57 protein-coding genes and 1 pseudogene (1 of these 58 running past the window's edge) are annotated in these 57,671 nt (G+C 38.3%); 3 read left to right on the top strand and 55 right to left on the bottom strand.

From position 1 onward, the window contains the following. The 27 genes from ileS to SPI61_RS01265 form a co-directional block, all read right to left on the bottom strand. A protein-coding gene (gene ileS, locus SPI61_RS01395; RefSeq protein ID WP_321136358.1) for an isoleucine--tRNA ligase crosses the window boundary here: on the bottom strand, positions 1-2,432 show its 5' portion. It extends 688 nt beyond the left edge of the window; only the first 2,432 of its 3,120 coding nucleotides appear in the window; it begins with the start codon at positions 2,430-2,432; the stop codon falls past the left edge of the window. A 239-nt stretch (positions 2,433-2,671) separates the two neighbouring features. Then, positions 2,672-3,964: an NAD(P)H-dependent oxidoreductase gene (locus SPI61_RS01390; RefSeq protein WP_321136357.1), complete on the bottom strand. Its 1,293-nt coding sequence runs from the start codon at positions 3,962-3,964 to the stop codon at positions 2,672-2,674. Then, positions 3,945-5,156, bottom strand: coding sequence for an aminoacetone oxidase family FAD-binding enzyme (locus tag SPI61_RS01385; RefSeq protein WP_321136356.1), 1,212 nt, complete (start codon positions 5,154-5,156; stop codon positions 3,945-3,947). The genes SPI61_RS01390 and SPI61_RS01385 overlap by 20 nt, the downstream gene beginning before the upstream one ends. Next, positions 5,156-6,235, bottom strand: coding sequence for a peptide chain release factor 1 (gene prfA / locus SPI61_RS01380; RefSeq protein ID WP_321136355.1), 1,080 nt, complete (start codon positions 6,233-6,235; stop codon positions 5,156-5,158). The genes SPI61_RS01385 and prfA overlap by 1 nt, the downstream gene beginning before the upstream one ends. Next, the gene (gene prmC / locus SPI61_RS01375) at positions 6,225-7,073 is read right to left on the bottom strand and encodes a peptide chain release factor N(5)-glutamine methyltransferase (protein WP_321136354.1); all 849 of its coding nucleotides are present in this window, start codon (positions 7,071-7,073) and stop codon (positions 6,225-6,227) included. The genes prfA and prmC overlap by 11 nt, the downstream gene beginning before the upstream one ends. Next, complete coding sequence (gene rpmE, locus SPI61_RS01370) at positions 7,070-7,324, bottom strand: 50S ribosomal protein L31 (protein WP_321136353.1); 255 nt, start codon at positions 7,322-7,324, stop codon at positions 7,070-7,072. Before rpmE ends, prmC begins: the two co-directional genes overlap by 4 nt. Before the next feature lie 65 nt (positions 7,325-7,389). After that, entirely contained in the window at positions 7,390-8,358 is a 969-nt protein-coding gene (gene glpX, locus SPI61_RS01365; RefSeq protein WP_321136352.1) for a class II fructose-bisphosphatase, read from the bottom strand. After that, positions 8,358-9,014 carry a fructose-6-phosphate aldolase gene (gene fsa, locus SPI61_RS01360; RefSeq protein ID WP_321136351.1) on the bottom strand — a complete coding sequence of 219 codons (657 nt, stop codon included), beginning with the start codon at positions 9,012-9,014 and terminating at the stop codon, positions 8,358-8,360. Before fsa ends, glpX begins: the two co-directional genes overlap by 1 nt. A gap of 8 nt (positions 9,015-9,022) precedes the next feature. After that, positions 9,023-9,808: a nitroreductase family protein gene (locus SPI61_RS01355; RefSeq protein ID WP_321136350.1), complete on the bottom strand. Its 786-nt coding sequence runs from the start codon at positions 9,806-9,808 to the stop codon at positions 9,023-9,025. A 44-nt stretch (positions 9,809-9,852) separates the two neighbouring features. Beyond that, positions 9,853-10,299 (bottom strand): D-aminoacyl-tRNA deacylase, encoded by a 447-nt coding sequence (dtd, locus tag SPI61_RS01350; protein ID WP_321136349.1) that lies wholly within the window; start codon positions 10,297-10,299, stop codon positions 9,853-9,855. After that, positions 10,299-12,443 (bottom strand): bifunctional (p)ppGpp synthetase/guanosine-3',5'-bis(diphosphate) 3'-pyrophosphohydrolase, encoded by a 2,145-nt coding sequence (locus SPI61_RS01345; protein WP_321136348.1) that lies wholly within the window; start codon positions 12,441-12,443, stop codon positions 10,299-10,301. Before SPI61_RS01345 ends, dtd begins: the two co-directional genes overlap by 1 nt. 4 nt (positions 12,444-12,447) lie before the next feature. Beyond that, positions 12,448-14,193: a single-stranded-DNA-specific exonuclease RecJ gene (gene recJ, locus SPI61_RS01340; RefSeq protein ID WP_321136347.1), complete on the bottom strand. Its 1,746-nt coding sequence runs from the start codon at positions 14,191-14,193 to the stop codon at positions 12,448-12,450. Positions 14,194-14,275: 82 nt separating this feature from the next. After that, positions 14,276-15,154 carry a protein translocase subunit SecF gene (gene secF / locus SPI61_RS01335; RefSeq protein ID WP_321136346.1) on the bottom strand — a complete coding sequence of 293 codons (879 nt, stop codon included), beginning with the start codon at positions 15,152-15,154 and terminating at the stop codon, positions 14,276-14,278. A 12-nt stretch (positions 15,155-15,166) separates the two neighbouring features. Further along, positions 15,167-16,441 (bottom strand): protein translocase subunit SecD, encoded by a 1,275-nt coding sequence (secD, locus tag SPI61_RS01330; protein WP_321136345.1) that lies wholly within the window; start codon positions 16,439-16,441, stop codon positions 15,167-15,169. Between the two features lie 11 nt (positions 16,442-16,452). Then, positions 16,453-17,799 carry a thioether cross-link-forming SCIFF peptide maturase gene (gene scfB, locus SPI61_RS01325; protein WP_321136344.1) on the bottom strand — a complete coding sequence of 449 codons (1,347 nt, stop codon included), beginning with the start codon at positions 17,797-17,799 and terminating at the stop codon, positions 16,453-16,455. Positions 17,800-17,839: 40 nt separating this feature from the next. Then, positions 17,840-17,989, bottom strand: coding sequence for a six-cysteine ranthipeptide SCIFF (scfA, locus tag SPI61_RS01320; protein ID WP_034547050.1), 150 nt, complete (start codon positions 17,987-17,989; stop codon positions 17,840-17,842). Between the two features lie 15 nt (positions 17,990-18,004). Further along, positions 18,005-18,331: a preprotein translocase subunit YajC gene (gene yajC, locus SPI61_RS01315; RefSeq protein WP_321136343.1), complete on the bottom strand. Its 327-nt coding sequence runs from the start codon at positions 18,329-18,331 to the stop codon at positions 18,005-18,007. A 53-nt stretch (positions 18,332-18,384) separates the two neighbouring features. Further along, positions 18,385-19,500 carry a tRNA guanosine(34) transglycosylase Tgt gene (gene tgt, locus SPI61_RS01310; RefSeq protein WP_321136342.1) on the bottom strand — a complete coding sequence of 372 codons (1,116 nt, stop codon included), beginning with the start codon at positions 19,498-19,500 and terminating at the stop codon, positions 18,385-18,387. Positions 19,501-19,510: 10 nt separating this feature from the next. Continuing rightward, on the bottom strand, positions 19,511-20,533 hold the full coding sequence (queA, locus tag SPI61_RS01305) for a tRNA preQ1(34) S-adenosylmethionine ribosyltransferase-isomerase QueA (protein WP_321136437.1): 1,023 nt from the start codon (positions 20,531-20,533) through the stop codon (positions 19,511-19,513). Next, positions 20,529-21,857, bottom strand: coding sequence for a SpoIID/LytB domain-containing protein (locus SPI61_RS01300; protein ID WP_321136341.1), 1,329 nt, complete (start codon positions 21,855-21,857; stop codon positions 20,529-20,531). The genes queA and SPI61_RS01300 overlap by 5 nt, the downstream gene beginning before the upstream one ends. After that, positions 21,858-22,862 carry a Holliday junction branch migration DNA helicase RuvB gene (ruvB, locus tag SPI61_RS01295; RefSeq protein WP_321136340.1) on the bottom strand — a complete coding sequence of 335 codons (1,005 nt, stop codon included), beginning with the start codon at positions 22,860-22,862 and terminating at the stop codon, positions 21,858-21,860. It abuts the gene before it with no gap. An 11-nt stretch (positions 22,863-22,873) separates the two neighbouring features. After that, complete coding sequence (gene ruvA / locus SPI61_RS01290; protein WP_321136339.1) at positions 22,874-23,455, bottom strand: Holliday junction branch migration protein RuvA; 582 nt, start codon at positions 23,453-23,455, stop codon at positions 22,874-22,876. A 2-nt stretch (positions 23,456-23,457) separates the two neighbouring features. Further along, positions 23,458-23,952 carry a crossover junction endodeoxyribonuclease RuvC gene (gene ruvC / locus SPI61_RS01285; RefSeq protein ID WP_321136338.1) on the bottom strand — a complete coding sequence of 165 codons (495 nt, stop codon included), beginning with the start codon at positions 23,950-23,952 and terminating at the stop codon, positions 23,458-23,460. A gap of 99 nt (positions 23,953-24,051) precedes the next feature. After that, positions 24,052-24,684 carry a CBS domain-containing protein gene (locus SPI61_RS01280; RefSeq protein ID WP_321136337.1) on the bottom strand — a complete coding sequence of 211 codons (633 nt, stop codon included), beginning with the start codon at positions 24,682-24,684 and terminating at the stop codon, positions 24,052-24,054. A 42-nt stretch (positions 24,685-24,726) separates the two neighbouring features. Beyond that, positions 24,727-26,088, bottom strand: a complete 1,362-nt coding sequence (locus SPI61_RS01275) for a penicillin-binding transpeptidase domain-containing protein (RefSeq protein WP_321136336.1) — start codon at positions 26,086-26,088, stop codon at positions 24,727-24,729. A gap of 19 nt (positions 26,089-26,107) precedes the next feature. Then, the gene (locus SPI61_RS01270; RefSeq protein WP_321136335.1) at positions 26,108-27,307 is read right to left on the bottom strand and encodes an FtsW/RodA/SpoVE family cell cycle protein; all 1,200 of its coding nucleotides are present in this window, start codon (positions 27,305-27,307) and stop codon (positions 26,108-26,110) included. After that, entirely contained in the window at positions 27,297-27,716 is a 420-nt protein-coding gene (locus tag SPI61_RS01265) for an FHA domain-containing protein (protein WP_321136334.1), read from the bottom strand. Before SPI61_RS01265 ends, SPI61_RS01270 begins: the two co-directional genes overlap by 11 nt. Before the next feature lie 25 nt (positions 27,717-27,741). Here SPI61_RS01265 and SPI61_RS01260 point away from each other — a divergent pair, with 25 nt between their 5' ends. Further along, positions 27,742-28,194: a regulatory protein RecX gene (locus SPI61_RS01260; RefSeq protein ID WP_321136333.1), complete on the top strand. Its 453-nt coding sequence runs from the start codon at positions 27,742-27,744 to the stop codon at positions 28,192-28,194. Continuing rightward, entirely contained in the window at positions 28,181-28,468 is a 288-nt protein-coding gene (locus SPI61_RS01255) for a GIY-YIG nuclease family protein (protein ID WP_321136332.1), read from the top strand. The genes SPI61_RS01260 and SPI61_RS01255 overlap by 14 nt, the downstream gene beginning before the upstream one ends. Positions 28,469-28,520: 52 nt before the next feature. Here SPI61_RS01255 and SPI61_RS01250 read toward each other — a convergent pair whose 3' ends face one another. From SPI61_RS01250 to SPI61_RS01225, 6 genes are all read right to left on the bottom strand, one after another. Beyond that, positions 28,521-28,964, bottom strand: a complete 444-nt coding sequence (locus SPI61_RS01250) for a hypothetical protein (RefSeq protein ID WP_321136331.1) — start codon at positions 28,962-28,964, stop codon at positions 28,521-28,523. Between the two features lie 54 nt (positions 28,965-29,018). Beyond that, positions 29,019-30,446, bottom strand: coding sequence for a hypothetical protein (locus tag SPI61_RS01245; RefSeq protein WP_321136330.1), 1,428 nt, complete (start codon positions 30,444-30,446; stop codon positions 29,019-29,021). Then, positions 30,436-31,851 carry a HAMP domain-containing sensor histidine kinase gene (locus SPI61_RS01240; RefSeq protein ID WP_321136329.1) on the bottom strand — a complete coding sequence of 472 codons (1,416 nt, stop codon included), beginning with the start codon at positions 31,849-31,851 and terminating at the stop codon, positions 30,436-30,438. Before SPI61_RS01240 ends, SPI61_RS01245 begins: the two co-directional genes overlap by 11 nt. Before the next feature lie 14 nt (positions 31,852-31,865). Then, positions 31,866-32,540, bottom strand: coding sequence for a response regulator transcription factor (locus SPI61_RS01235; RefSeq protein ID WP_321136328.1), 675 nt, complete (start codon positions 32,538-32,540; stop codon positions 31,866-31,868). Positions 32,541-32,628: 88 nt separating this feature from the next. Beyond that, positions 32,629-33,813, bottom strand: a complete 1,185-nt coding sequence (gene nagZ, locus SPI61_RS01230) for a beta-N-acetylhexosaminidase (protein ID WP_321136327.1) — start codon at positions 33,811-33,813, stop codon at positions 32,629-32,631. Continuing rightward, complete coding sequence (locus tag SPI61_RS01225) at positions 33,806-34,765, bottom strand: RluA family pseudouridine synthase (protein ID WP_321136326.1); 960 nt, start codon at positions 34,763-34,765, stop codon at positions 33,806-33,808. The genes nagZ and SPI61_RS01225 overlap by 8 nt, the downstream gene beginning before the upstream one ends. Positions 34,766-34,845: 80 nt before the next feature. Here SPI61_RS01225 and SPI61_RS01220 point away from each other — a divergent pair, with 80 nt between their 5' ends. Then, complete coding sequence (locus SPI61_RS01220; protein WP_321136325.1) at positions 34,846-35,487, top strand: hypothetical protein; 642 nt, start codon at positions 34,846-34,848, stop codon at positions 35,485-35,487. Between the two features lie 213 nt (positions 35,488-35,700). On the opposite strand, the gene rpsO is transcribed toward SPI61_RS01220, so the two are convergent. The 22 genes and pseudogenes from rpsO to SPI61_RS01110 all read right to left on the bottom strand — a co-directional run bounded on the left by rpsO (position 35,701) and on the right by SPI61_RS01110 (position 57,481). Continuing rightward, entirely contained in the window at positions 35,701-35,967 is a 267-nt protein-coding gene (gene rpsO, locus SPI61_RS01215; RefSeq protein WP_321136324.1) for a 30S ribosomal protein S15, read from the bottom strand. A gap of 100 nt (positions 35,968-36,067) precedes the next feature. Next, entirely contained in the window at positions 36,068-36,931 is an 864-nt protein-coding gene (gene ribF / locus SPI61_RS01210) for a riboflavin biosynthesis protein RibF (protein ID WP_321136323.1), read from the bottom strand. A 9-nt stretch (positions 36,932-36,940) separates the two neighbouring features. Then, the gene (truB, locus tag SPI61_RS01205) at positions 36,941-37,810 is read right to left on the bottom strand and encodes a tRNA pseudouridine(55) synthase TruB (RefSeq protein ID WP_321136322.1); all 870 of its coding nucleotides are present in this window, start codon (positions 37,808-37,810) and stop codon (positions 36,941-36,943) included. Beyond that, entirely contained in the window at positions 37,800-38,810 is a 1,011-nt protein-coding gene (locus tag SPI61_RS01200) for a bifunctional oligoribonuclease/PAP phosphatase NrnA (protein WP_321136321.1), read from the bottom strand. The genes truB and SPI61_RS01200 overlap by 11 nt, the downstream gene beginning before the upstream one ends. Further along, positions 38,767-39,195 carry a 30S ribosome-binding factor RbfA gene (gene rbfA, locus SPI61_RS01195; protein WP_321136320.1) on the bottom strand — a complete coding sequence of 143 codons (429 nt, stop codon included), beginning with the start codon at positions 39,193-39,195 and terminating at the stop codon, positions 38,767-38,769. Before rbfA ends, SPI61_RS01200 begins: the two co-directional genes overlap by 44 nt. Then, entirely contained in the window at positions 39,188-41,608 is a 2,421-nt protein-coding gene (gene infB / locus SPI61_RS01190) for a translation initiation factor IF-2 (protein ID WP_321136319.1), read from the bottom strand. Before infB ends, rbfA begins: the two co-directional genes overlap by 8 nt. A 1-nt stretch (position 41,609) precedes the next feature. Then, the gene (rnpM, locus tag SPI61_RS01185; RefSeq protein ID WP_321136318.1) at positions 41,610-41,903 is read right to left on the bottom strand and encodes an RNase P modulator RnpM; all 294 of its coding nucleotides are present in this window, start codon (positions 41,901-41,903) and stop codon (positions 41,610-41,612) included. Positions 41,904-41,911: 8 nt separating this feature from the next. Continuing rightward, a complete protein-coding gene (nusA, locus tag SPI61_RS01180) occupies positions 41,912-43,264 on the bottom strand; it encodes a transcription termination factor NusA (RefSeq protein WP_321136317.1) in 1,353 nt (450 codons plus the stop codon). Between the two features lie 103 nt (positions 43,265-43,367). Continuing rightward, positions 43,368-47,429, bottom strand: a complete 4,062-nt coding sequence (locus SPI61_RS01175; RefSeq protein WP_321136316.1) for a PolC-type DNA polymerase III — start codon at positions 47,427-47,429, stop codon at positions 43,368-43,370. Next, positions 47,416-48,474: a flavodoxin-dependent (E)-4-hydroxy-3-methylbut-2-enyl-diphosphate synthase gene (ispG, locus tag SPI61_RS01170; protein ID WP_321136315.1), complete on the bottom strand. Its 1,059-nt coding sequence runs from the start codon at positions 48,472-48,474 to the stop codon at positions 47,416-47,418. The genes SPI61_RS01175 and ispG overlap by 14 nt, the downstream gene beginning before the upstream one ends. Before the next feature lie 4 nt (positions 48,475-48,478). Further along, positions 48,479-49,498 (bottom strand): M50 family metallopeptidase, encoded by a 1,020-nt coding sequence (locus SPI61_RS01165; RefSeq protein ID WP_321136314.1) that lies wholly within the window; start codon positions 49,496-49,498, stop codon positions 48,479-48,481. Continuing rightward, positions 49,495-50,316 (bottom strand): phosphatidate cytidylyltransferase, encoded by an 822-nt coding sequence (locus SPI61_RS01160; RefSeq protein ID WP_321136313.1) that lies wholly within the window; start codon positions 50,314-50,316, stop codon positions 49,495-49,497. The genes SPI61_RS01165 and SPI61_RS01160 overlap by 4 nt, the downstream gene beginning before the upstream one ends. A gap of 1 nt (position 50,317) precedes the next feature. Continuing rightward, complete coding sequence (locus SPI61_RS01155) at positions 50,318-50,998, bottom strand: isoprenyl transferase (protein ID WP_321136312.1); 681 nt, start codon at positions 50,996-50,998, stop codon at positions 50,318-50,320. A 368-nt stretch (positions 50,999-51,366) separates the two neighbouring features. Next, positions 51,367-51,885, bottom strand: coding sequence for a ClbS/DfsB family four-helix bundle protein (locus tag SPI61_RS01150; RefSeq protein WP_321136311.1), 519 nt, complete (start codon positions 51,883-51,885; stop codon positions 51,367-51,369). A 447-nt stretch (positions 51,886-52,332) separates the two neighbouring features. After that, positions 52,333-52,701, bottom strand: a complete 369-nt coding sequence (locus SPI61_RS01145; RefSeq protein ID WP_321136310.1) for a hypothetical protein — start codon at positions 52,699-52,701, stop codon at positions 52,333-52,335. 147 nt (positions 52,702-52,848) lie between these two features. Next, positions 52,849-54,003, bottom strand: coding sequence for a C39 family peptidase (locus SPI61_RS01140; RefSeq protein ID WP_321136309.1), 1,155 nt, complete (start codon positions 54,001-54,003; stop codon positions 52,849-52,851). Beyond that, entirely contained in the window at positions 53,993-54,340 is a 348-nt protein-coding gene (locus SPI61_RS01135) for a hypothetical protein (protein ID WP_321136308.1), read from the bottom strand. Before SPI61_RS01135 ends, SPI61_RS01140 begins: the two co-directional genes overlap by 11 nt. 891 nt (positions 54,341-55,231) lie before the next feature. Then, complete coding sequence (locus SPI61_RS01130) at positions 55,232-55,645, bottom strand: hypothetical protein (protein WP_321136307.1); 414 nt, start codon at positions 55,643-55,645, stop codon at positions 55,232-55,234. Between the two features lie 132 nt (positions 55,646-55,777). After that, entirely contained in the window at positions 55,778-55,978 is a 201-nt protein-coding gene (locus SPI61_RS01125; RefSeq protein WP_034547689.1) for a hypothetical protein, read from the bottom strand. Further along, positions 55,975-56,127 (bottom strand): annotated as a pseudogene (locus SPI61_RS01120) (hypothetical protein); the annotation flags it as partial. The pseudogene SPI61_RS01120 and the gene SPI61_RS01125, both read right to left, overlap by 4 nt. Beyond that, positions 56,088-57,026 (bottom strand): hypothetical protein, encoded by a 939-nt coding sequence (locus SPI61_RS01115; protein WP_321136306.1) that lies wholly within the window; start codon positions 57,024-57,026, stop codon positions 56,088-56,090. The gene SPI61_RS01115 and the pseudogene SPI61_RS01120, both read right to left, overlap by 40 nt. A 167-nt stretch (positions 57,027-57,193) precedes the next feature. Further along, positions 57,194-57,481 carry a hypothetical protein gene (locus SPI61_RS01110; RefSeq protein WP_321136305.1) on the bottom strand — a complete coding sequence of 96 codons (288 nt, stop codon included), beginning with the start codon at positions 57,479-57,481 and terminating at the stop codon, positions 57,194-57,196. Between the last annotated feature and the right edge of the window lie 190 nt (positions 57,482-57,671).

Below are 57,671 nucleotides of genomic sequence, written 5' to 3'. Positions count from 1 at the left end.
CCGAGAGATACGATATTTCTTACCAAGTCGATTTTTTCTTCGAGTTCAGTGTCGATAAGCTTTTCGTCATATTCCGGATAATCCTCCAAGTGAACGCTCTTCTTGTCGGTCAATTTTTGGAAGAGTTCTTCCGCAATAAACGGAGTTATCGGAGCAACGAGTTTCGAGAGACCGAGTAAAATTTCATAAGTGGTTCTGAATGCTGCGTCTTTTGAATCCCCTTCTTCTCCCCAGAATCTTCTTCTGCTTCGTCTGATATACCAGTTCGAAAGGTCTTCGACGATGAAGTCGATTATAGCCTTTGAAATCTTTGTGAGTTCAAATTCCTTTATATTTTTTTCTACAAGTTTAATTAAACTGTTGTATCTCGAGATGATCCACTTGTCTAGCTCGTCACGTCTTTCGACCGGAATTTCGATTTCTTCCGGATTTTTATTTTCACTTTCAACATAGAGTGAGAAGAATGTGTAAATATTCCTTAGAGTTCTTATATATTTCGATTCAACTTCTTTAAGTCCGTCTTCGTCAAACTTTGTCGGAAGCCAAGGAACACTTACGTAGATTACATAGAATCTTGCAACGTCGGCGCCATATTTTTCAAAGATTTCAAACGGGTCAACCGTATTTCCCTTTGACTTACTCATCTTTTTGCCGTTTTTATCGAGCACCAAATCGTTTACAAGTACATTTTTGTAAGGCGCCTTTCCAGTCATATATGTTGAAATTGCAAGGAGACTGTAGAACCATCCTCTGGTTTGGTCAATCCCTTCGCAAATAAAATCTGCAGGGAAATATTCATCCAAATCGTCCTTGTGCTCAAACGGATAGTGAAGTTGTGCAAAAGGCATTGCACCCGAGTCGAACCAAACGTCGATAACGTCGGTATAACGGGTCATCTTGCCGCCGCATTTTTCACATTTTATGTGACAGTCGTCAACATACGGTCTGTGAAGCTCGATGCTTTCATCGATTTCTTCAATGGACCTTTCAACAAGTTCTTTTCTGCTGCCGACACTCGTGATTTCGCCGCATTCTTCGCATTTCCAAATCGGAAGCGGAGTGCCCCAATATCTGTTTCTCGATAGTGCCCAATCGTTTAAATTTTCAAGCCAGTTTCCAAAGCGCTTTTGTCCCACAAAATCAGGGAACCATTTCACGCCGTTGTTGTTTTCAATAAGCTTGTCTTTAAACGCAGTTACATTTATATACCATGACGGCTTTGCATAGTAAATTAAAGGTGTGTGACATCTCCAACAGTGTGGATAATTGTGTTCAACCTTTTGTTTTTTAACGATTTTATGCTCTTCTTTTAAATAGTCAAGAATTTTAGGGTCCGCATCAAAAACAAACATGCCGTCCCAGAATCCTGTGCTATATTTTCCTTCGTCATTTACAGGATTTAAAACCGGCAAATCATATTTTTTCCCGACTTGATAGTCGTCTTCACCGAATGCCGGTGCGATGTGAACAATACCTGTACCGTCGGTAGTTGTAACATAGTCGGCAAGAACCAAATAAAAAGCTTTTTTGTCCGGTTTAAGCATCGGAATCAATTGTTCGTACTCGATTTTTTCTAGACTTGTACCGTCAACCGTTTCGACGATTTCATAATCCTCCGTAACATCTTTCATAACTGAAGATACAAGAGATTCTGCCATCCACCAATCTTCGCCTGTTTCGTTCAAATGAAGTTTGACATACGAAACTTCCGGATGCACAGCGAGTGCAACGTTTGACGGAAGTGTCCAAGGAGTTGTGGTCCATGCAATGAAATATTCATTGTTTTTGTCCGCTCTTTTGAATTTAACATAGCAAGTTACGGTTTTGATATTTTCATAACCTTGTGCAACTTCGTGCGATGCAAGTCCCGTTCCGCATCTCGGACAGTACGGAAGAATTTTGTGACCTTCATACAAAAGTCCGTCTTTAAACATTTTGTTTAAAATATTCCATACTGATTCTACATAATCATTGTGGAAAGTTACATACGGATTGTCGAGGTCAATTTCATAACCCATTCTTTCCGTCATTTTTCTCCAAAGAGATTCATATTGGAAAACGGAATCTCTGCATTCTTCGTTAAACTTCTTAACACCGTATGCTTCAATGTCCTTCTTGTTGTGAAGTCCCAATTTCTTTTCAACTTCAATTTCAACAGGAAGTCCATGTGTGTCCCAACCTGCTTTTCTTTGAACGTGTTTTCCCTTCATAATGTTGTATCTGCAGGTTAAATCCTTTAATGTTCTACTTACAACATGGTGAATGCCCGGTTTGCCGTTTGCAGTCGGCGGGCCTTCAAAAAACACAAACTTTTCATTGCCTTCTCTTATTTTTTCAGACTCATGCAATAAATCGATTTTATTCCAATAATCTATTATTTTGAGTTCACGCTCATTGACCGATGAATTATCTAATGGTCCAAATTTGGTCATTTTTACCTCCTAACAAAAAATCCCTCAATTATTATAAAAATAATCGAGGGACGAATTTACATATCCGCGGTACCACCTTCGCTTGCGAATGCCACTTTAAGTAATTAACGCTTAACTGACGCCCATTTCGGGAAAAACGAAGCTGATACCGACAAATTGAATTTTGCAACCTCTCACCGTACGTTGCTCGCTAAAAAAATTCCTTATCTGTCGCGGTCTTCTTCCTTTATTTTATACTATTATAAACTTTTTGTCAACAACTCAAGCTCTTTTCTGAGCTCGAATAATTTTGAATCTTCTATTTCAACATCGTCATATTTTATTGGTTCGCCTTTTTTTATTGCACGCAAAACTTTAACATTTTCCGACGCCAATCCGTACGGCATATAATTCATCTCTCTCGATGTAGAATAGGTCATAATTTTTCCGTAAACGGTCTTTCCTCCCGGACCGTCCAATAAATCGCCCGGTTTCAAATCCCTTTTTGCGATTGCAACTGTGTCCGCGACCGGTTTTAAAGGAATCGGGCAAATTGTCGGAAGATTAAAGAAATAAGCTTGAAGAATTGTGACCGGCACTTCGATACTCGTCAAATGAAACGGTCTATATAAAACATAATTCGGACCGTCCCCCACTTTTAAAAATCGCATCTCGTGGTCTATAAAATCGTTCGGCGCCTTAACAAGTACAAAAACGCCCGGCGCAATTCCCATAACATATTCACAAAAATTATATGAATCGAGAACGCCGCCTTCGGACTTCAGTTTTAAATTTTTGTCGAGATTTTTTATATCGGAAACAATTCCGTGGCAACCCGGCACATCCGGTTTAAACCCTGTGGCGTTGCACATGAGAGTGAGTTCTTCCATCGTCTTTGAGCCGTCGACAAATGAAGCAAGCATATAAGGTCTTATGCCCTTTTCATTTGCTTCCATCTCAACTGTTTCGTAATTTGCTTCGTAATCGAGCGGATTATTTTTGCCCTTGCCGATTGCAAGCACTTCAAAACCCAAAAGTTTTGCAAAGTCATAAAGCTCTTTTACAGTTCCGGGTTCGTCACCTGCAATTCCGGTGTAGGTGACGTTTTTCTCTCTCGCTTTTTCGGCGAGTAATGAGCCGACCACAACGTCGCACTCCACATTTAGACTAACTATATGTTTCCCGTGTTTAATTGCTTCAAAAGCGATTTTAGCGCCTTCGTACGGGTCGCCGGTCGCATCGACAAAAACATCTATATCTTTGAGCCCGAAAAAATTGTAAAGATCGTTCATTATATAGAAATTATCGGAGCCATTGTCGTATTCCGTAGGCGAATCAATATATTTTATCTTGGGTTCCGAAACGCCCATTTTAATATACACATCTTTGGTTTTATCGTTGTTCCTAGAATAGCAGATATTGCACTTAAATCCGTCTATTAAATTTAGCTGACTTATAAGCGAAGAGCCCATAAAACCGGCACCTACTACCGCCACATTTATAAACTTTCCGTCCTTATATAGTTCGTTTAATTTATGATATAGTATCTGCATATTTTCTCCTTAAAAATTCACACACTCTGATTGCAGAAATAAGTGCGAATGTGATATTATAGCCACCGCAATCGCCATAAATGTCCAAATATTCACCGACCATAAATAAATTTTTTATAAATTTTGATTGAAAATTTATATCCAAATCCGAAGAATCGATACCACCGACGGTCACTTGACTTTGTTTCCACGAACCGCCCGACAAAACATTTACATTGAAATTCTTTATGAGTCTCGAAATGTTTTTAAAATCGGATTCGGTGAGTTCATTTAAATCTTTATTCATATCTAGATTTAAAATCTTTAAAATAACATTTCCAAGCTTCTTGTGAACAATTCCATTTAAAAGCCATGAGACTTTTCTGTTTGGAAAATTGGTCTTACGTTCATTTAACATATCCATCAAATCGGCTTCGGAAATGTTTGGAATAAAATCTAGAACTACAGATTTTATTTTTTTATCTAAAATTATTGACGACGATTCAAATACAGTGTTTCCGCTGATTCCATTCTCTGTAAAAAGGATATCGCCGGCGTATGAATATTTATTTTTGTTAAAATCAAACGACAATTCGCCGTCAACTTTAACACCTTTTAACTCTTTTAAAAAAGGAATGTCCGAAATCAAACTCGTGATGCCCGGAACAATCCTTGTTTTTCTGTGTTTCAAATTGGTTGCAAGCTTATAGCTCGTGCCGTCAGTTCCAAATTGTGGATAACTCATCGAGCCAGGCGCCAAGATACAAATATCAAATGGATAAGAGTAGTCATAATTAATAATAAATTTATTATTTTTTACTGCGATATCCTTGACATCTGTGTCCAATTTAATCGAAATATTTTTTTCCGAAACCGCAGAAAGATAAGCATCCACAACGCTGTTTGCTTGAAGACTCATTGGATACTTTCTTCCCCTCTCATCTGTTGTGGAAACAATTCCGATAGATTTTAAAAATTTTTCTCCTGCTCTTAAATCGGCGGACTTTATAAACTCATCTAAAAATTTATCATTTCCATGAAAATTTTCGCGCGTCATAACCTCATTTGAAAAATTGCACCTGCCGTTTCCGGTAACCAAAAGTTTTTTTAATATGCGGTTGTTTTTTTCAAAAACTGTTACATCAAAAAAATCGGCAAGCAAAATAGAAAGAGTAATACCGCTTACTCCTCCTCCAACAATTGCAACTTTCATTATTCTTCTTCAGTTGCTGTCATTTGCTCAACTTGTGCAGCGGTATTTAATGCGTCAATCATTTCGTCCAATTCGCCGTCGAGAAATTCTTGCAACTTATAAATCGTTTTGTTGATTCTGTGGTCGGTAACCCTTCCTTGTGGGAAATTGTATGTTCTAATTCTTTCAGAACGGTCTCCACTTCCAACTTGACTTCTTTTTTCAGCAGCAAGTTTTTCTTGTTGTTCTCTTAACATCATTTCATAGAGCCTTGTCTTCAAAACTTTTATAGCCTTGTCCTTGTTTTTTAATTGGCTCTTTTCGTCTTGACAAGCGACGACAAGTCCTGTCGGAATATGTGTAACTCTAACAGCGGAGTCGGTTGTGTTGACGGATTGTCCACCGTGTCCGCTCGAGCGATAAACGTCAATCTTTAAATCTTTTTCTTCGATATTTACTTCGACGTCTTTTGCTTCAGGCATGACTGAAACAGTTGCGGCTGAAGTGTGAATTCTTCCGCCAGATTCTGTTTCCGGGACACGTTGAACTCTGTGAACGCCCGATTCATATTTGAGCCTTGAATATGCGCCTCTACCATTTATCATAAAAATAGCTTCTTTAAATCCGCCGATTCCAATTTCATTTGTACTCATAATGTCAATTGACCATCTTTGTCTTTCGGCATATCTTGTGTACATTCTATATAAATCTCCGGCAAAAAGTGCAGCTTCGTCGCCACCGGTACCGGCTCTTAATTCAACGATAACATTTCTTTCGTCGTTAGGGTCCTTAGGAATTAAAAGAGTTTTAATTTCGAGCTCGGTCTTTTCGAGTTCTTCCTCTAAGGTTTTGTGTTCCTCTTTCGCCATTTCTTTAAGTTCATCGTCAAGATCGTCCTGCAACAACTCCTTGTTTGCTTCGAAATCAGAGAGTAAAGACTCATATTGCACAACCTTGTTATAAATCTCGCTTAAACTTGAATGCTCAATCATCGTTTCCTGATACTTTTCCATATCATTTAAAAGATTAGGGTCCATAATGAGATCATTTAATTCTTTGTATTTCTTTTTTATACTTTCAAGTTGTTTATTATTGATCATTTTTTTCACTCCCTTCAATAACAAGAAATCTATCCATACTTTGAAAATCTTTCAAAAATTTATAATTTAAATTTCTATCTCTATTCTTTAAGTAATTAATAATTTCATCTTTGTGAGTTTCGTCTATCTCCATTATAACCAAAAATTGAGATTCTACAAAATTTATAAACTCATCTAAAAATCTTTTTATAATATATAATCCATCATCATCTGCAAAAATTGCTGTGTCCGGCTCAAAAATTTTAACCTCGTTCGATAAAGCGCTTTTTCTTTCTCGGGGCACATACGGCGGATTAATTGTGATTAAATCAAATTGACCCTTAATATTTTCAAATAAATCGCTTTGAATTAAATGGACATTCGAATTTAGATTTTTTGCGTTCATCTCTGCAACTTGAAGCGCATCTTTTGAAATATCGGAAGCATAAGTATCACTTCCCAAAATTTTTTCAAGTGTAATTGCAATGACACCGCTACCCGTGCATAAATCCAAAATCCTTTTTGGTCTTTGATTTTCGGCGTAATATCTTTCGATGAAATCAATCATAAGCTCGGTTTCCTGTCTTGGAACCAAAACTCTTTCATCGACAAAAAACTTTCTGTCGTAAAACTCTTTGAACCCCACAATATAGTTGTAAGGAACGCCTTTGAGCCTCTTTTCAATAGCTTTTTTATATCTTGAAAAATCTTCGTCAGTCAAATTATATTCCGACATCAAAAAAATATCGGATTTTTTAAAGCCGAATAAATCTTCGATAAACATCATGGCTTCATTTTCGCCATTGTCCATGCCGTTTAAATTCTTTTGTCCGTATGCAAGCAAATCAGATAATTTCATATCGCAGTATTAAAATAAAAAGGCTGCGTAAAGCTGCAGCCGTTGTATTTGTCTTTCTTGTCGTCCTTCTTTTTAAACTTTTCAACTCTTCCGCCACGTTCAGCAAATTTTTGCTTACCGGTAAAGAACGGATGGCATTCAGAACAAACTTCAACCTTTAGTTCATCTCTTGTTGATGCAGATTGGAAAGTATTTCCGCATGCGCAAGTTACAGTTACTTCCTTAAATTCAGGATGAATTCCCTTTTTCATTGATTTCACCTCTCTTCACTCTTAACCTGATTATTTTATCATAAATATATACAACTTGTCAAGTATTATTTTGCATATTCCGGCTTTTTATCTAAATGATGAACAGCCTTTATAAATCTTACAGTTCCAGTTTCTTGACGAAGCACCAAAGTTTCAGTAGTTGCAACGTTTTTACTTATAAAGTTAACTCCGTCTAAAAGTTCGCCATGGCTTACGCCCGTTGCAGCAAATGCGGATTCATTTCCTTGAACGAGATCGTCTATTGTGTAAACCTTGTCGCATTCAACACCCATTCTTTCGCATCTTGCTTTTTCTTCGTCATCTTTCGGCAAAAGAATTCCTTCAAATTGTCCGCCGAGACATTTTAGAGCAACAGCTGCAAGGACACCTTCCGGAGCTCCGCCCGAGCCAATCAAAATATCTCCGCTTACATGGTCAAAACAGGTTGCAATCGCACCCAAAACGTCGCCGTCTTGAATAAATCTGATTCTTGCACCCATTTTTCTGATTCTTTTTGCGTAGTCGTCGTGTCTCGGTCTGTCGAGCATGACGACTGTAATGTCGGACATATCTTTGTTTAGCGCCTTTGAAAGTGCGACGAGATTGTCTTCAATCGGCTTTTCGATCGAAACAACTCCCTTGCCTTTTGGACCAACTGCCAATTTGTTCATATACATGTCCGGTGCATTTAAAAGATGTCCTTCCGGCGCAACAGCTAATACTGCGATTGCACCAGTTCCACCCTTTGCAACGGCATTTGTTCCGTCAAGAGGATCGACTGCGATGTCAATCTTCGGTGAATCCTCATGTCTTTGACCGATTTTTTCTCCGATATAAAGCATTGGAGCTTCGTCAATTTCACCTTCACCTATAACAACCGTTCCTGAAATGTCGATTGTGTCGAACATTTTTCTCATTGAATCAACTGCAGCTTGGTCTGCAGCATTTTTATCTCCGCGTCCGAGCCACTTTGCACCGTTAAGTGCAGCGGCTTCGGTAACGCGTGCTAAATTTAAAACTAAATTTCTATCCATTAATTGCCTGACTTTCTTTGATAACTTTCCCAATCTTTTTTAAATGCATCAATTCCCTTGTCTGTCAAAGGATGTTTGAGCATTTGATTATATACTTTATACGGAATTGTTGCGATGTCGCTTCCTGCAAGAGCAGCTTCTTTGACGTGTGAAACTGTTCTTATAGAAGCAGCAATAACTTCGGTTTCAACTCCATAGTTGTAGAAAACTTTCATAATATCTTTTATAAGAGTCATTCCGTCATAACCGATATCATCAATTCTTCCGATAAACGGGCTAACATAACTTGCGCCTGCGCTTGCAGCAAGAATTGCTTGATTTACAGAGAATATCAAAGTGCAGTTTGTCTTGATATTTTCTTTGTGAAGAATTGAAATTGCTTCCAAGCCTTCTTTGGTCATAGGAATCTTGATTATAATATTTTCGTGAATTTTTGCAAGTTCGCGTGCTTCAGTAACCATGCCTTCGGTTTCGTATGACGTTACTTCAGCGCTTATCGGTCCATCTACAAGACCTGTGATTTCAGTTACGACGTCTTTAAAATCGCGTCCTTCTTTTGCGATGAGTGACGGATTTGTCGTTACTCCTGATAAAACGCCCCATTTTGCAACTTCTTTAATTTCGTCGATATTTGCTGTATCAATAAATAACTTCATAATATCTCCTATAAATTCATTGTGGCGATTTTTACATAGCCGTCATGCATTACGAAGTTGTCTTCGAGTTTCCATTCACCCTTGTGGAATGTCATATTGTACATTTGTTCGAAGTAATACATGATTATGCCCATATCTTCATAGTAGAGCTTTCCATTTACTTCTTTCAAATATAAGACAACTTGATTTTGTCTGATAACAAATCTCCAGCTTTGTGTATTGAGTGTGCTGGGAGCGAATCTTGCATAATAAAATACATCGTCCAATCCGAGTTTTTCGAGCTCTTCAATGCTCATTGAATTGCCGATTTCTTCATTGAAAACAATTTCTTCAACCGGCAATCTTTCCGATTTTTCTTCTTGAACAAACGGGTTCTTCGGTTTCGGATAGCCCACAGCTAAAATAAGATTTACATCCTTGTTTTGGAAAGCCTTCTCCTTTATTGATTCAGAAGTACTGAAAAGTCCAATCCAACAGCTGCCGAGTCCTTCTTTTCCAAGAAGACTGATAACATCTTCGGCTTTGTACATGCCGACAACTTTGTCCTTGTTTGAATCCCCTTTGAATGTGACTGTAATATATGCAGGAGCTTCAATCATAACTCCGTTGTAGCCCGCATGTCCGTTTAAAGCTTCAAAAACATCTTTACCGTTTTCGTAAAGTTTGAAACTTACACTTTCATTATCCATGAGATTGAAAACTTGCTCAAGTCTTGATAATGAATCCTTGTTGATCTTCTTGCTTTTAAAGTGTCTGTCACTTTTTCTGGATGTTAAAAAATTACTTACTAGCATAAAATCCCTCCCAAATATATTATAACAAATTGATAAAGAAAAATCTATTCATTTGAATCTAAAATAATAGTAACGGGTCCGTTATTATTAAATTCTATATCCATCATCGCTCCGAAAGAGCCTGTCTTGACGTCGAGCCCTGTGGATTTGAGCTTTTCGACAACTGTTTCGTAGAACTCTTTTCCCTTTTCATAGCCCGCACTTCTGTCAAAACTTGGTCGGTTTCCCTTTCTGCATCTGGCATATAGGGTAAATTGGCTCACGACAAAGAGGCTCGCACCAACGTTAAGCGCCGAAAGATTGAGCTTGTCTTCGTCATCTTTAAAAATTCGAAGCTTCGGAATTTTCTTTACAATATAATCCACATCGTCTTTTGTATCGTCGTCTTTTACTCCGAGTAAAACGAGTAAAGTCCTGTCTTTTGTTTCATTATAAACTTCGCCTTCAATCGAAAGCTTAACCCCGTCTGTAACCTGTATAAGCGCAATCATCAGTTTATTCTCCTGTAAGCATTTAGAACCGACGGAATTTGTCCCAAATCTTTTATAATTTTATTAAGTTCCTGTTTGTTTGGAACTTTAACTGTCATAGAAATTGTTGCTAAATTGCTGTCGTCAATCTTTGCATTTAAATTTATAAGAGAAGATTTTTGCTCTCTCATATAACCGGCAACTTCACTTATAAGACCGACTCTGTCGACCGCGCGAATCTCGATGTCCGAAACAAATGCGTCGCTTATATTTGAAGACCAACGCACATTTATCTGTCCGAGTCTTTCTTTTAATGAAACTGTGTTCGGACAATCCTTTCTGTGAATCGTAACGCCGTGACCTTTCGTGACAAAACCTACAATTTCATCTCCCGGAAGCGGATTGCAGCATCTGCTGAAACGAACTTTCAGTCCCGGCAAATCGTCAACAATAACGGAGCTCGGCGAATCCGAAACAATGTCTGTTGCAGGCTTTATGAAATTGCCCTCGTCGTCTTTTATTGCAACGCTCTCGATAAGCGATTTTATTTTGTTTACTGCAACATTAAGTTTCAAGGAGCCATATCCTATTTGTTGATATAGGTCGTCGATTTCACTGAGTGAAAAATACGATGAAAGAGCTTCCATATTTTCTTTTGAGAACGCATCCTCAGGTCTTATATTTAGCCTTTTCAGTTCAGAGGTCAAAAGTTCCCTTCCAACCGCAATATTTTCTTCCTTGTCTATGCTTCTGTACCAGGATTTAATTTTATTTTTTGCTCTTGAGCTCTTAACGAACTTGAGCCAATCCCTGGACGGACCGCAAATATTTTTCGAAGTTGTTATTTCAACAATGTCTCCGTTTTGAAGTTCATAGTTTAGCGGTACAATCTTGCCGTTTACTTTCGCTCCGATCGTTCTGTTTCCAACGTCTGTGTGAACTCTGTATGCAAAGTCGACCGGAGTTGAACCCATCGGCAAATCGACAACGTCGCCTCTTGGAGTCAAAATGAAAACCTCGTCGTTAAAGAAGTCGACCTTTAGCGTGTCTATGAAATCCTTAGGGTCTGCAAGGTCAGCCTGCCATTCCATAAGCTGTTGCAGCCATTTAAGATTTTGCGACAGATTTGCCTTGCCCTTCTTTTCCTTGTACATCCAGTGCGCAGCAATACCGTATTCGGAAGTCTTGTGCATTTCCCAAGTTCTTATTTGAACCTCGAAAATCTCGCCTTCGTTTGTTATGACAGTCGTATGGAGCGATTGATACATATTCGGCTTCGGCATTGCGATATAGTCCTTAAATCTTCCCGGCACCGGTTTCCACGATGCGTGAACAACTCCAAGAGCTGCATAGCAGTCGTTTACCGTGTCCACAATAATTCTTACTGCCGTAAGGTCATAGATCGAATCAAAACTCTTGTTTTGGTCCTTCATCTTTTTATAAATCGAATAAAAACTCTTAGGCCTTCCCTCGATGGAAAAATTTATATTCGCCTCAGTGAGCTTCTCTGAAAGTTTTTCAATGATTTTATTTAAATCTTCTTCACGTTCTTTTCTCTTTTTATTTACCTTATCAACCAAATCATAGTAAGCATTAGGCTCTAAATGTCGGAGACAAAGGTCCTCAAGCTCCCATTTAATTTTAGAAATACCGAGTCTGTGTGCAAGAGGCGCATAAATATCCAAAGTTTCCCTGGCGATTCTGTATCTCTTTTCGTCGGTCATATATTCAAGCGTTCGAAGATTGTGTAGACGGTCGGAGAGTTTAACAATGACAACTCGGATGTCCTTACTCATTGCAAGAACCATTTTTCTAATGTTTTCCGCCTGTGCTTCGTCAGCTTTTTTATAGTTTAAATTTTTGATTTTTGTGACACCTTCGACAATATCTGCAATGTTTTCGCCAAACATCTCCTTTATATCGTCGTATGTGTACTTCGTGTCCTCAATAACGTCGTGTAAAAGCCCGGCGCAAATCGTCTGCGAATCCATATTGAGCTCCGCTAAAATCTTTGCAACTGCGACCGGATGTATAATATAAGGCTCTCCGCTTTTTCTGAGCTGCCCTTCGTGCGCTTCTTTTGCGAGATTAAACGCCTTTGTTATAAGCTCGACATCGGCATCGGGATTATATTTTAAAATATACGCTAATAAATCTTCCAGCATACCATCACCTCTTGTACCTATAGTTTGTTATGATTATTTGTGCCTCCTTATTACCTCTAAACTCATTCAGTTGTGGGTAATAAACGATATCCATATAAAGTCCGTTTTGTATTGATTCATAAATATCTGAATTAAATTCCTCTTTGAATCTTTTAAGAAATGCGTCTTCGGTTTCAAACAAAATCGCCGAAACAACTCTGTTTGAACTTGAAACAAGAGATAGTTTAATAACATTTTTATTTTTTCCCAATACATTAAAACCTATAAATTTCAAATTGTTGTCCGCAAATTTCGGCTCCTCATTTGCCTTGCCGAACGGTTTGAACGAATTCAGCATATCGAGAAACCTTAAATCCACCATTTCAAGTGGGAAAATTGCATCTATATAAACCTTTTTTACAAAGTCACTTTCATATTTATTTGCGGATTCGATGAGTTTGTTTTTAAATTCATCCATCTTGTCCTTTTCGATTGAAAGACCGCACGCCATCTTGTGACCGCCGAATTTTGTGCATAAATCGCTGAACTCCGAAATCGAGCTGTAGATGTCAAACTCGTCAACGCTTCTTCCCGAGCCCTTAAGATTTTCTTCGCCGTCTGTAAGGACAATCGTCGGTCTGTAATACTTTTCCTTTATACGACCCGCAATAATCCCTGCGACGCTTTCGTGGATATTCCCAAGATATATTACCAGCGCACTCGGAAGATTGTTTGAATCTATTTTTTCAAGAGCGGATTTATAACCCGCTTCTGTATATGCTTTTCTCTCTTCGTTTAAATCATTTAACTCCGTTGCAATTTCAAGTGCTCTGTCCTCGTCTTCTGTGGTTAGTAATTCTATACCCAAATCGGCTGTTTTCAATCGACCGCTCGAATTGAACCTCGGTCCGATAATAAACCCTATGTGGTAGCTGTCCACTTTTTTTATGTCGACACTTGCAACATTTGTAATCGCTCTCAATCCTATATTCATTGTTTCCCTGTAATTAAGTAAACCGTGATACGCAATTATTCTGTTCTCATCCACAAGGTCCACAACGTCGCATATTGTTGCAATGCCCGCCAATGTGATAAGTTCTCTGTCGAGCTCGGGGTCATATTGTCCGAATTTCTTTAAAAGCAAAATAGCAACTTTGTATGCAATGCCTGCGCCGCAAAGAAGTTGGAACGGATAATTGCTGTCCGGTCTATGCGGATTTATCGCACCTATAGATTCCGGAATCATAAACTCCCCGTCTTCGACTTTCAGTTCGTGGTGGTCTGTGATAAATACATCTAGTCCCAATTCTTTTGCATATTCCAAAACGTCAAAGGCCTGTATTCCGTTGTCAACTGTTATAATTAGACTTACACCCTCGAGTTTAAGCTCGTCGACAATTCGCCTGTTGATTCCATATCCATCTGTCATTCTGTTTGGAATTTTATATGTAACTGAAATCCCAAGACGTTTAAAAGTTTTTAAAAGAATTGTTGTAGACATAATTCCGTCGACGTCATAGTCGCCGACAATCGCAACTGTTTCGTTGTTTTCTTTTAGAGTTATGAGTCGGTCGTAGAGGATATGAAAATCATTAAAGAGATTTGCATCATACATCGCTTCATATGGATTTAAAAAATATTTTTTCATATCGTCAATCTCTGTTATATCTCTGTTATAAAGAATGCGCAGCTTTGTGCGTTCCAAAAGATTTAAACTTCTGTCCGGCGATTGAGCGTTGTTCTTATTTCTTAAAAACCATTTCTCCAACATAATTCCTCCAATAAAAAAGTAGAATGAGTACTTATATACCATTCTACCATTTTATGGAAAAAAATTCCAGTCTTATATTGAATTATCTTCTCTTTTGTGCTACTTTTGCTTCGTCTCCACCGCTGAAAACATACCAGAAGTTTGGAGCGAGGAATACTGATGACCAGAAACCTGAAACCATACCGACGATTAAAGGTAGTGCCAAAACTTTAACAGCTTCAACTCCAACATAGTATAGAGTGAATACTGCAAGAAGTGTTGTTAAAGTTGTGAAGATAGATCTTCTTATAGTGTGGTTAACTGCAGAGTTGATAATATCTTCTTTTGAAGCTTTCGGTTGAAGCTTTCTTTCTTCTCTGATTCTGTCGAAGATAATGATTGTAGCGTTGATTGAATAACCAACAATTGTAAGAATTGCTGCAATAAGGCTTGAATTTACAGGGAAACTGAAAATTGCATAGAAGCCTACTGTGATTAAAACGTCGTGAAGCAATGCGCAGATTGCTGCAACACCGAATAAAAATTCAAATCTGATTGTGATATAAACAAGCATCAAAGCTGAAGCAATCAAAATTGAAATAACAGCTTTTCTTTGAATTTCTTTACCCATTGTCGGTTCTGCAGAGTCTGATGAAATTGCAGTTCTGTCAATTGAAAGTTCTTTTTCAAGAGCGTATTTAATTTCCGTCATTTGTGTTGTGTCAAAGTCTTTTGTACTTTTTACAATGATGTCGGATTTGTTTTCTCCGCTGTATTGAATACCGATTGTGTTGTCATATTTATCAAAAATGCTTCTAATTTTTTGTTCTTCGATAAACTTAGGTGCTTGAATTGTTATAACAGTACCACCCGAGAAATCAATACCAAAATTGAATCCCTTGACAGCAGCAAAACAAATTCCGGCAATTATGAGAATGGCAGAAATTGCCATATAAATATATCTGTGTTTTACGAAATTCATTGTTATTCCCTCCTAAGCGCCGAATGATTTGTTGGATTTAAATGTGAAAATGTTTGCCATCAAATCCAATAACCATTTTGTTAGAAATACTGCTGTAAACATTGATGCGACAATACCGAGGATAAGTGTAACTCCGAATCCTCTGATAGCGCCGATACCATATACATAAAGCACAACACCTGCAATCAAAGTTGTAATGTTTGAGTCGATAATTGATGAGAGTGCGTTTTTGTATCCGGCTTTAATAGCAGCCTTGTGAGTTTTTCCGGCTTTAAGTTCTTCTCTGATTCTTTCGAAAATGATGACGTTTGCGTCAACTGCCATACCGATTGAAAGCATGAGTCCGGCGATTCCCGGAAGAGAAAGCTTAACTTTGAGAAGTAGGAAGAATCCAATAATTATTTCGGTGTATACAAGCAAACTGATACATGCAGGAATTGCCATAGCTCTGTATAATATAAGTAATAATACCATGATTAGAGCGAGTGAAATTCCGATTGCAAGAATTGATTTTTCATAAGCGTCAAGACCGAGTGTAGGTCCGATAACAGAGCTTGTGAGTTCCTTCATAGGAATAGGAAGAGCACCTGCTTTAATAAGTGTAGCAGTTCTTGTTGCATCTTCAAGCTTCATAGCTTCGTTTCCGCCGTTGATGATGGCTTTGCCGCCTTTGATTTCTTCGTGTACCATTGGAGCTGAAATAATTTCGTCGTCCAATCTGATATATAAAATTTTCTTTTGTACATCTGTTTCAGCTGCAAGTCTCTTTGTGGCTTCAGCAAATTTTTCTGCACCTTCGTTGTCAAATTCAAGACTGATTACAGGTTCGTTTCCTTTAATAGGGTCGTTGATGTATTGAACAATACTTTCTTTAACGTTTTTACCTGTCAAAACTACATTTCCGTCCGGGTCAATAAATTGAAGTTGTGCTGTTTTACCAATCAATTGCAATGCTTGTTCTGAATCCTTAAGACCTGCGAGTTCAACACGGATACGATTATCCCCTTCAATAGCGATATTTGGTTCGCTTACGCCAAGACCGTCAACACGTTGTTGAATGATAGCCTTTGCTTGTTCCATATATCTTCTTAATTCTTGACCGGTTGCATCAGTGTCAGCTTCCAATAATACATAAACCCCACCTTGTAAGTCCAATCCTAATTGAATTGCATCTTTTGCCTTCGGGATTTTTTTGTCACCCAGTTGAAAGCCGAATACGCCGATTGCAAAAATTGCAAGAACTACAGCCACAACCAAGGTAAAGTAAACTAGTGATTTACTTTTCATCCTTATCCTCCTTATCTGTTGGCCAATATCGAAATGGCACATTCAATTCTTTTTTTCTCCATTTCGCAGCCAAGTTTGTAAACCTTATTGATGTTTTTGTTGTTGTACCATGCGTTTGCATGACATCCGCCGGAGCAATAAAATCTTGCCCAGCAATTTTTACAATCGTCCTTTGTAAAGACATTTGTAAATTTGAACTCATCTCTGAGCTCTGTATTCTTAACACCTTCAAAAACGTCGCCGAGTTTGAACTCTTCTTCGCCGACAAATTGATGGCAAGGATATAAATCCCCTTGAGGTGTTACAGCCATATATTCGTTCCCTGCTCCACAGCCGGAACATTTCTTTATTATGCAAGGACCTTGTGACAAATCAATCATAAAGTGGAAAAATAAAAATTTATCATCCTTCTTTAAAATATCGAGATAATCTTTAGAAAACTTTTCGTATTCCTTCAAAATCTTGTCGAGGTGTTCTTCCCTTATTGCATAATATTCGTTCGGATCTGTTACAACAGGTTCCATAGAAACCTTTTCAAATCCTTCATTATAAAAATTCAAAATATCTTCGCTGAAGTCGAGATTTTGGTTTGTGAAAGTGCCGCGGATATAATAATCCTTGTCTCCACGCTTTTCAACAAGCTTCTTAAACTTCGGAACGATGATATCGTAGCTGCCCTTGTCGGTTAAAGTCTTTCTCATCTTGTCATTTACTGACTTTCTTCCGTCAAGACTCAAAACGACATTGGACATATTTTCGTTTATAAAATCAATTATTTCATCATTTAATAAAACGCCGTTTGTAGTCAATGTGAATCTGAAATTTTTGTTGTATTTCGGCTCCAAAACTTCTCTTCCGTACTTCACAAGTTCCTTAACAACTTCGAAGTTCATAAGAGGTTCTCCACCGAAAAAGTCAACTTCAAGATTTACACGATTACCTGAATTTTCGCACAAAAATTCCAATGCTCTCTTTCCTACAGAAAGGGGCATCAGACATTTTTCTCCATTAAAATTCCCTTGCGATGCGAAACAATATTCACATTTCAAATTGCAATCGTGAGCCATATGTAAACATAAAGCTTTTACAATATTTTGATTTGCAAACGGAATAGTGTCGACATCTATCGGCTCACTGAAGAGTAAACCTTCAGATTTGAGAGAATTAATCTCCGTAAGCGCCTCGGCGACATCGGATAATTCATAGTTGTATTTCGAAGCAATTTCCTCGTCCGAAAGTTTATCATAATCATCTATAATATCATAAATAATTTTTTCGACAACGTGGACACTGCCCGAGTTTATATCAATTATACAATATACGCCGTTAAGATGAAATTTATGGATTCTATTCTCCATTATATTTTCTCCAAAAAAAAGTAGTGGATATTACCACCACTTATTTATTTTGTGGATTTTCGCACTTTTGGTTTCCGACTGTGCAACTGGTTTTGCATGCTGATTGGCATGAAGTTTGGCATTCGCCGCATCCGCCGTGACATAATGTGTCTTTTATGTTTTTCTTTGTCAATGTTTTAATAAGTTTCATTTTTTTACCTCCGAATTAAATAGTGTCTACTTTTGCGTCTTTGACGTCTTTTTTCTTTGAAATTGTTGCAACTGATGATTTTAGAATCTCAACTTGGTTTTTAAGAGTTCCCACTTCAATAACAACAATGTCATCTTTAACTTGTAAAATCTTGCCCATCGTTCCTGCAATTGTGATAATGCTGTCTCCCGGTTTGAGAGATGCTCTCATTGCTTGAACCTCTTTGTCCCTTTTTTGTTGCGGTCTAATCACAAATAAATAGAAAAAACCTAAAACAACAACCATAGGTAAAAGAGATACAATTGGGCTCATAGTTGGATTTGCTGTTGTAGCTCCGAACATTTCTTCACCTCACTTATGGTAATTATATAATAAAAAACTAAAAAAATCAATAGTTAATCCAAATAACCATAATTTTTATAAAATTCCTCTTTATATTCTAAGAAATTTCCATCAATCACACTCTTTCTTATATTTTCCATCAACTTTAAAAGGAATCTGACATTGTGGAGACTTAAAAGTCTTCCGCCCAAAATTTCCCCGTTCATAACGAGATGTCTTATATAAGCCTTTGTGTGATTTTTGCATGCATAACAGTCGCAGTCTTCTTCAATCGGTGTAAAATCTTCGGTGTATTTTGCATTCTTCAGATTTATCCTGCCGAACTTTGTAAATGCTGCACCGTTTCTTGCAATTCTTGTCGGCAGAACGCAGTCCGCCATATCGATTCCCCTTTCGACTGATTCGAAAAGATAATCCGGTGAACCTACCCCCATGTGGTATCTCGGTTTATCCTCAGGCATATAATCGCTACATGTGTCTAGCATTTCCTTTAAAACTTCAATCGGTTCTCCAACGCTAAGCCCCCCGACCGCATAGCCTTTCAAATCAAATTTGCAGGTTTCAATTGCCGAAAGCTTTCTCAAATCCTTGTACATTCCACCTTGAACTATACCGAAAAGAGCCTGATCTTCCCTCGTTTTCGCATTTATGCATCTCTCAAGCCATCTCAAGGTTCTTTCCATGGAATGCTTGATATAGTCGTAGTCCGCCGGATATGGGGCGCATTCGTCAAACGCCATCATTATGTCGGAGCCGAGATTTTCTTGAACAGAAATGGATTTTTCGGGAGAGAGAAAAACTTTCGAGCCGTCGATGTGCGACCTGAAATGAACACCCTCTTCAGTAATCTGTCTGTTTTCAGTCAAACTTAACACCTGAAATCCGCCGGAGTCCGTCAAAATCGGTAGATTCCAATTCATAAATTTGTGAAGCCCACCGGCTTTTTTTATTAATTCGTCCCCCGGACGCAAAAAGAGATGGTATGTGTTCGAAAGAATTATCTTTGTGTTTAAATCCAAAAGTTCATCATTCGAAAGGGTTTTAACCGTCGCTCTCGTTCCAACGGGCATAAAAATAGGGGTTGGTATATCTCCGTGCGGAGTTTTTAATACCCCTACCCTCGCCTTTGTTCTATCGTCTTTTTTTATTACTTCAAACTCAAAACTCATAAATTCTCCATTATTCTATAAACATCGCATCACCGAAACTGAAGAATCTATATCTTCGTTCGACTGCAACTTTATATGCGTGAAGCGCATTTTCTCGTCCCATAATCGCTGAAATAAGCATAAGAAGCGTGCTCTTAGGCAAGTGAAAATTCGTGATAAGCTTATCCACAACTTTGAATTTATAGCCCGGATAAATAAAAATATTTGTCCATCTGCTCCCCGCTCTCACTTCTCCGTTTTCATCCGCAGCGCTTTCAAGCGTCCTTATTGTAGTTGTTCCGACAGCAACAACTTTTTTGCCTGCTTTCTTTGCAGCATTTATTTTTTCGGCGACTTCTTCGCTTACCGTATATAACTCTTCGTGCATCTTGTGGTCTTCGATAAACTCGGATGTGACCGGTCTAAAGGTGCCGAGCCCGACGTTTAAAGTTATAAAAAGCTCCTCGACTCCCTTGTCCTTAAGCTTTTCCAAAAGCTCATCCGTAAAGTGTAGACCTGCCGTCGGTGCAGCAGCGCTACCCGGGTCCTTTGCATAGACCGTTTGATACATTTCCTGGTCTTCAAGTTTTTCATGAATATACGGCGGAAGAGGCATTGTGCCAAGTCTATCCAAAATTTCATACAAAATTCCGTCATATTTAAGCGTTACATAGCGAAGCCCCTCTTCATCGATTTCGTCAACCACGAGTGAAAGTTCATCTCCAAAGAAAAATTCGGTGCCGACTTTTGCCTTTTTGCCAGGCTTTGAAAGACATTGCCATCTGTCGTCACCGAGCTCTTTTAAAAGCAAAAACTCAACTTTTTCTTCCTTGTCCTTTCTGTGACCGTAAAGCCTTGCCGGGATAACTCTCGAATCATTAAAGACAAGCACGTCACCTTCGTCCAAAAGGTCAACCAAATCTGAAAAAACATAGTCTTTCGGTTCGCTTCCCTTTTTATCAACCACCATCAATCTTGATTTATCGCGTTCTTTCAAAGGTGTTTGTGCAATTAATTCTTCAGGTAAATCAAAATCGTAATCATCAACTCTAATCATTTAATACTTTTACCTCGATTCCAGGATAATAAAAATTTAATATATCCAAATATTTGAACCCTTGTTTTGCCATTTCATTTGCTCCGAATTGCGAAAGTCCAACGCTGTGACCGAAACCTTTACCGTAAAAAACATATTTATCGGAAAAATCGACTGCGGTTTCAATAATATTTTGTCCGCCTGCTTCAGCAGAATTCGGTGCTGAAATTCCGAGATTTTGAACTTTCGAAATTTTATTCATCTCCTCGTCCGTGAGTTTTACAATGTCAAAAACCACACCTTCATTTGGTCCCGGAGTGCTTGCAACCACAATGGCTTTCTCTTTCAACGGCATCGGTTTTCTATTTACACTTTCAACTTTCTTATTCACATCAAAAAGCGTGCTTCTAAATTTTGAAGAGCCGAAAAGAAGTCTGAATTTATTTGCGGAAAGTTTCACATCTCCGTCGTTATAAGACACGATGACGTTGTTTACACGTCCCAAACTGTTCTTTTGAAGCTTTAAACCCGTAAAATTGCGTTTGTTTGTTTTTTGCGCAAGAATCTCGTCGAGATTATCTCTAGTAACTTCGACTTTCCAATCCACATTCGGTGTGTTCGTGCTGTATGGGTCGGACTTAACGACAAGATACGGGTATTTGTTTCCCCAAACCTCTTCGCTCGAAGCGATAACTCCGCCGTTTGATGAAGAATATGTCGCATTGATAACTTCGCCGTTAAAAAACGCAACAAGACCCTTTGTTTCATCCACAGCTTTCCTAATTTTATCGTTCACATTGTTTACGCCAAGATAAACTTGGCTGTAAATATCGTTTGTGAGATTGTAGCCGTGCTTTATATATTTCTTTAAATTAGAAATTGCATAGCTTCTTGCAGCAACAGCTTGTGATTTGAGGGCGTCCATTTCAAAACTTGAGCCCATTTCGCTTGAAACAACGGAATAAATGTATTCTTCAAGACTTACATTGTTTATGAGAGCCTTGTTTACAGTGTCCAAATAAAAGCTCCCGTTGTATTTTCTGTTTCCGACTGCTGTGATATTGTTTTTTGAAGCGACCATACTGTTTTCATATGGACCGTAAAAACCGGAATCCGTCTTTATCATAAGACCGTTTTCATAATAGAGATGGATATTTTTTGACGGAATCGGAAGCACAGTCTTTCCTTCGGTCACGAGTTCAAAACCGTCTTCAGACGTCAAGTCGTATCCTTCACTTGATGATTTTATTTTTATATTTATAGTCAAATCATCGCTTTTTGCACTTGTTGAAATTGTCATAAGCGAGATTAAAATTGTTAAAAATAATAATACTCTTTTCATTTAACCCTCCATATATGGCTCTCCGATGTGAAGAGCCGCTTTTTCAGTTGCGATTCTTCCCCTCGGCGTGCGTACAATAAATCCTATTTGCATGAGATATGGCTCGTATACGTCTTCGATAGTCCCCTTTTCTTCCCCGCTTGCGGCGCTCAATGTGTCTATACCGACAGGTCTTCCCTTAAATGTGACAAGAAGAGTTCTTATTATCTTTCTGTCTGTTTTGTCGAGACCAAGCTCGTCAACCTCAAGGATATCGAGTCCTTTTTTCGCCATTTTATAATCTATCTCTCCGCTTCCCATGACAACCGCATAGTCGCGGACACGTTTTAGTAGTCTGTTTGCAATTCTCGGAGTGCCGCGCGAACGCTTTGCAATCTCGATTGCCCCTTCGTCGTCGATGTAGACATCCAAAATCTTTGCGCTTCTTTTTATAATTTCCGTAAGGCTCTTTTCATCGTATAGTTCGAGATTTAGATGAACTCCGAATCTGTCGCGAAACGGTGAACTCAAAAGACCCGCACGTGTGGTCGCTCCGATCAGAGTAAACTTTTCAAGGTCGAGTCTCACACTTCTTGCAGTCGGTCCCTTTCCAATCATAACGTCCAGACAATAGTCCTCCATCGCCGGATACAAAATTTCTTCAACATTTCTTGAAATTCTGTGTATTTCGTCAATAAAAAGCACATCGCCTCTCTCGAGATTTGTCATAATGCTTGCCAAATCGCCCGGCCTTTCAATTGCCGGACCCGACGTGACCTTTATATTTACACCGAGTTCGTTTGCGATAATATTTGCAAGCGTTGTTTTTCCAAGTCCCGGCGGTCCATAGAGAAGCACGTGGTCGAGCGTGTCCTTTCTTATTTTGGCGGAGTCGATAAAAATCTTTAACTTGTCCTTTGCCTTATATTGTCCGATATATTCACTGAGCCATCTCGGACGCAAAGAGTTATCAAATAAATCCTCGCCGTCTCTGAGATTGCTCGAGATTATTCTCTCGTTTTCCATCAAATCTTCCTTTAGTTCATATTCTTAAGCGCAAATTTGAGCGCTTCGTCAATCGTCATACCTTCAAAGTCGATATGCGCAATTTTTTTCTCGATTTCAAATCTGTTGTAGCCGAATTGTGTGAGTGCTTCGACAAGCTCGCTGTGGAGTGAACTCTTCGGCTGTTCGTCGATGTCTTCGATTGCAAATTCGAAATCCTTAACCTTGTCCTTCATGTCGATAATGAGTCTTTCGGCGCTTTTTGCTCCTATTCCCGGAAGTTTCGTCAAGGTCGCCTTGTCCTCCGAAACAATTGAAGCTACAAGCTTCGACAAAGTCACACTGCCCAAAATTCCGATTGCGGTTTTCGGTCCGATTTTCGGTACAGTCCTTAAAATATTAAACATCTCTCTATCTTCTTTAGTTGCAAAACCGTAGACTGAAATTCTGTTCTCGCTCACGACCTGCTCCGCATAAATCACTTTTTCTTCGCCGATTCTAACTTGCGATAAAATATTTTTAGGCGCCTCCAAGCGATATCCTATACCTGCAATATCGACGACAAGATAGCTGTCGTAAAAATCTACAATTTTACCTTCAAAATATTCATACATATCTATTTCAACCTAAATTCATCTTTAAATCTGCCTGTGAATGAATGGCATATTGCAAGAGCCAATGCATCCGCTGCGTCGTCAGGCTTTGGAATTTCCTTCATATTCAAAAAAGATTTCACACATTCCTGTATATCTCTTTTGTTTGCACGTCCATAGCCCGTTATTCCCTGTTTTACTTGAAGAGGAGTGTATTCATAGATTGGAAGTTCATTGTTTAAACAGCAAAGAACTTGAACTCCGCGCGCTTGTGCAACTTTGATTGCAGTCGTGACATTTTTGTAGAAGAAAAGTTCTTCAATCGAAACCTCGTCCGGCTGATATCTCTTTATGAGAAAGTCCAAATCGTCATACAAAAGCTTCAGTCTTTCCGGAAATGTGAGGTCGGGTTCAGTGTTTATAATGCCGTAGTCAACAAGCTTGAACTTGTTTCCGTTTGTATCTATTATTCCGAAACCTAAAATAGCAAGTCCCGGATCCAATCCTAAAATTCGCAAAAAATCTCCTCCATAATCATTATATCAAAATATGTAATAAATCGCAAGGAATCGGGCACAAAAAAACTCCCCGCAACAAATGCGAAGAGTTTAAATTTTTTATAATTCTCCGGTTTTGAATCCTTCTTTTTCAACTTTTGAAATAAGTTCTTCAAATTCTTCGTTTGAAGCAACCTCTACTCTGCATTGAACTTTCAAAATTCCCATAACTTTTGCGTCCATAACGACCATTGACGGAACGTTTATTCCTTCTTTTCTAAAGACATTTAAGAGTCTTGAAAGTTGTCCAGGAATGTTGAAGATATAGACGACGAGTTGTCTGCCTTTTCCGAGGTTGAAAAGATCCGAGAATGCTTTAAAAATCGAAGCATGTGTCAAAATTCCGAGGAAATTTCCGTCAGCGTCAATCGCCGGCAAGAACGGAATATTCAATTTTTCAATCGCGATACTTGCTTCGTCTATTCCGTCGTTCGGGTCAAGAGCCTTGATTCCGGTTTCGACGAATTTTTCAATCGATTGCTTTTCAAATTCTTCTCTGTTGCAATCTCCTTCGTGATAGAACTTTTCATAAATTTCAGCCTTCATTATATAGCCCACAAATTTATCGCCTTCAACAACCGGTAAACTTAAAAAGTCCCCTTCTTCCATTTTATCAAGCGCAGTCTTTACAGTGTCTTCAACAGAAAGAAGTGTAAGCAAGTTCTTTGGTAAAATATGATTTTTAACTAACATTCTAATACCTCCTAAATATATTTTGTTAAGGACAACACTTGGTTAATCCGTTAACAATTTTTTGAATATCTCTACAGTTCTATTATACCCAATATTTGAACAATTTTCCAGTACAATCGTAATACATTTTGAATTTTCTTCATTTTCATAAAAACCTGTGAAGAAATAGTTGTATTTTCCGTTTCCGAGTTCCGCAGTTCCGGTTTTTCCTCCGGCGTTTTGAAGTCCGAAGCCGCTCGCAGTTCCGGTCGCAACAACCTCTTTCATATACTCTTTCACTTCATTTGCAGATTGCTCGCTAAAAGGCATTGTGACTTTTTTGGAGAAAAGCTTTTTATTTGTTTTGACATCCGCCGTTTCAAACGAGTTTACATATCGCGGTGTGTAAAAATATCCGCCGTTGTATATACTCTCTGTTATAACATTTAAAATCATCGGAGAGAGTGTGACTTTCCCCTGTCCGATTCCAAGGAGCGCATTCGAAAACTCGTCTTCCGAAAGATTTAAATCAATCGGAGCCATCGGAACGATGGAATTTTTTAATACTGTATCATTTACAGAGTCGACGAGATTTTTAAAACTGTCCAAATGTTTCAAATTCGCCCAAACAAAATATGTGTTCAATGAATGGGCAAATGCTTTTTTCATATCGACCGTCCCGTATCTCATATTGTTGTAGTTTGCAATTTTTGCGTCTCCGATTTCAATCGAGCCTGTGTCCTCGTATTCTTCCCTAAAACCGTTTTCCAAAAGATTTACACTCGTCAAAATTTTCATGACGGAGCCGGGCGAATATTTTCCGAACTGCACACGATTTAACATCGAGCTTTCATTTTCGTTGTTTATAAATTCCTCGAGTCTTCTTTCATCGTATGTTGGATTTGAGTAGCTTGCAAGAATCTCGCCCGTCTTCGGGTTTGAAACGACAATAGCGCCGTTGTAGCCTTGAAGAAGCGCCTGCGCCTTTTGTTGAAGTTTTAAATCGAGCGATAAAACGAGATTGTCTCCCGTCTTTTCGTTCATGATTATATTTTTCGTCTTTGTCATAAACGAGGCATTTCCTCGACCCATAAGCTCAGGATTGTAAGTCGACTCGAGTCCCGTCATTCCGTATTTTTTATCCATATAGCCGATGACATGTGAAAAAAGTCCCGGATATTTTGAAATTCTTGTATATCCTTCGTCATTCTTTTCACTGTATGTTAAAACTTCATGGTTTCTGTCTAAAATACTTCCCCTTTGAACGGTGGCAACGAGACGGTTCGAACGCGAGTCATACTTCGAGTCCACGAGATATTTTGCGCCGACGGAGGAGATTAAAAGAATTGCAATTGTTGAAATAAACGCTATAAAAACAACCGCATACATCAAATTATTCACTTTTTTATTCGGATTGTTTTCCATTTAAAACCTCAATTCTCATCTAGACATTTTTTCTTAAAGCCGCTTGCAATACTCCCAGCATCATAAATGCCGAAAGCATTGAACTACCGCCGTACGAAATAAAAGGAGCCGTAACTCCCGTAAGCGGAATCATATTTAAAGTTCCCATAAAAATTACAAAAAACTGTGAAACAATTGAAATCGGAATCAAAACTGCCAGCTTTTTATAGTATTTGTGGTCCACATATTTCGCAAGTTTCAAGCTGTATGAGAAAAATATGACGTAGATTATTAAAATATTTAATAGCATTATTGCGCCCATCTCTTCGCCGATTGCAGCCAAAATCATATCCGAAATATTTACGGGAATTATGTTTGGAATTCCGAGACCTATGCCCGTTCCGAAGAGCCCGCCGTTTGCAATTGCGGTAAGAGCTGTGACGATTTGGTATCCTTTTTTGTCGAAATATTTGAAAGGATTTGTCCAAACCTTAAATCTCACTCGCACATGCGGAAGCACCAAAAATCCGATGACCGCAAAAGCTAAAAACATTATGAGTGTGACTGCAAAATATTTTCTCTCGCTCTCAAAGACATAGAGATAGCTGATATAAATTATAAATAGGAGTAGCGCACTTCCGAGGTCCCTTTGAAGAAAGAGAAACCCGAAATATGAAAAAGCAATCGCTTCGTTTATAAGTTTATAGTGTTTCACTTTTGTGAGAGACGAATTTTCAAGGGTTGCAAGTTGAAAAATAAATAACAGTTTTATGAGTTCAACAGGTTGAAAAAGGTGCCCAAAGATGCTTACCCAATTTCGTGCGCCGTATCTGTTTATTCCGAAAAGGATCGTGTATAAAAATAAGATATAAATCGCTCCGACGAAAATATAAAAGAAATACTCGTGAAAGTCGGTGTTTTTTATAATCATATAAGCCACATACATAAAGACGACGCCGACTAAAAACCAAATCATCTGTTTCACGCCATATTCGGAATTCAGTCTGAAAATCTCAAGCGTGCCGATGCTGAAGAGCATTGAAACCAAGACATAAAACAAATCATATCCGATGAGTCTTTTATTGAGCCATACATTTACAAATCCGACGACGAGAACCGATGAAATTGCAATGAGAGACTTTGTCGTGACCTCGTCCTCCGCTTTAAAAAGAAACATCAATGCGGCGCCCAAAAGTTGGAAGAGAAGTATATAGAAATAGGATTTTTTCTTACTTGACATTTCGAATTCTCTCCTCAAAAATAATCACTTCGTCGCCGATTCTTATAACGTCTTTGTTCTTTAATATTACGTTCTTCACGCGTTCGTTGTTTACATATGTGCCGTTTGCACTTTTCAAATCGATGAGATTGTATCCTTTATTTGTCTTTTTTATGTGAAACTGTCTTTTTGAAATCGAGTCATCTTTAATTGTGACGTCGTTTTCAGCCGCGCGACCGACGGATATGTTGTCACGTATAATCGCAATTTTGTCGCTGCCCTCTCCTCCAAATCTTAAAATCGCAACTTTCTCTTTGCTTTCTTTTTTAATATAGTATAAAATATCCTTGAGGATGTTTGTGGTGAACAAAAATACGATAACTACAAAAATATATTTTAAAATTGTGCTTATTATTGCAAAATAATCCATAAAAACTCCTTTACGAGGTGATAAAATGAAATACACATGTACTGAAAGTTGTCTCATATTTCTTAAAAACACTAGAACAGAGGCGGAAACAATTAAATATTTGAGGGAAAAAGAATATAGTGAATCTGAAATCGAGGAAGCCATAAATTACGCCAAAGAAGTGGGCTATTTAAACGATGTGGACTATATAAACGCATATGTATCCGACCATCTTCTTATAAACAAATGGGGTCCCAATAAAATTATTTTCAAACTGAAGGAAAAAGGGATTTCAGGTGAAGCCGTCGACTTTGCTCTTATGGACAACGAAGAGATTATAAAGAGAAATCTCTATGCGCAAACTGAGAAAAAAGCAAAGGGTCTCAATCTTGAGGATTTTAAAAACAAACAAAAGGTCATAAACCATCTTGTCTCAAGAGGCTACGACTATAGCAGTGCAAAAAATGCGCTCGAGGACTATATCGATGAAAACAGATAATCGAGATTCCAAAGATTTCAAAGTCTATATTTTAAAATGCGCCGACAACACCCTCTATTGCGGCATGACAAACGATATCGAAAAACGCGTCAAAGCGCACAATGAGAAAAACGGTGCCAAATACACGCGTGGAAGAACCCCGGTCGAGCTTGTCTACTTTGAAACCGGCTACACAATGAGCGAAGCTTTGAAGCGTGAGTGTGCGATAAAAAAACTCACAAAACAGAAAAAACTGAAACTGATAAATGATTTTGATATTGAAAAAGAGCGATAAAAAATATCGCTCAGCCTATCAAAAAATTTTCAAAAAAAGATTCAGCCAAGTTCTAATTTTTCGGGTTTTCCATATTGGCGATTTCATTCTTCAGAGCTTCTCGCCTCATTCTTGCTTCTCTTCTTTTTCTTTTTTCCATCCTTATACGCTTTTCTTCTTCGGTGAGCGGTCGCCTTTTTCTGTCCTTATTTTTGTACATAATTGCAAGAATGCGAGCAAAAAATATGCTCACAAGTCCGCACGCGCCGGTCAAAACAGCAACTCTCAAATCCTCGGGAGAACTCTTTAAAAATCCCCCGTTTTTATTTAAAAACAACCTTATGAGTGCATATATAATGAGTGCAACTCCAGGTAAATATTTTACAAATCTTAATCTCGAGAACAACATGTGAAGTATTATGACCGCAATTGCGATTAACACAAAATACAACAGCGAATATTGTTCAAGTCTAAGATACGGTCCCAACTCATCGAGAACCTTATCTAAAAGTTCCATCTAAATCAACTCCAAATTAATTATACATAATATTTTAGTTAAAATCAATACATTCTAGAAAAAGCGGTGCCACATCTCCGATTTCTTAACATTTGAGAAATGTGATTCAGCCTCGGAGCCGTATGACCACATATTCATATACATCGACGCATCCTTTGTTTCTATGGTTAAAATGTCCGAAACGTCGAGATGTACATTTTTAAAATTTACAATTTTAAATGAATTTGTGGTCTTTACAACCGCAAGATTTCTGATTGAACTAGTCGTAAAATCGCGCACGTTCGAAAACAAATTGTTTATATCCTTGATAGAAATCGACTGCTTGTCTTCGTTAAGGAGAATGCCGGCATTTACGTCTCTTAATGAAATGTCAACGTTTTTTATAACACCGTCTGTCTTGTCAAACATCCGCACAATCATAACCCAATATCCGTTTCTCCTTATAATTCCCATATTGCGTTTGTCGAAATATAGCTCGCTGTAGAGTACATTGTTTATGTCGTCCTTAATAACTTCGAGCGAATCTTTTTGATAAACTTGATCCAAAGTTATCGGACTTTTAACGCTCGAGGACTCAATCGGAAGTATTGAGATACTGTCCTTGAAATCCTCCCTGCCGTAGTTTAAAGTCTCGTATGTGTATGAGAGAAATTGCGGATTTACATAATTTATCTTGATTTTTTTCTTTCCATAAAACTTCGTTTTGTCACTTTCAAGATTAGCAGAAACATTTGTGTCGAAGTCTTCAAAATGCTTTTTAAAAGTCGCCGTTATCGGATTTGTAAGCACACCGCCCACAGGTTCTTTTTTTATGTCAATATTCAAATATCCGGTATTTTTAGGAAGATAAATCCCCTCCGTCTTGTAGACTTGCACACCGGCGCTGTCTCTGTACACAAAAAACGTGTAATATGACGGCTCTTCACCGTCATCATCGCGAAGCCCCAAAAAGAGCGCTGTCGGTTTAAAAGTTTCACTTGGCTCCGCATTTCTTTCGATTTTTCGCTTGCTCACAATGAAATTGTAATCATTCTCGTCAACTTTTCCATCGTATTGCGCTTCATAGAGGCTGTAATTCTCATTCACAAGAATCTTTGTGTCCTCCATAATCGCAATGTCACAGACGAAGTCTTCGCCCGAATAAACACTTAAAACCACAATGTCGTCTTGTCTGTCGTATTCGCGCATATTGTTTAAATTGTAATTGTTTACGAGATAGTCCTTAAGATTCACCATCTTCGTCATATAGCGAACATTCGTATAGTCTTTTCCGGAAATGAAGGCGCGGTCTTTAAAGAAAATCATATTTTTATTTTGAAATCTGATTTTCTCACCGTTTTGATTGAACTTATTTATGACCGTATATTTTCCTCTTATTGGAAAAACATTGTTTGTTATGTCGCTCTGTTCATCCGGTTTTATCTTGCAACCTACCGAAAAAAGAGAAATTAATATAACGAAAAACAATAATCTATTTTTCATCGACGTGCTCCTCCTCGAATTCTTTCGGAAGAGTTATGATAAAGCTCGTCCCCTCGCCCACTTCACTCACAAGTTTTATGTCGCCGCCGGAGAGCTTGACAATTTGATATACAATCGAGAGCCCGATTCCTGTGTGGCTTTTTTTCGAGGTTCCTCTGTAGAATTTTTCAAAAACATGTTCTCGGTCTTTTTCAGGAATGCCGTCGCCGTCGTCAACAACGGACACAACGAACTCTTCGCCCATATCCTTTAAATCGATTTTTATCGTGCCGTTTTCTGATGTGAATTTAAAAGCATTGTCAAGAAGATTTATAAAAACCTGTCTAAGCTTGTCAGGGTCGTTTGAATATTTCAAACTCTTGACATTCGACTTTATATAAAAGTTTTTGTTCTCCGCAATTGCACGTGGCTTAAACTGCTTCTCGAGAGCTCCCAAAAAGTCCACCATATCAATCTGTCTCTTTTCGAGTTTGACCTTTTTATTTAAAAGTCTGCTGAAATCCAAGAGGTCGTTAACCATTTGAGCGAGTCTGTCGCTTTCCTGCTCGATAATTTCAAGCCCGTCTCTCAAAAGTTCCTCGTCGGACGGGTCCTCCTTCAAAGTATATGCCCAACCTTTGATTGAAGTTAAAGGCGTTTTAAGCTCGTGGCTCACATTTGCAATAAATTCGTTCTTGACCGCGTCGCGCTTTAAGACCTCGTCTCGCATATAATTCATACTTTCCCCGAGTTTCACGGTTTCAAGCGGACCTTGCGGCTCGTATTTGTAGTTGTAATTTCCCTTTGCAAGCTCGTCCGAGTATTTTTTAAGCCTGTAAATCGGCTTAACTATCATATCGCTTGCTATAAATGAAACAATGACCGCAATAACAGCGACGACTACACCGATTGTGATAATGAGTTTAACGACATTAAAAATAGACTCGTCCGCTTCCTTCAGACTTGATTGAAAAACAGCGATTCCAATCATTTTGTTCTGATAAGTTATCGGAAGAGCCACGCTCACAATTTTCGAATCGCTGAATGAAAATTTATCAATCGACGTGTAGTAACCGCTTTCCTTTATTCCGGTCAAAATATTAGTATTGTTTAAGTAAGTATTTGTGAGGCCGATGGTGCTTAAAAGAAGATTTCCCTCTTCGTCCAACAGCTCCAAATGCCCCGTATTGTATTGAAAAAAAGTGAAGGCATCGTCCAAAACAACGTTTCTGATGCCTTTTGAAAAATCTATATATCTGTATAAATAGCCCAGATTCAGCTCAGCTTGTGATTTCAATTTTGAAGTTGCGTCTTTGTAAAAATAATTTTTTACACTAAAAATAACAGCAATTTCCAAAATTAAAATTGTAGCAATTATAATAATTGTTAAATTTAAAGTGAGATAAAATCTAAAGCTTTTTTTCATTCTTGTACCTGTAATTATCTGTATCTGTAGCCAAGCCCCCATACAGTGTTGATATATTGCGGCTCGGAGGCGTCGTCTTCAATCTTCGAGCGGATACGTCTGATATTGACGTCTATTATCTTCGAATCGCCGACAAAATCTCTGCCCCAAATCAAATCTAGAAGTTCGTCTCTTGAAAACGCCTTGTGCGGATTTCTCATAAAGAGATCCATAATTGCGAATTCGGTCGGTGTGAGTTCGACATAAATGCCGTTTTTGAAAAATTGTCTCGTGTTTTGGTCGAGCTTAAACACATCGTCTTCGAGCGTGTCCGGCACATCCTTTATTTCAACCCTTCTTGCAAGACTCTTTATTCTCAAAATGAGCTCAGTCGGATTGAACGGCTTTGTCATATAGTCGTCGGCGCCGCTTTCCAGTCCCAAAATCTTGTCTACATCTTGGCTCTTTGCAGTGAGCATAATGATTCCGACATTGTTGTCGAGCTCTCTTATTCTCTTTGCAACCTCGAGCCCCGAAATGCCCGGAAGCATGACGTCCAAAAGCGCAATGTCCGGATTAAAATCGGCAAATGCGTCGAGTCCTTCTTCTCCGCTTTCCACGTCCAAAACTTCAAATCCTTGTCTTTCAAGATTTATCTTAATAAATCTTCTTATCGCTGTTTCATCTTCTACCACCAAAATTTTCAACATAATAACACCTCAATAACCTTTCTTAATACTAGTATACCCCAAAACTTGTAGTTAAATCAACATTTTATCGAAATGAAGTCATATAGAATTATTTTATTTCAGAAATAAGTCCAATCTCCAATTTCGCTTTTAAAATTCGCTTATACGCTTCGTCGATTCGTTTGTCGTCGACCTTTAAAAGTTCAGAAATAACGCCTTCCATCTCTTCATTCTTGTGGCAAACGAGTGGAATATCTCCGCCCGCTTCTACAAATTTCCTCGCCCTCGACTTCAAATCGCCATACGAATCGAGCGCCCCCATAGTGAGGTCGTCCGAAAAAATGAGCCCGTCAAAATGAAATTCATTCCGAATCTTGTCCATCCAAACTTTCGAAAGACTCGACGGCATCTCGTCGACTTTCGGCACCAAAATGTGTGCAACCATAACTCCTCGAAGAATGTCGAAATTCTTTGCAAATGGAATTAAATCCAACTTTTTCATCTCATCGTACGATTTATTTATCACAGGCAAAGTCTCGTGTGAATCGACATGTGTTGCACCGTGTCCCGGAAAATGTTTCCCAAGGCTCACAATATCGTTTTTGTTCATATACTTGATCGCATCTCTCGCATACTTTGCGACTGCTTCGTAGTCATCAGAAAAAGCTCTGTCGCCGATAATTCCGTTCCCCGGCTTTTGCGCATCGAGAACCGGTGAAAAACCGCCGTTTAAATTAAAATGATTGAGCGCATTCGTGATTCTCTTTCCATACTCCGTCGCCGGCTTGTTTTTAAAATACCAACTCGGTGAATTTGTCTTGCCGAAAACAGACTTCAAACGGTCCACACGTCCGCCCTCCTGGTCGACAAAAATAAACGGCTCGTGCACATTCATATTTTTATAGAGCGCCCTTATGTCCAAAACAAGTGCTTTGAGCTGTTTGTCGCTCGAAATATTTCGCTTAAAAAGAATTATTGAACCAGGTTTTTTCGCCTTTAAAAAGTCCTCCATCTTTTTGTCATATTCTGTGCCGTAAATTCCGGAGCAAATAAGCTCTTCCACTTTCGCTCTCTTGTCCACGGTTTTTATATAATTGTCAAGCTTTTCTTCGATGTTTTTTTCTTGAACTTCGTCTTTTGTCACATCTTTTTTTGCAACCTCAACCTCTTTTGAAGTCGCATTTCTCTCAGAATCGAGCACAATCTTCTTCATATTCGCTCCGCTGTTCTTTTTGCATCCGAAAGCGCACATTAAAAATACGCTCATAATAAACAATTTACAAATCCTATTCATCCGTCAAACTCCTATAATCATTAAAAAGTTCATCCAAATACTTCGACTTGAAACTCTTTTTTGAAAGCGACTCCAAATCGCCGGATAGTTCGGGGAAGACGAGCTCCCCTGCAACAAGTCTTTGGTGATTTTTGTCCTTTATATTTAATGAATTGTTAAAAGTGATGTCGCCGTATTTGTTGTCGCCGATAATCGGGTGCTTTAAAAGCTTCAGCTGCAACCTTATTTGGTGCGTGCGCCCGGTTATAAGCTCAATCTTTACAAGTGAAAAATCGTCGGCGCTCTCAATTGTCGTTATGACCGACTCCATACTCTTGTCGCCGTCATTTGATAGCTTCACCATATTTTTATTTTCATTTTTCTCGAACGAATTCTTCATAGTGCCGTTAAAATCTATCTTTCCGCGCACAATCGCGTGATAGAGTTTTTTAATTTCGCGATTCTTTATAAGCTCATTCACAGTCCTCAAAGCGTTTGCATTCTTTGCGGCAATAACAAGCCCCGCAGTATTTCTGTCGAGTCTATTTGAAATTGCCGGCACAAAAGAATGCTCGTCGCGCGGATTGTACTCGCCGTTTTCGCGCAGATAATTTATTACCCCGTCGACCACATTCGGCTCCTTTAAATTGTTTGAAACGTGGCAAAGAAGTCCAGCCGGCTTGTCCACAATCAAAACATTCTCGTCCTCATAAACAATCTCTATTTTCGTTTTATTAAATACCTCGCGTCTCCCCTTCGAAAATTTCTTGAAAGTCTCGTCGCTGAAATAAATCGTAACATCGTCACCCTCCGACAGAAGATATGAAGGCTCGCATTTCTTTTTATTAACTTTTATCTTTTTCTCTCTGAGCATTCGCATGAGGAAATTTTTGCCAGCATTCGGCATAAGCTTTTGCAAAAATCTGTCCACTCTTTGATTCGCATCATTTTCTTTTATTTTAATATTTATCATATATCTCTTCCATTCTTTTGTGATTCGTGTTATAATATTATTATATTAGATTTATGGAATTTAATCAATGAGGTGAAGAAATGACTAAAAAAGACAAAACTAAAGACCTTTTTTACAATGCCATTGATTATCTTGTAATGCTTGTCATTATAATCGGCGTTGTAATCATATTGGGTTGGAAATTTGAAATGCTCTTCAACAAGAGCGCCACAGACGACAATGAAATCGTCGAAAATAACACTGAGGAAGATGTTAAACCGACTGAAAGCGATACCGTTACAAAAGATATCTCGGAAGTCGACAAAATAGATAAAGAACAATCAGAAAACACAGAAAATACAGAAAATCCAAACGAAACCGAAGTTACAACAGACGAAAATACCGACGCTGAAAACACCGATGAAAACGGTACAACAGAAACGGAACAACCGACTGAAACTGAAACAACCGACACAGAAACGACGGAAAACGAAACAACTGTTGAAACTGATACAAAACCTGCTGAAAATACGGGCGGCGAAGTCACAATAAACATTCCGGCAGGCACCCTTCCGGGAGCAACCGGACAAATCCTTGCCGACAACGGAATCGTTGAATCGAGTGAAGCTTTTGTAAAAAAAGCTGTTGAACTCGGACTTGATAGAAAACTGAAGAGCGGTGAGTTCAAACTGACAAAAGGCATGAGCCTCGATGCAGTTGTAAAAGCTATCGCAAAACAATAATATTAAAATATGCACACCCTTCGGGGTGTGTTTTTTTGTGCTTTATATGTAATTAATTCGGTTTTTATAGTATCCGGTTTTATTATATGTGAATCGCACTTCTTTTCGCAGTCGGCGGATTGCAATTACTTTTGAACTCATTTAAATTTGGTTTTCAATTTCTAAAAAACCGCAACAAAAAAGCGTCCCAATCGGAACGCCGTTTCTCTCTTACTATCCTCTGATTCCTAGATCAGCGATTAGTTCTCTGTATTCATCGAGGTTTGTTCTTTCGAGATATTTCATCAAACCTTTTCTCTTACCAACCATCATGAGAAGTCCTCTACGACCGTGGTGGTCCTTAGGGTTCTTTTTCAAGTGTTCGTTGATTTCGTTGATTCTTTCTGACAAAATTGCAATTTGCACAGCTGTTGAGCCTGTGTCATTTGCGTGTTTTTGATACTTTTCGATGATTTCAGATTTCTTTTCTTTTTTAATCATTTTCTTACCTCCAAATATTAATTCGCCCAAAACAAAGCAATCGGTGAGGTTTTTCCAAATCCCTTGTTTCGGGTACATCGTTTATTATATCACATTTATTCTAGAATGTAAAGTCTTCCTCAATAATTTTCAAACATTTATTTTTATCTTTTGCAAGTTGCTTCTTAAGGCTTTCAATCGAGTCCATAGCCTCGTTTTCACGAAGGAAATCCACAAGTTCGAGTTTCATCTTTCTTCCATAAATTTCCTTGTCGAAATCGAAAATATTTGTCTCGCATGAAAATCTCGTTCCAAATGTTTCGGCAACGCCAATCATCGTCATGCCGAAGCCCGAGAAGTCGTCGACTTCCACTTTCGAGAGATATACTCCGTATTTCGGTCTTATGAGGTTGTTCGGAAGCTCAAGATTTGCGGTTTTATATCCGAATGTCTTTCCGCGACCGAATCCGTGAACAACTTCCCCTTCCAATCGAAAGTTTTCGTAAAGAAGAGAATTTGCTTTTTTTAGTTCACCGTTTTTTATAAGATTTCTAATGAGAGTGCTCGAAATTTTTTCGCCGTCAATCATAACATCTTCCATAACGATGACCTTAAAATTTTCGTCCTGGTTCATCAAAAGATATTTCACGTCGCCTTCGCGATTTTTTCCGAATCTGAAGTCCTCGCCCACAACCAAAATGTGACATTCGTCCTTTAGTCTTTCGAGAAATTCTCCTTTCGACTGATTTTTTACACTGCTAAAAACAAGAGTGTTGATATTTTTCACGCCGAGCTCTTTCAAAGCTCGAACCTTCTCCCCTCTTGTCATTATATTTTCACTCGTTTTTCCACTGTTTCCGAATGAATTGAAAGTGTAAACGGCGGGAGTTAAATGTTCTTTCTCCGCCATTTCAACTACTTTTTTTATGAGTCTTTGATGTCCGATGTGGACACCGTCAAAATAACCTATTGTTGCTACATTCATATTCTAACCTCAAATAAAAAATCTTGTGTATATCTGTCCGTCCTTGACTCCGCCAAATGCGAAGACAGTTCCCTCCGATTCGAGAAGTGCCACATCGATGCCATCTCGCTCCGTATCAATTCTGATTCCGTTCGAAAGCTTTTCACGCTCTCTTTCGGAAAGAGTTATACGCTCGTACGGAAGATTAATGTCGTCAATCGTCATGAGATTTTTCTCGATATTCTCGGGGGTTATCTCCTCGATTACTCGAGCGTCCTCAAGTGAAAATTCTCCCATCTTTTCTCTTTTTAAACTCGTGAGATAAGATGCGACACCCAAACTCATCGTGTAATCGTAAATGAGTTTTCGTACATAGGTTCCCTTTGAAACGCGCGTGACAAACGAAAAACTTTCGCTCGACTCTTTCTTTATAGAAAGGTCATAGACAAAAATCTTTCTCGGCGGTTTCGTGATGTTCTCGCCCTTTCTTGCGTATTCGTACAGCTTCTTTCCATTGTGTTTAAGCGCGCTGTAAAAAGGCGGAACTTGCATTTGCTCCCCGATAAAATTCGAGATATTTGAAAGAATAAGTTCGGGAGAAAGTGTCTTTGTGCGTTCTATAATCTCTCCGTCGATATCGAGCGTGTCCGTGCCGACTCCTTGAATAAATGTGCCGCTGTAAGTTTTTTCGAGATCCATCAGATAATCGCTCATCCTCGTGTATTTTCCGAGGAGAACGATAAGAAGTCCTTCGGCAAACGGGTCCAAAGTACCCGAGTGCCCGATTTTCGTCTTTATGTCCATCTCTTTAAATGCGAATTTAATCTTTCGAATCACATCGTAACTCGTCATGCCTTTTTTCTTGTTCACAAGAAGGATGCCGTCAAGATTAAAGCTCATTTTTGATTGCCTCTGTGAGTGAATTTATAAGTTCGTCGACTTTCCCCTTGTATGTCAGTCCCGAAGCGTTTTTGTGTCCGCCACCTCCGAACTCCGTTGCGACTTTTGAAACATCGAGGTCGCCTTTCGAGCGAAGTGAAACTTTGTAAACGTCGTCTTCAACTTCCTTAACGATAAAGGAAACCAAAACGCCTTCCGTGTCCCTTATAAAATTTATAATCTCGTCGAGATCATAGATAAAAGCGCCCGCTTTTTCCATATCGTCCCTCGTTATAACCGTGTATGTGAGCGCTCCGTCAAGCGCTTCAGTCATTTTTTCAAGCCCGATTTCAAGGATTCTGAGCTTTCTTATCGGCTTCGATTGATAAATGTTTAAATTTATCAAATTCATATCGGCTCCGAGCGACAAAAGTTTCTCCGCAACTTTAAAAGTCTCGGCTTTCACATTTGTATAAAGAAAGCGGCCCGTGTCCGTCGAAAGCCCCGTAAAAAGGCAAGTCGCAACGTCACTCGAGAGAGTTTCACCGGTTCTAAAGAGAATCTCAGAAAGCAGTTCGCAGGTCGAGCTTATTTCCGGCTTGATAAAATTTATATTTCCATATCCCTCATTTGTCATATGGTGGTCGATGACGACGCGCGTTTTCGCATTTAAAAACGTGTCTCTGTTGTCGCCCAGTCTCTCCAAGTCGGCGCAGTCCATCGAAAAATAAAGGTCGCACTCGCCCGAAAAATCTTCCGGAGATACAATCTCCGAAAGACCCGGCAAAAATTTATATTGATTAGGGATGATGTCACTTTTTAAAAGCGTGACATCTTTTCCCAAATCCTTCAAAAAATTGTAGAGCGCCGTTATGCTTCCAAGATTGTCGCCGTCAACGGATACGTGGCTCGAAATGCAAATCTTGTTCGCATCTTTAATAGCTTCCGAAAACTTTTCGGCATAACTTTCAAATCTTTTAATCTCGTCCAAACTCATCGTCATTCTGATACTTTTCTCCATCCGAATAATCTTCGATTTCATCGAGCGGATTGTCGTCGTTGTGCTTGATATTTAGCGTTTTTAAAATGCTGTTTATGTGGTCCGCATATTCAATCGAGTCGTCGAGTGCGATTCGAAGCTCCGGAACTTGTCTTATTGAAATCGACTTTGCAATTTTGGTCTTGAAATAACCTTCCGCATTTTTCAAGGTTTCAATAATTTTGTTCTTTTCTTTTGTATTTCCAAGAACGCTGAATTTCACGTCGCAAAAAGATAAGTCGCTTGTGACTGAAACGTCCGTAACGCTTGTTAATGACGAGACATTCGGGTCTTTCATATCCCTCAAAGCTTCGGCGATAACCTTTTTAATTTCAGCATTTATTCTTTCCTGTCTTCTTTTATCCATTTTGCACCTCAACCATTTGATATGCTTCGAAAACGTCACCCACTTTGACGTCGTTGAATCTTTCTATGCTCATTCCGGCTTCATAGCCCGCTTGAACTTCGCGAACGTCGTCCTTGAAGCGTTTTAAAGATGCAATATTTCCGTCGAATATAACAACGTCGTCTCTCAACACACGCACTTGTGCATTTCTAAGAATCTTTCCGGATTGTACATAAACCCCTGCAACAATAGTGTTGTTCGGGAGTTTAAATGTCTCACGAATTTCCGCTCTTCCAAGGAGTTCTTCCTTGATTTCCGGCTTAAGCATACCCTTGACGGCGTTTTCAACGTCTTCTATAACTTCATAAATAACTTTATAGGTTCTTATATCAACTTCGAGTTCCTTTGCAAGGTCAATTGCTGCAAGATTCGGTCTTACGTTAAATCCGATGATAACGGCGCCCGAAGCGTTTGCAAGCATGACGTCGGATTCGTTAATTCCACCGACACCTGTGTGAATTGTCTTTATGACAACTTCGTCGTTTGAAATCTTTTCAAGCGATGATTGAAGCGCTTCAACGGAGCCTCTTACGTCACCCTTGATTATGATATTAAGGTCTTTAAGTTCCCCTGCCTTAATTTGGTCGTAGAGATAATCGAGACTTACCTTGTGGCGATCACGGAGTTCTTCTTCTCTGATCATTTCTTTTCTCTTGTCCGCAATTGTTCTCGCCATGGTCGGGTCGTCAACGGCGTAGAGAAGTTCTCCCGCTTCAGGAACGTCCGAAAGTCCCAAAACTACAACCGGCGTTGAAGGGCCAGCCTTTTTAATCGGTTTGTTCTTGTCGTCAAACATAGCTCTGACTCTTCCCGAAGCAACGCCGCTCACGATTTCGTCTCCCGCATTCAAAGTTCCCTTTTGAACGAGGACCGTTGCAACAGGACCTCTGCCTTTGTCAAGCTGTGCTTCAACGACAACACCGACAGCTTTTCTGTCCGGATTTGCCTTAAGTTCTTCAACTTCGGAGACAAGTAAAATCATTTCAAGAAGTTCATCGATGCCTTGACCGTTCATTGCGGAGACCGGAACTGTGATTGTGCTTCCGCCCCAATCTTCAGGTGTGAGGCCTTCTTCAAGGAGTTCCTGTTTAATTCTGTCCACATTTGCAGTCGGTTTGTCGATTTTATTTATTGCAACGATAATCGGAACATTTGCAGCTTTCGAGTGGTTTATAGCTTCGATTGTTTGCGGCATAATTCCGTCGTCCGCAGCGACAACTATAACTGAAATATCCGTTATATTTGCCCCTCTCGCTCTCATCGATGTGAATGCTGCGTGGCCCGGAGTGTCCAAAAATACAATTTTCTTTCCGTTTATATTGACCGTATAAGCCCCGATATGTTGCGTAATTCCGCCCGCTTCACCCGTTCTTACATGAGCATTTCTGATTGAGTCCAAAAGACTTGTCTTACCGTGGTCAACGTGTCCCATAACTGTGACAACCGGTGGACGCGGCTTCAAATCTTCCTCTTTGTCTTCGAAGTCGAGCTCAAATTGGTCGTTTATAATCTCTTCGTTCGACATTTCCGGCTCGATTTTTACATCAAATTCTGTCGCAATGAGTTCAGCCGTTTCATAGTCGATCGGTTGATTTTGCGCAACCATCATTCCGAGTTCAATGAGCTTTCCGATGACAAGATTTACCGGAGTTCCGATTTTTTCGGAGAAATCGCTCACAATGATTGATTCCGGAATTTGTACAACTTCATCGATTACAGTTGCTTCATTCTTCGTTTCCTTGTCCTTTTTCTTCGGCTTCTTCTTTTTATTATTAATCCTTGTCTTTTCAAAGAAATCGACATCCGTGTCTTCGTACTTCTTGTCCTTGTACTTGTCTCTTGATTTCTTTTTATTCTTTTGCGGAACGCTCTTCTTTTCTACCGGCGGTCCGAAGATTTCGAGTTCCGGTTGCTTGTCGCGTTTCTTGTGATCACGACGCTTATTTCTATTTCCTTCATCGTCGTCTAGATTTCTCTTGTAAAATTCTTCATTTGAGCCGTTTTTATTTCTGAAATCCTTCTTGTTGTCACGACGTCTGTCACCGCCACGATTGTCGCCACGGTTGTCATTTCTGTTGTTGGAATACTTCTTTCCGCGGTTGTCGCCACGATTGTCTCCTCTGTTTCTGTCGCCTTGCCTCTTGTTTCTGTCATTTCTGTCGTTTCCGTCACGTCTGTCTTCGTTTTGTCTGTGTTTTTCGTAAACTTTCTTACGTGCAAGCTCGACTTGCTTTACAACAGCGTCGGCAAGCTTCGAATCGATGCTCGCCATATGTGAATTTACTTCAATGTTGAGTGCAGCAAGCATGTTTAACATATCCTTGCTAGATATGTCCAGTTCCTTTGCCAACTCATAAATTCTCACCTTAGACATATTAATCACTCTCCTTTTTTATATCATCTAAAAGAACTTCAAAGTCCTCATTATTTATATTTGTTTTAAGTGCCACTTGCAATTTGTCGCGGAGTTTCGGGCTCAAAAGGCATTTCTCGTCCTTCATGACATATGCCCCTCTGCCGTTCATCTTACCGCTCTTGTCAAAAACGACCCTTCCGTCACTCGATTTCACAATCCTAAAAAGTTCGTGTTTGGGCGCACCTTCCATACAGACCACGCACCTTCTCACTCTCTCGTTTTTGGATGAAGTTTCAGCTTTTTTATTTTTCATATATCTATCTATTCATCGCCTTTCTCTTCATCGGATTCGTGAAAATCGTCGTCAAAATATTCATTGTCAATCTCGAGCTCTTCGTCATATTTGCTGTAATCGTCATAAAGCTCATCCGAATAATCGTCGCTGTAGCCGCTGTCATAGTGCGATTTGTATGCTTCTTCATATTCATTTTCGTCATATTCATCATAATCTTCGTCGTCGAAGTCGTTGGAATCATCGTTAACGTCTTCGTGTTCGTCATTGGCATAATACTCATCGCTTAGACCTTCAAGTTCATCCGCATGTTCTCTTAAAAATTCTTCGTATGTGTCGTCGCTCTTGATATCTATTTTCCAATTTGTGAGGCGTGCTGCAAGTCTTGCGTTTTGTCCTTCCTTGCCGATTGCGAGCGAAAGTTGGTCGCCCGGCACGAACACAACGCTTGAGCGCTCGTCCTCATTTATAATAACATGTGTTACATCCGACGGAGCGAGACTGTTTTTGATATATTCAGCCATGTCGCTCGACCAGAGAATGATATCGATTTTTTCGCCGTTCAGCTCGTCTACAACAGTTCTTACACGATTTCCTTGAAGACCTACGCATGCTCCGAGCGGATCCACATCCTTGTCCCTCGAGAAAATCGCAATCTTACTTCTCGAGCCCGCTTCACGCGAAACCTGTGCGATTTCTACAACGCCGTCCATAATTTCCGGTACTTCGATTTCAAAAAGCTTCTTCACAAGGTTCGGGTGACTTCTCGAAAGCACAACTTGCGGTCCCTTTCCGGTCTTTTTAACCTCGAGAATAAGCATCTTCTTTTGGTCCCCGACGTTCAAAATCTCATTCGGAATTTGTTCATTCAAAGGCAAAATCCCTTCGAGTCTTCCCATGTCGACAAATGCATTGCCCTTTCTTATTCTGTTGATTTCGCCTGTGATAATATCGTTTTCACGGTTCACAAAATCCCCGTAAATCGCTTCTCTTTCAGCGTCTCTAATCTTTTGAATAACAATTTGCTTTGCAGTTTGCGCAGCGATTCTTCCGAAATTTTTTGGAGTGATTTCGATTCTTACAACGTCACCCACGCTCGGGTTTGAAAGATACTCCTGTGCGTTCAAAACGGAAATCTCGGTGTTTTCATCTTCAACCTCTTCGACAACCGTCTTTTTGTTGAAAACCTTAACTCTGTCGTCGAGATTTTCAAACTCCACATCAACGTCAATTTGGCTTCCCGTGTTATAATTCTTTTTATAACTCGAAACCAATGCAGCTTTGATTGAATCTATAATTTGCTCCTTCGAAATCCCCCTCGTTTTTTCAATTTCGTCGAGAGCTTCTAAAAATTCTTGGTTCATAATTCCCACCTCTTTCATTTTTATAAATATAAAAGAGAGGATTTCGGCCTCTCTTTCTCATCTACATACATTTTAACATATTCAAACAAATAATACAACTAGTTTGAAAAGATTTTTACGATTAAAACATACTCATCTGGTTCGTCTCTTGAAGACCCCCGAGAAGATTATGTTCCTCCATAAATCTGACGCATGTGTTATTAAGTTTTGTTCGTTTTTGCAAATCTTCAATGCTTATAAATCTCTTGATTTCTCTTTCTTTTACAATATTCTCACTCACGGATTCGCCGAGACTCGGGATTGTTGAAAGCGGCGGCAAAATTCCGTCATCTGAAACCGCAAATCTTGCCGATTCCGATTTATAAAGATCCACATTGTCACATTTAAATCCTCTCAAATACATCTCGCGCGCAATGTCATAAACTTTTAAAATTTCTTCTTCCTTTTTCGTGTTTTTCGGAAGCGATTTAAGTTCATTCATTCTTTCATTTATTGCATCGAGTCCGCTTGAAATGATTTCCATTTCGAAATTGTCCTTCTTGGTGCTTAAGAAAGTCGCATAAAACTCTCTCGGATAATGGAGCTTGTACCACGCAAGTCTGAACGAAAGCATGACATACGCAACGGCGTGCGCCTTCGGGAACATGTATTTAATCTTGTTACAGGAGTCGATATACCACTCCGGCAAATTGTGCGCCCTCATTTTCTCCTCGTCCTCCGGCGTCAAAGGTTTTCCCTTTCTCACCTTTTCCATCGTAAAGAAAGAAAAATCGTTCGGAAGACCCGCATTTAAAAGATAGGTCATGATGTCCTCTCTCGTTGCAATAACGTCTGCGATTTTGCAAGTGCCTTCGCGCACGAGAATCTGTGCATTGTTTGTCCAAACGTCCGTCCCGTGACTAAGACCGGAAATTCTTATTAAATCCGAAAAAAGTTGCGGCTGCGTTTCGACGAGCATATTTCGAACAAAATCCGTTCCGAACTCAGGAATTCCAAATGTTGAAACTTCCGAGCCAAGTTCTTCTTTCGTTAAACCAAGTGGTTCAGTCGACACAAACATCTTCAAAATTTCCGGGTCGTCGAGCTTTATAGAATCACTTTTAACACCTGTCAAATCTTCAAGCATCCTTATCATAGTCGGACCATCGTGCCCAAGAATATCAAGTTTTAAAATGTTCGAGTGGAGTGCTTTATACGCAAAGTGCGTCGTAAAAACTCCGGTCGACGCGTCGTCCGCCGGATATTGTATCGGCGAGAAATCGTGGATGTCCTTGTTTTTCGGCACAATCATAATCCCGCCCGGATGTTGCCCCGTCGTTCTTTTAATGCCGACGATGCCGTTTATAAGTCGATTTATTTCAGCTTCGGAGACCACTTCTCCGTGTTCTTCGAAATAGTTTTTTACATATCCGTATCCGACCTTGTCCTGTATTTTCGCAAGAGTTCCCGCTCTAAAAACATAGCCCTCACCGAAAAGCTCTTCGACAAATTTATGTGCCACACTTTGATATTCACCCGCAAAGTTGAGGTCGATATCCGGCTCTTTGTCCCCGTTAAATCCCAAAAATGTTTCGAAAGGAATATTAAATCCATCTTTTTTAAGCGGCTCACCGCACACCGGACACACCTCGTCCGGCATATCGATTCCGACATTGTACTCGCCGTTTGTAAAGAACTTGCTGTACTTACATTTTTTGCAAACATAATGCGGCGGAAGCGGATTTACCTCGGTGATATCGCTCATCGTTGCCGCAAAACTCGAGCCAACCGAACCACGGCTCCCGACGAGATAACCGTCGGAGTTCGACTTGTTAACGAGCTTCTTTGCAATAATATACATGACGGAGTAGCCGTTTCCGATTATAGAATGCAGCTCTTTTTCGAGTCTTTTATCGACAATCTCCGGAAGCGGATCTCCATAAATTTTCTTTGCATTTCCGATACATGTATTTCGAAGTTCATCTTCCGAGCCTTCGATAATCGGTGGAAATTTTTCTCGCGGTATCGCTCTCATAGTTTCCACTTCGTCGAGTAACCAATTGGAATTTGTGACCACAATTTCCTCTTTTTTGTCGTACGGGATATAATCGAGCCCGTCCATAATCTCTTGTGTAGTTTTTATATATAGCGGCGGTGCAGAGTCGGCCCTGAAGTCTCCGCGACTTTTTCCCAAAATCTTTCGATATATAACATCTTCCGGCGTTTTCTCATACACATTTCCGCCCGCAATCATCTTCATATTTGCATTCGATAAAAATTCGAAATATCCTCCGAGAACATTCGAAATATTTGAAATTTGGGGATACTTAGCACCGATAAGACCGGCGTAGTGGTCGGTCGGTTGCACTTCGCAAAAATCGTATTTCTCAAGGCGGCTCTTTATGTCCGAATAGAGAAAACCGTCGGAGTAATACGAGAAAATTTCGCCTTTGACCGCTTCAGCGCCGATGATAAGCCCCTCTCTGTGCTCCATCAAATCCGACAAACTGACACGCGGAACTTTGTTGAAGTTCTCGGTGCAGCTCTTTGTGATGATGAGATATAAATTCTTAAGTCCGACTTTGTTCTTCGCATAAAGAAGCATACGATAGCTCGTGCGCCTGTCTTCGTACGAAACTTTGTAAAGGTCGGAATAACTTTCGATTTTCCCGGAAGTTTTGAGCATTGTCATCATATTTATGAAAAGGTGCGCAGTTGCTTCGGCGTCGTCAACAGCTCTGTGGTGGCTGACAAGCCTTATGTTTAACTTGTCCGTCAAAGTGTCAAGCTTATAATTTCTCACACCTTCAACCAAATCGCGCGCCATCTTCATCGTGTCCGCAAACGGATTTTTTATCTCGATGCCGAACTTCAAAAACTTCTGCTTAATAAACCCGACGTCGAAGTTTGCGTTGTGCGCAACGAGCACACATCCGTCGATAAATGCGAGAAAATCATCCTTGATGTCCTCAAAATACGGCTCATTTTTTACGAGCTCGTCATCTATACTCGTGAGATTTGATATGACAGTCGGAATCGGCGACTTCGGCTTTATGAGTTGATTGTATCTTTCGATAATCTCGCCGTCTCTGACCTTAACAGCACCGATTTCAATGAGCTCGCATTCGTATGGATTGAGCCCCGTGGTTTCAATATCGAAAACCACATAGTCTCCATTGTTTTCGCTATAATCCTGAACATATTTTTCGGTGTCATCAAAAAAGTTCGCTTCCATACCGTATCCTATTTTAAAAGTCTCGTCTCCCATGTCCATGACGTTCGGATAAGCTTGAACGCACGCATTGTCGGTAACAAAAATCCCGCGGTGTCCCATTTGTTTATAGATGCCGACCAAATCCTCCGGCTCAATCGAACCCTCGAGAAGGCTCATCTTTGTGTGCGCATGAATCTCGACGCGTTTGTTAACGCTCTCGTCGATTTTCAGGAGTTTAGGAAGCACCTCATAGTTTCGCATAATAACCGCCATTTGATGGTCGAATTTGTCATATTTATATTCGCCGTTTAAACGCAGTCTCGTGCCGTTTTTAACGGAATTGTCGAACTCGTCGTTTTGCTCATCGCGCAAAAAACATTTTACACAGATGCTCTCCGTGCCGTCGTACACAAAGAACTTGACAATCTTTAGTCCTTCAGTCCTCGTGTCCGTCTTTGAAATAGAAAAAACTTCCCCCTCAATCGTCGGGAAAGTGTCTTCTTCAGCGAGCTCTTTAATCTTTATAACCTCGCCGAATTTGTTTGTCTTCGGCTTATAATAAGTCTTTTTTTGCGGCTTGTCATTTGACTTTTTATCCTTCGACTCTTTTTTAAGATTCTCCATAATCGTCTGATGGTTATCGACGTAACTCGCATCCTCATTTTCGATTTTGGCTTTGAAGTCCTCATATTCACCCTCCGAAGTGTTGTTTATAGTCTCCTCAATCATCGCAAGGTCGTAGTCCTCGTCCTCAAGCTCATTCAAATTTCTCGAAAAATTGTCAATCGAAATCGTATATGCCGGGAAATAATCGCTGAATTTATTTTTTAAAAACGAAATATCCTCATTTGAAAGCTCCATGTCCGAAGTCGAGAAAATGTCAAGTTCCTTCGTTTTTTCGTACAGAACCGCCTTGTCGATTCGAAAACCTCTCTCGCTATAAAATTTTCTGTCCTCGTCACATGTTAAAACAGAATCAATTATGTTCATTGTCAATCTCCGTAATTCTCTCTATAAGCGTTGATATAGCGTCTTGTCTCGTGACTTCCTCCAAAATCTTACCCTTTTTAAAAATAATGCCGCCGTTTTTATTGAGGGCAAGTCCGATGTCCGCTTCTCTTGCTTCGCCCGGACCGTTCACGTGGCAACCCATAATTGCAACGCTCATCTTGCCCTTGATTTTCGGCTCTTTTCGCTTAAAATCCTTGACCATAGAAATCATGTCCCCATTTGTCCTTGCGCATGTCGGACAGCTGATAAGGTTTATTCCGCGTTTATTGAGCCCGAGACTCTTTAAAATATAATTCCCCGCAATGACCTCTTTGTATGGCTCGTCTGTTAAACTCACCCTTATCGTGTCGCCTATTCCCTCGAGAAGCAGAGTTCCGATGCCGATTGCGCTCTTTATCGAGCCTTCCTCGTACGGTCCCGCTTCGGTCACGCCGAGGTGGAGCGGATAATTCTTAAGCCTCGAATATTCTCTATAACTTTCGACACATGTCTTTATATCGGAGCTTTTTATCGCGACTTTGAAATTTCTAAAGTCCAAATCTTCCAAAGTCTCCGTCTCCGCAATTGCCGAAGAAACAAGCGACTTTGCGTTCACACCGCCGAAGCGGTCGATCACATCGGTCGCAATCGAACCCGAGTTCACTCCGATTCTTATCGGAACATTTTCTGATTTTAGAGCGGAGACAAGCTTCTTCAAATCCTCTCTACTCTTCATATTGCCCGGATTTATTCTTATGCAGTCCGCTCCGTTTTCAAGCGCCCACATCGCAAGGCTGTAATCGTATTGAATGTCCGCCACAACCGGCACATGAATGCGTTTTTTAATTGCTTTTAAAGCCTTTGCATCCGCCTCGTCGTTTATCGCACATCGAACGATGTCCAGTCCATATTTTTCGCACAAAAGAATTTGGTTTGCCGTCGCTTCCGCATCTTTCGTGTCCATATTCGTCATTGTTTGTACGCTAACAGGAGCTCCCCCTCCGACGGGAACTCCTCCGACAAATATCTTCAAGGTCTCCGACATAAAATCACCTCAATCTTAAAATGTCGTTATAAGTCACTCTAACAAATAAATATAGCATAAATGCCATTCCGATATATGAAATGACCGTTCTTGTTTTTTCCGAAATCGGTCTTCCGATAATCGCTTCAACGATGTAGATGACCGCTTGTCCACCGTCCAAAGGAATGATTGGCAAGAGATTAAATGCACCGACCGAAACGCTGATTCCCGCAATCAAAAGGAGAACCATCAAAAGATTTATGCTTTCCTGTTTCGTCATAAATCCTGCAAATCCGACAATTCCCATCATTTGGTCGTCAACTTTTACAAAAATCTTCTTCAAAACTCCGAAAATTTGTCCGAGCATTTCCCAAATCGTCGTTGCCGCTTCTTTGAAAGCCTTTGCCGGCGATTTTATAAGTTTAAATGAAACGCCGAATGACCCATCTTCCTTTAAACTCGGAACGTCAACCGTCTCGATTTCACCGTTTCTCTTTATTGTCATCTTAAAACCGTCTTCCGAAAGAAAATCCTTGTCCTTCGTAAATTCGGTAATATTTTTTACATCTCTGTCATTTACTTTTAAAATTTCGTCGCCCGGCATCATTTCGACCTTTTCGGCGACTGAATTCGGCATGATTTGGTCAACCGTCATGCTTTGCGTGCCTATAAATGTAAAAATAAAAAAGAATAAAACATAAGCAAGCACGAAATTCATGATGATTCCGTTTAAAATAATAAACATTTTCTTTCCGAACGATGCATCAGGAAGTGCAGTGTATTTCGAATCATCAAACTCTTCGAAAAGTCGTTCTTCCTTTTCACTGTTTTTGGTTTCGTCTTTGTCGAAACTGCAGAAACCGCCGAGCGGCAAAAGCCTTATGGTAAACTTCGTTCCGTTTTTAAACCACGAAAAAAGTTTAGGTCCGAAGCCGATTGCAAATTCATAGACGCGAACGCCCGAAATTCTTCCGGCAATGAAATGTCCCCATTCGTGAACGGTCACGATAAAAAGTAAAATAAATAATGATAAAACTATCTTCATAAAATCCCCATTTCAATAAATATAATATAAAGCCCGAACGAAACGAACAAAAGACTGTCAAATCTGTCCAAAATTCCACCGTGGCCCGGCAAGATGTCGCCGTAGTCCTTGATTCTCGTGGCGCGTTTTATGCCCGATGCAAAGAGATCTCCAAACTCAGCTAAAATTCCAAGTATCAAAAGCGCTGCGATTAACTTTATGTCGATTTTCACACTTGGAAAAAGAAAATGAATCGGAATAAGACCGAGTCCAATCGCTCCCAAAAGTCCACAAACTGCTCCTTCCACAGTTTTTTTCGGCGAGACTTTCGGACAGAGCTTCTTCTTTCCAAAGAGCGAGCCTCCCAAATATGCAAACACATCCGCACCCGTTGTTATTGCGAAAATTACTAGAAAATAGTGGTGATTCTCGCTCGTGTAATTCGAGAAAAAAGTCCCGATATAAACAATGTATAACGCCGTCATAAGCGACATACCGATGTTTAAGAGTCTCTTTTCCGTCAAATCGAAAATATATGTTATAAAAAGTGTTAAAACCAAAATCGCGAAAATAAGTTGCTCAAACGGAATGAGAAAACTCGTCGACTCAAAAGTTTTAATCACATACGAAAGTGCGGCTTTCAAAAAAACCGCAATCATAATCGGCACATAATTTATTTTAACATCGATATTTTTGAATGCATTTCGAAGTTCGACAATCGCAAAAAGCATCATGAGCGTTGTAAATGCCGTGACTGCTGTCGCTCCCAAAAAATACATAATTGCGTACACTGCGACAATGAAAATCCCCGTAATTAAACGCGTTTTAAATGTTGACATTCTACAAACCTCCAAATCTGCGATTTCTCTTTTTAAAATCGTCCATACATCTGTCCAAAATCTCCCGGTTTATTTCGGGCCAGCTCTCGTCGATGAACATCAGCTCCGAATAAGCGGCCTGTAGAAGCAAAAAGTTCGACAGTCGCTGCTCTCCGCTCGTTCTCAAAATCAAATCGGGGTCTTCTTCGCCATGTGTGTAAAAATAATCCGAAAGCGTTTCGTAGTCGACCTTGTCGATTTTCCCCGCCTTTGCATCCTCTATAATTCCGTTTACCGCATGCACAATCTCCGCGCGTCCCGAATAATTTATTGCAAAATTCACGATGAGTCCCGTGTTGTTCTTTGTGAGCTCGATTGATTCCCCGAGCTTCTTTTGAACAATCTCCGGAAGAGCCGACATATCGCCCAAAACGCGTACAATCGCATTCTTTTCGTGTAAACGCTTGAGCTCCTTGTCCACATAAGTGACCAAAAGATTCATCAAAAAACTGACCTCGCTTTCGGGTCTTTTCCAATTTTCGGTCGAAAAAGCGTAAAGCGTGAGAACATCAATGCCTCGCTCGTCCGCCCACTCAATCGTCTCTATAACCTTCTCCATACCGACCTTGTGGCCGTATGTCCTCGGCATCATGCGCGCCTTCGCCCACCTGCCGTTTCCATCCATAATAATTGCTAAATGCATAAAATCCTCTTTAAAAATAATCTTTAATATAGAATACCATAAAATAAGATAATTTTCAAAAAATGAATTCTATATTTGTATAAAATTATAACTTTAAAAACCGCTTGATTCACATGATTTGACGTTTATAAATCAAATTATCCAGTAAATGATTGTGCGAAAAATTTATATTTATTACATTTAATTTTTCCATAAACGCCTTATGTAACAGGCTTCGGTTTAGTAGAGAAAAAAATAGCGGAAGATTCCTCTCCCGCTAAAACATTTCTTCGTCATTTACTTAAATTATAATTGCATAAATAAAAGTTGATAAAGATATAAATATAGGCAACTAAATTTCAAAATTTTCTTTTTTATTCATATTAAATCTACAAAGCTATCCTCTTCCATTTTCTAATCTTAGTCCTAAATGTTCCAAACGGCGCTACTGTATTTACATGAATAAATTTATACACTTCCCAAGTTGCAGTTTTGGTCGCCCCATCCGCCCATTTTCTCATATGTGTTTTAAATAACTCTTCATCTGTTAATTCATCAATCATAAAACAAATATTAGCTACATTTTTTGTCAGTTCTTCTTTTAGCTCATTTAAAGATTTATGAGCATAAGTATCTGTAAACCACTCATATAATTCTCCAAGTTGATTCCATTTGAAATTATCCGACGGCGTTTTAACATCTATACCTCTTTTCTCATCCTCTTCCCATTTTAAAAGTAAAGTTGTCCAACCTACTTGATAGGCAAGATTTTCTGCCGGTGTCCTATCAACTTCTTCTACTTTTTTGTCTTTTAGTTCTTCCGGTATATTATCAAACTCCGAAATATACTTTTCAAAAGTTTTCTTTATCTCATTTTTTAATTCTTCCTTACTTTCATAAGACCTCATATGTCGACCTCCGTGGTTTGTATACAGATATTATACCAAAAATATTTTTATCTTTATATTAATTTATAAACTTGTAATCATACTGTTCCTATTTATTTTCTATAAAATAATTTCCATATATGAACTCAAATCTTCCTTTGTCACAGATATTGTATCGTATCCATGACAAGAATTCAATTTAGAATAAATTTAATATCCTAATAACAATTCATCATCTTCATCTGAAGAAGGATGGATTTATTAACAAACATATTATAGAATTAAAAATATATGCCGAGCCTAAAGAACCATATTATATAAAAAGCGATTAGACTTTAATTCTAATCGCTTAAAAACATTTTAACTATTTTATTTCCTTAACCATTTGCCATATTATCTATATTCCAATAAATATCAGAAACTATTCACATAAGGGAGGAAACGCAAAAGTTTTTTAATTTAATAATCTTATTCGTTCAACTCCCAAATATAATAATTTTTATGCTCTGTAACTCTCACATATGCATACACCATCTCTTTATATCTGAACTCGAATATATTCTCCATCACTGACTTATTGGCGTCACTCGTTTCTACATATGTCCACCCTAAATCTTTCATATAATCAACCAAATCTAAATCTTTATTAGCAATCATAATTCTAGGATATTCTTGAATCTCATAACATTCTTTGTCTAAAATGCAAACTTGTATAAAACCGGTTGCTACGCGGAGTGGATTAGGTTCTACAAACACATCCACGGAAATAATTATAATAAAAACAACTATTATAGTAGCTAAAAGAATACTCTTATTTTTCTTTGACATTTTACTCATTATTAATAATATTCTCCTTAATAAATAAATTTTCTGTTGCACTTGATTTGACAAATTATCTCACTAAAAAAGGAATAACTTTTTCATAATTCCTTTTTTATAATATTATATTATTTTTTTAATTGTCTTTAATCAAAATCTCTCAACTTAATAATTCACAGCTACTACCTGTTTGACGTTCATATCAGAATATGCAACATTTCTAAAACTTGCACTCCACCCATCAGCTATTTCAAAATAACCATTAGAATATGATACAACAGCAATTGAATGTCCACCTTTTTTTGAACCTAATGTATCTACAGAAACATGGAGAAGTTTTCCTCTTTCCAATTCACTTTGCATAATTTTAGATGATGTTCCACTTAGTTTAGAAGAATCTTTTGGTTTTGCATTTAAATCTCTACCAACTTTTATATACGACGGTGCTATTTTACTTCTCACAGTCCCTGAGTCTTTACTACCACTCACACCTCCATTAGTATCCATTGCAATATAAAACTTTGCGAACACATCATTATTGCTGTAAGAATTTGATAAACTTGATTTACCTAAATACTTAAAATACTTCATTATAGTTGTTGCAGCTGTTGGAGAACAATGATCGTGTGGATATACTCTTCTTCCTTTAGAATCCGTAATCTTCATATCATCAAAGTCCTCTGTAACACATGGTGTAAAATATGATCTTTTTGCAAATGTTGATTCTGAAACTTTTAATTTTTTCAATTCAGGTTCAACAGGTCTTCCAAATTCAACTTTTCTTTCAGAAAAAGTTTCTTCTAATTCATTTTTTGTAATTGTTGAAGGATAAATTCCACTTTCTGGCATCAAATCAATAATTTCTCCATTTTTTAATTCAACATAAATTTCAAAAGGATTTACAAAATACACTATTTCTCTATACGCATCTTCATAGGTCAAACCAGCTTTTTCTAAAAGTTCTCCAAGTAAAATTCCTTCATTGCTATAATCATATATATGCCCACTTTTTACATCTTTTATTACATATCCCACATATTCATTTAATTCATTTTTGAATTCTATATATTCAGCAACTACATTTGCATCAAAATCTAATAACTTAATTTTCCTTTGCGGTTGCAAATCATTATCAATATTATCCACTTTATTCTCTTTAACTAAAAGATTAGTTTCAATATCATAGCTATTTTTCCTATCAACTTTATCTGTGCATGTAGAATATGCAGTTACCCCGATTATGGAAAATACTATAATTAGCATTAAGAACGTGCATATTAAATTTAATTTTATTTTCTTATTATCCCTACTATTTTTCAACTTTTTTCCTGCCTCCTTTTTTATTTCCTCCAGCTGTGTTACAGCCTGCAAATGTTATTAATTTTTGATTTCTAGCGGTACTCCATAAATTTGTATAATTACTATTTGAAGAACCTGACTGACATACAAATTTATATGTTCCAAAACTTAATACATTTTCGTTCCCATGTCCAGATAAAAATAAAATATCTGCTCTCAAGCGAGTATCTGTAAAATCACTTTTTGTTGGATCTTTTAAGGTAACTACTCTATAGCCAGCACTCTTGTATGCTGAAGAAGCATTGATTGCATCTTCTCTTGTATCTACTCCATCGCCAAAATTTTTACCTGCCGACACTGCTAAACCACCATTTGCATATACTGGTACCGATAGCGAAAAGCAACACATAACTAAAATGGCTATAAATACAACTTATATATTTCTTATCTTCATAATAATAATCTTCTCTTTTATTTAAAAAAATTAAATGGGAAAATTAAAAATTCAGTATCTATAAAATACGAACCATCATCTTCCAATTTGTGATATTTTGTATATGAGTATAAAATAGCCTTATATGAAATTGATCCTCCGTCTTTATAATGATATTTTATTGGAAAATACATTATTGATAAAACAATAAATAAAATAACAAGCTTGATTCTAACTTTTCTTCTTTTCACGACTCACCCCATTTTCTTTAAATATACACAATCATCTGTAATTTTCATAAAATTTGTGTATTAGATAAATTCTTTTTTATAGTTCTACTATTTGCATAATAGATTTTTAATCACAAATGTCTATAAAATACTGCTATTACGTATATATAACTTAAATCTTTTTTTCAATTCTAATTTCATCAGCTCTATTATTCTTGTCTTTACCAATTATTGTTAATTTATAAGAGTCCTCAATGTAGAATTCCCAATAATAAACTCCACTACCTAAATCATTATGTTAATACTTTTCTAAATAATCCCATTTATGGACTATCAAAATTAGAGTACTTATCGTTAATTTCATAATAATATAAATCTTACAGAGGAGATATGCCCCTCTGTAAGATTGTTTTTTATCTAGTTATATAGTATCCACAAAATGTTGGATAACTAAGACTTCCATAGTCTCTATCACATTCTTCTAGATCGTAAATATATTTACCAGAAGAATCTCTATAAGATAATTCTAAAAACTCTATATCCGTTAGAATAAAAATATATTTTAACTCTGACTTTATAAAGTTTTTTATATATCCTTGAACTCCTTCCCTTTGCGTTTTGATATTAATAGTTGTAATATCAAGCTCATGATTACAAGAAACAAACTAACATAAAACATAATTGTCAAATTACTTATATTATTAGTTTCTGTGACTGCTGCATAAAATAAAGGACCCCAAAATATTAAATGACCAAGTAGGTTTAACCCCATCTTATATTTAGGCTTGGACTTTAAAAACATTTCTCCAAAAATAATTATTAGACCAAGTATAGAACTAGCCTTGTTATAAAAAATATAAGCAAGTCCAGAATATTGTTTTACACCATAAATTCCTGACCACTCAAATAATAAAGTGAACATGGGTATGATTTTTGCCAACAAGTAAATTATTTTTTCTTTAATCCTAAATTCTGTCAATTTAGATAATGACTTTTTCATTTTTACTCCTTTAATAATTCTTTGTATATAATTTTGTTTAACTATTTGTCTTCCCCAAATATAATTTGATCTATTCTTTCTTTCAAATTATAAGAAGTGGAACATACTCAAATTAGTGGACACAAAAACTGTTTAATTCTTTTGTCTAAAAACAGCAAAGAGCAAGATGATGCTAACAATCAAACCTACGCCAAATTTCACCCACATTACCATTGGCGAAACACTCCATTCAGGATGATTTGCTGCTGCTATATAATCTTTAACTAACAAATATGTCCCGATCATAGCAGGAATTAAAGAACCGAAAACTTTTGCTACAACTTTTAATGTCATATAATATTCTCCTTTGCACCACGCCACGTAGAAGATACTTGGCTTGGTTTTTTTTCTGAACCATAATAAAACCAGTTTCTACTATCGTCTATTTTAGGATATTGGCGTTTCATCTTTTTTTCTCCCGCATACAGAGATTGAGAAACAAAATTAGCACAATCAACACCCCAATCAGGAAATGTGGGATTATAATTCTCCCAATACTTTTTGCATAAGCAACACCTTTTGAAGCTGCATCTTTTTCAGAGCTTCTATATAAAATATTTGTTTTCAAATATTTTTTAACAATTGTTTCGTCGAAATTATCTTCTGATTCCATATCCTCAATATATAGCAGAGCCAACTCTTTATCCGATTTGTTCATTTTATCAAGATTTTTCTTTAAGATTTCAATATTCTTTTCAGTTGTATCTAGTGTCGCTTCATATCCTGGATTTAGGTTTTCATTAATATAATTAACAACTAGCTCATATCCATCTGGCTCATAAGAAACTTTACTATTTTTACTTTTATAATACTCATTATCATCAACCATATACTCTATCTTATTTAACATATTAGCTTTTGCTTTTTCTGCGATAGCCTTATTTGAAAGATTTGGATACATACCCCTATACATATTGAAAATCTCAATATAAGATGATATATATTGATTTATAGACTCTGTTTCCATTGTCGGATATAGGTTCTGTAGTTCTATCAAAAAGGTTTTGGTTTCATATATGTCGTCAATATTAACTTTTAAAACCTCATTAGTACTGAATACTTTTAAAACTTTACTTGGAACATAGTTCACGGCTAATTGCTCTTCTTTAGAAAGAGAATTATACCAGTTTAACCATTCTATATCTTTATCCGACAATCTAAGTGTTTGTACTAGCTCATAGTTTACACTTAATTGTTCCTCTTTACTTAGACCATTAAACCACTCTTGCCATTCTTTAGGGCTGACTTCTGAGTTATTATTTGCTGATGAATCAAATACATTTGTTGACATTGCTGTTAACAGCATCATCATGGCTATTAATAGAGTAAATCTTTTTTTCATTTCTTACCTCCTCATATAATTTTGTTTAACTATTTGTCTTCCCCAAATATAATTTTATCTATTCTTTCTTTCAAATTATAAGAAGTTTTGTATATCCCCTCTGTATCCTTATTATTCGATTTTATATTGTACCAATATTTATTATCTGTACTAAGGGAATCGTCATCTCATATTTCTATCTCATATTCCTTATTATCATGTACTTTAATTAAATATGTTCCTTCAGAATAGGCATTATCCAATCCTAGATATTGATTATTTGAATCATATAAACTAGAATCTTTCTTCAATTCATTTAACTCTTCTAAAATTTTTCTTTGTTGATCTTGGGTTGTGACTAATTCTTTAAAAGTTTCTTGTTTTTCATCATAAATATTAACTGTCAAAGAGATTTCATCTTTTTCTTTGTTTATAGTTTTATCATTAGAATTTAAACAAGAGCTTAAATTAATCATAAAAAATAATACTAGCATCAACCCAAATATTTTTTCTTTTGAAATTATCTGGAACATACTCAAATTAGTAGACACATAAATAGCAACAAACTCCATAATTGTAGACAAAGAAATAAAAATATATTATTATTATAAAAGGAGGTCTTTTATGACTACAAAGCGTTATGATGAGGATTTTAAAAAATCCATT

The sequence above is a fragment of the Ezakiella sp. genome (assembly GCF_034180565.1).
In the GTDB taxonomy this organism is placed as follows: domain Bacteria; phylum Bacillota; class Clostridia; order Tissierellales; family Peptoniphilaceae; genus Ezakiella.
Note: the sequence above shows the minus strand (reverse complement) of the source record. Positions and strands in the feature narration are given on the sequence as shown.

What these genes read in the sequence shown, in the direction of transcription:
- SPI61_RS01390 (WP_321136357.1), bottom strand. Translation starts at nt 3,964, where the DNA reads ATGCAGATACTATATCATAAATTAAACGAACTATATAAGGACGGAAAG.
- SPI61_RS01385 (WP_321136356.1), bottom strand. Translation starts at nt 5,156, where the DNA reads ATGAAAGTTGCAATTGTTGGAGGAGGAGTAAGCGGTATTACTCTTTCT.
- prfA (WP_321136355.1), bottom strand. Translation starts at nt 6,235, where the DNA reads ATGATCAATAATAAACAACTTGAAAGTATAAAAAAGAAATACAAAGAA.
- prmC (WP_321136354.1), bottom strand. Translation starts at nt 7,073, where the DNA reads ATGAAATTATCTGATTTGCTTGCATACGGACAAAAGAATTTAAACGGC.
- rpmE (WP_321136353.1), bottom strand. Translation starts at nt 7,324, where the DNA reads ATGAAAAAGGGAATTCATCCTGAATTTAAGGAAGTAACTGTAACTTGC.
- glpX (WP_321136352.1), bottom strand. Translation starts at nt 8,358, where the DNA reads ATGGATAGAAATTTAGTTTTAAATTTAGCACGCGTTACCGAAGCCGCT.
- fsa (WP_321136351.1), bottom strand. Translation starts at nt 9,014, where the DNA reads ATGAAGTTATTTATTGATACAGCAAATATCGACGAAATTAAAGAAGTT.
- SPI61_RS01355 (WP_321136350.1), bottom strand. Translation starts at nt 9,808, where the DNA reads ATGCTAGTAAGTAATTTTTTAACATCCAGAAAAAGTGACAGACACTTT.
- dtd (WP_321136349.1), bottom strand. Translation starts at nt 10,299, where the DNA reads ATGATTGCGCTTATACAGGTTACAGACGGGGTTAAGCTTTCGATTGAA.
- SPI61_RS01345 (WP_321136348.1), bottom strand. Translation starts at nt 12,443, where the DNA reads ATGCTGGAAGATTTATTAGCGTATATTTTAAAATATAATCCCGATGCC.
- recJ (WP_321136347.1), bottom strand. Translation starts at nt 14,193, where the DNA reads ATGTTGGAGAAATGGTTTTTAAGAAATAAGAACAACGCTCAATCGCCG.
- secF (WP_321136346.1), bottom strand. Translation starts at nt 15,154, where the DNA reads ATGAATTTCGTAAAACACAGATATATTTATATGGCAATTTCTGCCATT.
- secD (WP_321136345.1), bottom strand. Translation starts at nt 16,441, where the DNA reads ATGAAAAGTAAATCACTAGTTTACTTTACCTTGGTTGTGGCTGTAGTT.
- scfB (WP_321136344.1), bottom strand. Translation starts at nt 17,799, where the DNA reads ATGGAGAATAGAATCCATAAATTTCATCTTAACGGCGTATATTGTATA.
- scfA (WP_034547050.1), bottom strand. Translation starts at nt 17,989, where the DNA reads ATGAAACTTATTAAAACATTGACAAAGAAAAACATAAAAGACACATTA.
- yajC (WP_321136343.1), bottom strand. Translation starts at nt 18,331, where the DNA reads ATGTTCGGAGCTACAACAGCAAATCCAACTATGAGCCCAATTGTATCT.
- tgt (WP_321136342.1), bottom strand. Translation starts at nt 19,500, where the DNA reads ATGAGTTTTGAGTTTGAAGTAATAAAAAAAGACGATAGAACAAAGGCG.
- SPI61_RS01300 (WP_321136341.1), bottom strand. Translation starts at nt 21,857, where the DNA reads ATGAAAAGAGTATTATTATTTTTAACAATTTTAATCTCGCTTATGACA.
- ruvB (WP_321136340.1), bottom strand. Translation starts at nt 22,862, where the DNA reads ATGGAAAACGAGAGAATAATCTCGAGCAATCTCAGAGACGGCGAGGAT.
- ruvA (WP_321136339.1), bottom strand. Translation starts at nt 23,455, where the DNA reads ATGTATGAATATTTTGAAGGTAAAATTGTAGATTTTTACGACAGCTAT.
- SPI61_RS01280 (WP_321136337.1), bottom strand. Translation starts at nt 24,684, where the DNA reads ATGTTAGTTAAAAATCATATTTTACCAAAGAACTTGCTTACACTTCTT.
- SPI61_RS01275 (WP_321136336.1), bottom strand. Translation starts at nt 26,088, where the DNA reads ATGGAAAACAATCCGAATAAAAAAGTGAATAATTTGATGTATGCGGTT.
- SPI61_RS01270 (WP_321136335.1), bottom strand. Translation starts at nt 27,307, where the DNA reads ATGTCAAGTAAGAAAAAATCCTATTTCTATATACTTCTCTTCCAACTT.
- SPI61_RS01265 (WP_321136334.1), bottom strand. Translation starts at nt 27,716, where the DNA reads ATGGATTATTTTGCAATAATAAGCACAATTTTAAAATATATTTTTGTA.
- SPI61_RS01260 (WP_321136333.1), top strand. Translation starts at nt 27,742, where the DNA reads ATGAAATACACATGTACTGAAAGTTGTCTCATATTTCTTAAAAACACT.
- SPI61_RS01255 (WP_321136332.1), top strand. Translation starts at nt 28,181, where the DNA reads ATGAAAACAGATAATCGAGATTCCAAAGATTTCAAAGTCTATATTTTA.
- SPI61_RS01250 (WP_321136331.1), bottom strand. Translation starts at nt 28,964, where the DNA reads ATGGAACTTTTAGATAAGGTTCTCGATGAGTTGGGACCGTATCTTAGA.
- SPI61_RS01245 (WP_321136330.1), bottom strand. Translation starts at nt 30,446, where the DNA reads ATGAAAAATAGATTATTGTTTTTCGTTATATTAATTTCTCTTTTTTCG.
- SPI61_RS01240 (WP_321136329.1), bottom strand. Translation starts at nt 31,851, where the DNA reads ATGAAAAAAAGCTTTAGATTTTATCTCACTTTAAATTTAACAATTATT.
- SPI61_RS01235 (WP_321136328.1), bottom strand. Translation starts at nt 32,540, where the DNA reads ATGTTGAAAATTTTGGTGGTAGAAGATGAAACAGCGATAAGAAGATTT.
- nagZ (WP_321136327.1), bottom strand. Translation starts at nt 33,813, where the DNA reads ATGAATAGGATTTGTAAATTGTTTATTATGAGCGTATTTTTAATGTGC.
- SPI61_RS01225 (WP_321136326.1), bottom strand. Translation starts at nt 34,765, where the DNA reads ATGATAAATATTAAAATAAAAGAAAATGATGCGAATCAAAGAGTGGAC.
- SPI61_RS01220 (WP_321136325.1), top strand. Translation starts at nt 34,846, where the DNA reads ATGACTAAAAAAGACAAAACTAAAGACCTTTTTTACAATGCCATTGAT.
- rpsO (WP_321136324.1), bottom strand. Translation starts at nt 35,967, where the DNA reads ATGATTAAAAAAGAAAAGAAATCTGAAATCATCGAAAAGTATCAAAAA.
- ribF (WP_321136323.1), bottom strand. Translation starts at nt 36,931, where the DNA reads ATGAATGTAGCAACAATAGGTTATTTTGACGGTGTCCACATCGGACAT.
- truB (WP_321136322.1), bottom strand. Translation starts at nt 37,810, where the DNA reads ATGAGCTTTAATCTTGACGGCATCCTTCTTGTGAACAAGAAAAAAGGC.
- SPI61_RS01200 (WP_321136321.1), bottom strand. Translation starts at nt 38,810, where the DNA reads ATGGAGAAAAGTATCAGAATGACGATGAGTTTGGACGAGATTAAAAGA.
- rbfA (WP_321136320.1), bottom strand. Translation starts at nt 39,195, where the DNA reads ATGGATAAAAGAAGACAGGAAAGAATAAATGCTGAAATTAAAAAGGTT.
- infB (WP_321136319.1), bottom strand. Translation starts at nt 41,608, where the DNA reads ATGTCTAAGGTGAGAATTTATGAGTTGGCAAAGGAACTGGACATATCT.
- rnpM (WP_321136318.1), bottom strand. Translation starts at nt 41,903, where the DNA reads ATGAAAAATAAAAAAGCTGAAACTTCATCCAAAAACGAGAGAGTGAGA.
- nusA (WP_321136317.1), bottom strand. Translation starts at nt 43,264, where the DNA reads ATGAAAGAGGTGGGAATTATGAACCAAGAATTTTTAGAAGCTCTCGAC.
- SPI61_RS01175 (WP_321136316.1), bottom strand. Translation starts at nt 47,429, where the DNA reads ATGAACATAATTGATTCTGTTTTAACATGTGACGAGGACAGAAAATTT.
- ispG (WP_321136315.1), bottom strand. Translation starts at nt 48,474, where the DNA reads ATGTCGGAGACCTTGAAGATATTTGTCGGAGGAGTTCCCGTCGGAGGG.
- SPI61_RS01165 (WP_321136314.1), bottom strand. Translation starts at nt 49,498, where the DNA reads ATGAAGATAGTTTTATCATTATTTATTTTACTTTTTATCGTGACCGTT.
- SPI61_RS01160 (WP_321136313.1), bottom strand. Translation starts at nt 50,316, where the DNA reads ATGTCAACATTTAAAACGCGTTTAATTACGGGGATTTTCATTGTCGCA.
- SPI61_RS01155 (WP_321136312.1), bottom strand. Translation starts at nt 50,998, where the DNA reads ATGCATTTAGCAATTATTATGGATGGAAACGGCAGGTGGGCGAAGGCG.
- SPI61_RS01150 (WP_321136311.1), bottom strand. Translation starts at nt 51,885, where the DNA reads ATGAGGTCTTATGAAAGTAAGGAAGAATTAAAAAATGAGATAAAGAAA.
- SPI61_RS01145 (WP_321136310.1), bottom strand. Translation starts at nt 52,701, where the DNA reads ATGAGTAAAATGTCAAAGAAAAATAAGAGTATTCTTTTAGCTACTATA.
- SPI61_RS01130 (WP_321136307.1), bottom strand. Translation starts at nt 55,645, where the DNA reads ATGAAAAAGTCATTATCTAAATTGACAGAATTTAGGATTAAAGAAAAA.
- SPI61_RS01125 (WP_034547689.1), bottom strand. Translation starts at nt 55,978, where the DNA reads ATGACATTAAAAGTTGTAGCAAAAGTTTTCGGTTCTTTAATTCCTGCT.
- SPI61_RS01115 (WP_321136306.1), bottom strand. Translation starts at nt 57,026, where the DNA reads ATGAAAAAAAGATTTACTCTATTAATAGCCATGATGATGCTGTTAACA.
- SPI61_RS01110 (WP_321136305.1), bottom strand. Translation starts at nt 57,481, where the DNA reads ATGATTAATTTAAGCTCTTGTTTAAATTCTAATGATAAAACTATAAAC.